We start from the raw sequence: 50,724 nt of genomic DNA, 5'->3' as shown, positions 1-50,724 counted from the left end.
CCCCCCCCCCCCCCCCCCCCCCCCCCCCCCCCCTCGTGCCTCTGCGTGTGTCGGTGCGCCTACTTGGCCGAGGCGTGCGCGCCCTTGCGGAACATCGCGGCGAGCAGCGCCGCGGCCATGGCCACCAGGCCCGGCAGCAGCAGCGCCTGGCCCAGGGCCAGCGAGAACGCCTGGTGCAGGAATTCGGGCACCGCGGCCCCGGTCCCCGGCTCGGCCAGGGAGCCGGTCACCACGGAGGCGGGCCCGTCGGCCGCCAGCGCGGCCACGGACTTTTCGGATTCGACCGCAATGCGCGATTCCATCACCAGCGCGATCAGCGCCGAACCCAGCACCGCACCGACCTGCCGGGTGGTGTTGTAGACCCCGGATCCGGCGCCGGCATCGGCCTGCCCCAGGTCGCGGGTGGCGGTCAGCGAGACCGAGGGCCAGATCATGGCCGAGCCCAGCCCCATGAACACCGGCGGCAGCAGCAGCACCCAGAACGGGGTGTCGGCGCGCAGCAGCAGCCCGTAGGCGGTGATCGAGGCGCCGAAGAGGAAGAACCCGGGGATCGCGAAGTACTTGGCCTCCACCTTGCCCACGTTCTTGCCGATCACCGGGGCCAGCCCGCCGGCGACCACGGCCATGGGCGCGAGCATCAGCGCCGAGAGCGTCGGGGTGAGCCCGCGCACCGACTGCAGGTAGAGGATCATCGGGAAGCTCATCGCGGTGATGGACAGCCCCATGAACGCGATGGCGATGTTTGCCAGCGAGAAGTTCCGGTCCTTGAACAACCCCAGCGGCACCAGCGGCTCGGCGCGCGTGGCCGCCTGCCACCAGATGAACAGCCCCAGCAGCACCAGCCCGCCGATGATCAGGTGCCAGGAGCCGATGGGACCGATGAACGGCCCCCAGTCATGCCCGTTGCCCTCCTGGATGCCGAAGACCAGCGCGAACATCGCCACGGCGCTCAGGCCCACGCCCAGCCAGTCGAAGGAGTGTGCGTGGCGCTGCAGCTCGGGGACCTTCACCAGCACCCGCCAGATGGCGATGACGCCCACCGGCACGTTGACGAAGAAGATCCATTCCCAGCCCAGGGTGTCGACGAAGACGCCGCCGGCGATCGGGCCCACCAGCGTGGCGATGCCGGCCACCGCCCCCCACAGGCCCATGGCCGCGCCGCGGCGGGCGTAGGGGAACATGCGGGTAATGAACGTCATGGTCTGCGGGCTCATCATGGAGGCGCCCAGGCCCTGCACCACGCGCGCAACGATCAGCGTGTTGATGTCGCCGGCGAGCCCGCACCACAGCGAGGAGAGCGTGAAGACGGCCAGCCCGATGAGGTAGATGGTGCGCGGGCCGAACCGGTCGCCCAGCCGCCCGGTGATCAGCAGCGGCACCGCGAAGGCCAGCAGGTAGGCGCTGTTGACCCAGATGACCCCGTTGATGTCGGTGTCCAGGGCGTTCATGATGGCCGGCATGGCCGTGGAGACGATGGTGGAGTCCACCAGGATCATGAAGAAGCCGATGACCAGCGCCCACAGGGCACCCCATGCCCGCTTGTCCTCGGTCTTTGCCGCCACGTCCTGGTTCACATCCACCGCCCGAGCCTACGCCCCGGCGCCGGGGCGCAACAGGGGATTGAGCCACACCTCACAGCGAACTGTTTTTTGCGCCTAGGGCAGGTTGACGACGCCGTCGATGCAGGTCGCAGAATGCCCGGCAATCCACACGCCCTCGGCGTCCGAATCCACATGCAGGATCGCCGAGCGGCCCAGCCGGGTTCCCTGGCGCACGGTGTAGGAGGCCGGGGCCAGCCCGGAACCCGTGAGCCACGCCCCGAAGCCCGCGTTCAGCGATCCGGTGGCGGGGTCCTCCTGCAGGCCCTCTCCGGGGCAGAAGGCTCGCACCTCGTAGTCGGCCGGTGCCCCGGTCACGACGTTGCGGAAGCGCTGGGAGCCGCGGCGCTCGTCGGCGGCCGAAACGGGGCGCAATTCCTCGCGCGCACCGGCCGGCCGGGCCTCGGGCACGTTCGGGTCGTAGGAACGGGCGGGAACCCCGCCGACGGTGTGCGCGCCGATGACGCCGAGCTCCAGGCCTTCAAGGGCCGTGTAATCCGGTTCCAGCGACAGCACCAGGTCGGCGTCGCGCAGCAGCAGTCCTGCCCAGTTCGGCCCGTTGACCAGCCACTGGTGCGCCAGCACGTCCTCGCGGGCCAGGCCCAGCCCGGCCAGCGCCCATTCCAGCACGTCGTCCTCGAGCTCGCCGGTGCGCACCAGGGGCGGGGCCTTGAACGCCAGGGACTCGGGATCCTCGGGGTGCTCGCCGGGGACGCGGCGGACCTCGATGAGCCCGGCCCCGCATTCCTGGACCAGCCCGGCGGGGTCCTTGGGCACCCCTCCGGCCTCGAGCCATGCGTGCGCCGCCCCCAGGGTGGGGTGGCCGGCGAAGGGCAGCTCGGTGGTGGTGGTGAAGATCCGTGCCCGGTAGTCGGCATCCGGGTGCGTCGCCGGAAGCAGGAACACGGTCTCGGCAAGGTTGGTCCAGTTGGCGAAGCCCAGCATCTGCGCATCGCTGAGCCCCTCGCCGTCAAGCACCACGGCCAGGCCGTTTCCGGTGTAGTTGGAGGAAGAGAAGACATCTACTTGCTTGTACGGGCGGGCAATACTCATGAATGAATCGTGTCATATCCGCCTGCGCAGCGTCCCGGATGACGTCATTTTGTCATGCAACGCCCGCACGGGCGTCCCGGGATGCCCGCGCGGGCCCGGCCGCGCGGGAGCCGGGCCGGCGAAGGAAAGGCACCGGCCCCGCACCACCAAACCGTGGTGCCGGACCGGTGCCCGCGGGATTCCCGCGTCCCCTTACCAACGATGGGCCACGTCGATCACCAGGCGGCTGCTGGAGCCGTCGGCGGCGGTGAGCACGAAGGTGCGGAACGGCAGCCTTGCGCGCACGCCCAGCCCGAAGGAGGTCTGCCCCTCGAAGCTGCCCAGGAACGCGACCTGCCGGAAGGTGGTGTAGCCGGAGACATCCTTGGCGTTGGTCCGGTTGGCCGGGTTGTAGGTCGGAACGCCGGCGCTGGTGTAGGCAGGTGCCCTCACGATGATGCGCAGGTCCGCGGCCCCGGCCAGCGGGACGAGCTTGCCCTGGCCCTCGGTGTAGACCGCGCTGACGTAGCGCACGTCGTAGCCCTTCACCTTGCCCTTGAGGTCGATGACCATCCGGTCGTAGCAGGTGTGGCGGCCGGTGCGGACGTTGGTGACTGTGGCGGACGAGTATCCGGAGACCGCGTCGGCGAGCGATCCCCAGTAGATGCCGCAATACGGTGCGGTGACCGCGGTGGCGGTCGCTGCCGGGGAAACGGGGGAGATGCCGAGTCCCGCAATGAGTAGTGCGCCGGCCAGGCCGGCAGCGATCCTGGATTTCATGATGTTCCTCGCTAGGGGCGAAATTTGGGTGGAGGTGGTTGGTGAGATCAGCATGCGCGCCGGGAAATGGCGCCACAAGAGGGTTTATCCACAATGCATGGCATTGCAACACGGGGGAGATATGACGGAGGTCGTGCGGGGATATCCAGCCGACACCCAACGGCGTATGACAACCTTGTTGATATGCAGATCTTTGCCGCCGGAACTTTGGACGACGCCCTGAACGAGGTTGTCGAGAACACGAACGCATTACCGGATCCCGTCCGGCCGTGGGTTGTTGTTGCGATCGGGTTACTGGCCGCCGTGGTGCTCACCGTGGTCGTGTCCTTCATCCTCAACCGCATGCTCCACCGGATCAAGGGGCTCGCCCCCGAACGCACGCTGCGCCGGATGCCGCTGCTGCTGGCCCTGGCCTTCGCGTTCACCAAGATCACCGTGGGGGTGTCCTTCGCCCCGAACCAGTGGGTCACGATCTGGCAGTTCCTGCTGCTGCTGGGGCTGATCAGCGCCATCGCCTGGCTGCTGATCGTCGCGATGGGGATCTTCGAGGACATCCTGCTGGCCAAGTACCGCGAGGACGACGGGAACCCCCGGCGACTGGCCAAGATCCAAACGCAGGTCGGACTGCTGCGCCGGGTGGTCGGCGCATTGATCATCACCCTGGCGGTTGCAGGGGCCCTGCTCACGATTCCCGAGGTCAGGGCGCTGGGAGCCGGGCTGTTGGCCTCGGCCGGCCTGATTTCCGTGGTGGCGGCGCTCGCCGTCCAGTCCTCGCTGGCCAACGTCTTCGCCGGGCTGCAGATCGCCTTCACCGACGCGATCCGGGTCAACGACACGGTGGTCGTGGAAACCCAGCGCGGGACCATCGAGGAGATCACGCTGACCTACGTGGTGGTGCTGCTGCTGGACGGCCGCCGGCTGATCATCCCCTCGACGCACTTCACCACGACCCCGTTCGAGAACTGGTCCCGCCGCAGCACCGAGATCAGCGGGTCGGTGCTGCTGGACTTGAACTGGAACGCGCCGATCGAGCACCTGCGCACCCGGACCCGGCAACTGCTGGAGTCGACGGACTTGTGGGACGGGCGGACCGGGGACCTGAACGTGACAGATGCCATCGGCGGCATCCTGAAGGTCACGATTGCGCTCAGCGCGAGGAACCCCGGGGACCTGTACGACCTGCGCAACTACGTCCGCGAGCACCTGATCGCCGAATTGCGCAAGGACTATCCCGACGCTCTGCCCAAGCCCCTGATGCCCGGCGCCGCCCCTGTCTGAGCCCCGGCCGCCGCCTACAGGTGCAGTGCGGCGGGTCCGTAATCGGCACGGTTCCGGGCAGCTGCGGTGCGTTCGCGCAGGATCGCCACCATCTCATCGGCCTTGGCGATCAGGTCCTTGATCGCCGCATCGTCCCGCTCGACCCAGCGGGTGAGCGGTTCGGCGTGGACCGGGACGAAGTCCTTGTGCGGCTCCCACACGAAGAGCGTGCGTTCGGCGCCGAGCACGTATTGCTGCCAGAACACCTGGCGCAGGTAGTTGCGCGGAATGGTCTTGAACGGCTTGTTGGTGGTCTTGATCTCCGCCAGCTCCACCCGTCCATGCTCCCGGATCCCCAACCCGTCGGGGGTGGCCAGGTGGATGTGGTTCTCCGCCGCGTGGAAGAGCTGGGTGGAGGGGAAGATCCCGAAGTTCTCCTGCACCCAGGCGGCGATCACCGGTTCGCGGGCCCGGCCGTGGTCGGTGTACGGGTTCCCGCCGAATCCCGAACCGTGCAGCTTGTCCCAGGCCGCGGACTGGATTGACTTCGGGGTGGAAAGCTTGGCCACGTCGGTGGCCGTGATGCCCTGCGAACGGGCCCGCAGCCACGCGATCCGGTCCGATGAATCGGCGACGATGCGTCGCAGGCAGGAGGCGGGGGCGGGTTCAACGGGGGAGGGGATCACCCGACCCATTGTTCCCAAAAATCCCGGGCACCGCGAACCGGCGGCGCGCCGCGCGCCGGTGGCAGGACCGCGGTGCCGCCTTGCATCACCCCGCACTGGCCGGGCACCGGGGGCCGCACGTAGCATGGGCACGAGGGACATCGACGGACTTCGTCGGGCGTGCGAAGCACGTCCGACGCGCCAGCGGCCACACACAGCGGCCACGCCGAGGCAAGGGAGAAGCACCATGGAACGCAGGCTTGGCGTCAGCACCCGGGTGTGGACCCGGCGGCTCACCGACGCTTCCCTCGCCGAGCTGGCGGCCCATGCGGCACGCCTGGGTTTCAACGCCATCGAGCTGCCGCTGGAGAACCTGGGCGACTGGGACCCCGCGGCCGCCCGCGAGATCCTGGCCGGCCACGGGCTTGCCCCGGTGCTCCTTGCGGTGATGTCCCCGGGCCGGAACCTGGTTGCCGCCCCCGCGGCGGAAATCGACGCCACCCGGCGTTACCTGGGCGCGTGCATCGACGCGGCGGCGGAGCTGGGGGCGACCACGCTCGCCGGCCCGCTCTACGCGGCCGCCGGGCGCACCTGGTCGATGACCGAGTCCGAGCGCGAGGCCGCCTACGCGCAATTGCGCACCGGCCTCGCCCCGCTGGTCGACCGTGCGGTTCACCGCGGCGTCACCCTGGCCGTCGAACCGCTGAACCGCTACGAGACCAGCTTCATCAACACCGTCGATGCGGCCTTCGATGCCCTCGAGCCGCTGCTGGGCCCGGGCCTGGGCATGGCCCTGGACAGCTTCCACCTGAACATCGAGGAGCGGGACATCGCCGCGGCCATCGCCCGCGCCGTCGGACACATCGCCCACGTGCGGGTCAGCGGGAACGACCGGGGCACCGTCGGGGCCGACCACTTCGACTGGCACGGCTTCATCCACGCGCTGGATGTGGCCGGGTACACCGGGCCGCTCTGCGTCGAATCCCTCGTCCCGGGCCACGCGCCCATCTGGCGGTCGCTGGCCAGCAGCCAGGACGCGCTCGCGGCGGACTCCCTGGGCTACCTGAAAAACCTCCAGGCCGGCGGGCTGCGCTGGGCCCAAGCGACGAGTCCTCCCGCCACGGGGCATTTCAGCGGCTTCGTGCCCGCATGGCAACACAGGATTGATCAGGCTGTAGCGGGAGGCTGCGGCCCGACGGACCGGCCCGGCCGCATCGAACCCGCAGGAATTGTTTGCACTGCCGCGGTCCCGAATCCGCGGGGACTAATCCAGCGCGAGCGCCGCCGCGGCCAGGACCTGTTGCACGGTGGGCACCCCCGAGGCCCTGAACACCTCGGTGCCCTCGCGGCGCACCACCAGCGTGGGGGTGGAAATGATCCCCGCCGCCTCGGACTCGGCCAGGTGCGAGAGCACGTCGACCTCCTGGACTGTGGCCCCGGGCAGTAGCCTGCCGGCCTCGCGGAGTACGGAACGGGCACGCACGCACGGTGCGCAAAAGGCGGAGGTGTAAAGGACGAGTTCCATCACCGGGCTACAACCGATGCCGGGCGCATTCGATTCCCGCCGGCCACGCATTGTGCCCAAGAAGGCAGGGGAGGATCATCAGAGCCACCACCAATGGAACAAGGCCAGGGACGATGCGAAGCACAATCTTGGGAGCTGCAGCCGGACTGCTGTGGTCGGCAACAATGCGCATCTACATGAGGAACCTCGTCGGAGACGCTGCACGGACCAATGCCCGGAACACCGCGGTGGGGATCATGCTTCCCGGGGCGATCACGGGTGCAGTGCTGGCGCGCAGTGCCGAGCTGCGTGCGGGCGCCCCGGAACGAAACCTGGACCTGTATGCGGCCAGCCCGCTGGTATTCGCGGCCTGCACGCTGCCGCTTCCCGGAATCATGCGCAAGCTCATCGAAACCGGTGAGGGATCCAATGCCATCGCCACCCCGCTGCTGGGCATGGCCGGCGGCATGGTGCTGGCCGGCCGCGGCCCGCTCTGGGCACGGATTGCCGCCGGCACGGTCGTCGCGGGGCACATTCCGCTGCTGGCCGTGATCGGTCCGAAGTTCTTCCTGCCGTCCCCGCCCACCGGGCGCGAACGCGTGGCATTCGCGTTGAACAACCTGATCTACGGCGCCTGCATGGTGGCGTTGGCCGCGGCGTGCTCCATCCCGTTGCGCCGGGGCCGCACCGTCACTGAGGGCAAGGGACAGCCGTAGCTCCAGTTCCACCGCCCCCGGTCTCCGCCCTGGGTAGGAGAAGCGCGTTGGACAAGTCATCATCTGCTCCGATGCCGCGGCCGCGCGGATTTGAAAAGCTGGTGGCATGATCGACGCACATCCCGCACCCCACCCCGCCGCCACCATGGCGGCCCACCCTTCTTCCGCACCGGTGCTCGCAGCCCGGGCCCTGCGCCGCGCCTACGGCTCCACCGCGGCGCTGGACGGCGTGGACCTGGACATCCGCGCCGGCGAGTCGGTGGCCATCATGGGCCCCTCGGGCTCCGGCAAGTCCACGCTCCTGCACACCCTGGCCGGCATCGAACGCCCGGATTCCGGGTCGGTGCTTTTCACCGCCCCGAACGGCTCGCCGCGGGAAATCACCGCGCTGGGGGAGTCCGAACGCTCGAAGCTGCGCCGCGGGTCCTTCGGCTTCGTCTTCCAGTCCGGGCTGCTGATCCCCGAACTGACCGCCGTGGAGAACGTGGCGATGGCGTTGATGGTCAACGGGGTGCCGCGCGCCGCCGCGGTGCCGCGGGCCACTGAATGGCTGGCCGCGCTCGGCCTGGGCGGGATGGAGGAGCGGCGCATCGGCCAGCTCTCCGGCGGCCAGGCCCAGCGCGTGGCCATCGCCCGCGCCCAGGTCACCGGCGCGCAGGTGACCTTCGCCGACGAACCCACCGGCGCCCTGGACTCGGGGACCGGAACCGAGGTGCTGCGGATCCTGATGGACTCCACCACCGGGCGCGGGAACACGCTGGTGATGGTGACCCACGACGCCGACGTGGCCGCCCGCTGCGACCGGGTCATCCGGCTGCGCGACGGACGGATCCTTGCCGACGGTTTCACCGCCCCGGACTCCGCACGCCATGGGACCGCAACCCCGGGGGCGGTGAACTGATGCACGCGCTGTCCCTGGCCTGGATGCTGGGCAGGCCCGGACGCGCCCGCCGCGCCCCGCTGCTGCTCACTGCCGGTGCCTACGCGCTGGTTTCCGCACTGGTGCTCACCACTTCCGCCGGCGCGCTGTCCTTCACCCGGGTGAAGGACGAAACCACCGGCCTGTACCTGATGCTGGCCGGGCTCGCCGTGGTGCTCCTGCTGGTTCCGCTGGCGGTGCTGGGTGCCGCCGCCGCGCGTCTCTCGGCCCGCAGCCAGGACACCCGGCTCTCCACCGTGCGCCTGCTGGGCGGCACCCCGGGACTGGTCGTCGCGGTCACCGCGATCGAATCCGGCGCCACCGCCCTGGCCGGGGCGCTCGGCGGCGTGCTGCTCTACGCCGCGGCCGCGCCCGCCGTCGGGCTCATCCACTTCCAGGGCTCCGCCGTGGGCACCGCGATGTGGCTGGAGCCGGGCACCGTCGCCCTGGTGGTGGCGGCCGTGGTGTTCATCGCCGTGGCCTCGGCGGCCATGGGCCTGCGCAGGATCATCGTGTCCCCGCTGGGCGTGCGCAACCGCACCACCACCCCCAAACCGCGCTGGATCCGGGCGGTGGTCGTTGCGGCGCTGATCCTGGCGGTTTCCCTGGCATTCTCCATGCTGTCGGCCTTCGGATCGATGGCGGTCATCCTGGCCGTGCTGCTCGGCGGTTTCGCGGTGGGACTGGGCGCGCTGAACCTGGTCGGCCCCTGGGCCGTGAAGGTCATTGGCAACGCCAAGCTCAAAAAGGCCGAGGCCCCCGCCGCACTGCTGGCCGCCCGGATGATCCTGGAAAACCCTTCGCAGGCATGGCGGCAGGTCTCCGGCATCGCGATGACCGGCTTCGTCGCGGTCATCGGGGGCAGCGGCGCGGCGTTGATGCGCGGCGCCGGGGCCGAAGCGGACCCGGGCAGCCCCGATGCGCTGCTGGCTGCCGACGTGATGACCGGCGTGCTGGTCACCCTGGTAGCCTCGTTCATCTCGGTGGCCTGCTCCACGGCCATCACCCAGGCCGCGGCCACGCTGGATAGGGCCGAGCTTTACACGGGACTGGACCGGCTGGGCATGGAACGGGCGACCATGGAGAAGGCGCGCGTGGGCTCGGTCATGGCCCCGGTGATCGGCGTCGGCGTGGGCGCCGTCATCGTCGGCGGCGTGCTGGTCTTCCCGCTGGCCGGGATCGCCGTCATCGTCGCCCCGCTCTCGGTGGGCATCATCGGGCTCACCCTGCTGGCCGGGGTGCTTGCGGTGCGCGGGGCCGTGGCGCTGACCGCCAGCGGGGGCATGCTGACGCCCGGCAAGGCCGGTTAGCGGCACCGCGGATACCAAAAGACGCCGCTGCCCGGGCACCAATCGGTAACCAGGCAGCGGCGTTGGTGCGGCGTTGCGCGGGGCCTACTTTCGGAAGCTGTCCCAGTCGGCGGCCAGCTTCGAATGCCGCCGCCCGTAGCCGAGGTAGATCGCGGCGCCGAGGACCATCCACACCGCGAAGACCACCCAGGTGGCCACGCCGAGGTTCAGCATCAGGTAGCCGCAGAAGAGGATCGCGAGGATCGGGGTCAGCGGGTAGAACGGCACCTTGAAGGTGCGCGGCAGCTGAGGCTGGGTCCGGCGCAGGAAGATGACCGCCAGCGACACCAGCGAGAACGCGAAGAGCGTGCCGATGGATGTGGCGTCGGCCAGCTGGCCCAGCGGCACCAGCCCTGCCACCAGGGCCACGGCCCCGCCGGTGATCCAGGTCCCGGCCACCGGTGCCCCGTTGCGCGGCGAGATCCGCCCGAAGACCGCCGGCACCATGCCGTCGCGGCTCATCGCCACCAGGATGCGGGTCTGCCCGTAGAGCACCGTGATCACGATGGAGACGATGGCCAGCACGGCGCCGGCGGCAAAGAGCAGCGCCACCCAGCCCTGCCCGGTGACCTCCTCGAGCAGCTGCACCAGGGCGGCCTCCTTGCCCTCGAACCAGGTCCACTGGCGGGCGCCGATCGCGGCGATGGCCACCAGGATGTACAGCGCGGTGATGATGACCATGGACAGCACGATGGCCCGCGGCAGATCGCGCTGTGGGTTCTTCGCCTCCTCGCCGGCCGTGGAGGCGGCGTCGAAGCCGATGTAGGAGAAGAACAGGCGGGCTGCGGCCGCCGAGACCCCGGCGGTGCCCATGGGCAGCAGCGGGTCGAAGTTGCCGGAGGTGAACGCGCTGAAGGCGATCACGATGAAGAAGAGCAGCACAGCGATCTTGATGAACACCAGCACGGTGTTGACCACCGCGGATTCGCGGGTGCCGCGCACCAGCAGCACCGTGGCGAACAGGACGATCAGCAGCGCGGGGATGTTGAAGACGCCGCCATCGGACCCCGGGGGATTGGTCAGCGCGGCGGGCAGGTCAAGGCCCAGCGAGCGGGCCATCTCGTTGAGGTATTCGCCGGCTCCCACCGCGATGGCGGCGACGGAGACCGCGTATTCGAGCACCAGGCACCACCCGCAGATCCAGGCCAGCCCCTCGCCCATGGTCGCGTAGGTGTAGGTGTAGCTCGACCCGGAGACCGGCACGGCCCCGGCCATCTCCGCGTAGGACAGCGCGGCGAAGAGCGCCGCGAGCCCGGCGATGGCAAAGGAGATCCAAACCGCGGGCCCGGCCATCGGCACCGAGGAGGAGAGCACCACGAAGATGCCGGTGCCCAGGGTGGCGCCGACGCTGATCATGGTCAGGTGCAGCAGCCCGAGCGTGCGGCGCAGCTTCGGTCCGTCGCCGGTCCCGTGGCCGGCCTCGGCGATGAACGACTCGATGGGCTTGCGGGCACCCAGCTGCTGGCGCAGTGTCGGACGCGTGGCGCCGGGTGCGATGTTGTGCGTGGTCATGTACGCAATTTTTGCATTCTTCGGGAACGGCGGTTTTTGCGGCGGGAGGTCGTCGGCGGCCCAAAAACCGCGCAATATGCAGGTCAATGAATAGTTATTAGCCCGCGGCGCCGTCTCGCATTGTGGGCAACCTTACCCGGATCTCGCATAATGCGGCATAATTTCCGCCTCCGGAGGCACCATTCCGGAGGCACAAGCGCAGTCGACCTCACGCAAAAACATTCATGTGCCCGCAGGCGTTCACGCCGCGGCCGCCTCGGGATCAGGCGAAGTACACGCCGATCCGGTTGCCGTCGATCTCCTCGATGCGGATGTCGATGTCATACACGTCGCGCAGCACCTCGCCGGTCATGATCTCCGCCGGCGTCCCCTGGTGCACCAGTACGCCCTCGCGCATCGCCAGGATGGTGTCGGAGTAGCAGGAGGCGAAGTTGATGTCGTGGATGACGATGACCACGGTCTTGCCCAGCTCGTCGGCGAGCCGGCGGATCATGCGCATCATCTCCACCGAGTGCTTCATGTCCAGGTTGTTCAGCGGCTCGTCGAGCAGCAGGTAGTCGGTGTCCTGGGCCAGCACCATGGCGATGTAGGCGCGCTGGCGCTGCCCGCCGGAGAGCTCGTCGAGGAAGCGGTCTGCCAGGTCGCCCAGGTCAAGCTGGTCCATGGCCTGCAGGATGTGGCGCTCGTCCTCGGCGGTGGGGTGGCCCCCGGAGTGCGGGAAGCGACCGAATCCCACCAGGTCGCGCACCCGCAGGCGCATGGTGATGTGGTTTTCCTGCCGCAGGATCGCCATCGAGCGGGCCAGCTGCTTGCTCGGGGTGCGCCCGATGTCCAGGCCGGCGATCGAGACGGCGCCGGCATCCATCGGGATCAGCCGCGAAATCAGCGAGAGCAGAGTGGACTTGCCCGCGCCGTTGGGCCCGATGATGGAGGTGACCCCGCCGGCGGGGATGGTGGTGCTGAGCGAGTCCACCACGGTTCTCCCGGAGTAGGACTTGGTCACCGAATCAATGCAGATCACTTCAGGGAACCCTTCAGGAGCAGGTAGAGGAACAGCAGGCCGCCGGCGAACTCGATGATCACGCTTAGCGCCGTGGCGAAGCCGAAGACGCGCTCGAGCACCAGCTGGCCGCCGATCAGCGTGATGGCCCCGAGCAGGCAGACGACGGGAATGAGGGCGGCATGGGAGAACTTGCGCACCATCTGGTAGGCCAGCGACACCACAAGAAGCCCGAAGAAGGTCACCGGCCCGACCAGCGCGGTGGAGACCGCGACCAGGATCGAGCAGAGCACCAGCACCAGCGTGACGATGCGCCGGTGGTCCACTCCCAGGTTCACGGCGGTGTCGCGGCCCAGCGCCAGCACGTCGAAGGTCTTGCGCAGCCTCCACACCACGCCGGCCGCCAGCGCGACGACGAGCGCGGAGACCAGCAGCAGCACCGGGTCGACCTGGTTGAAGGAGGCGAAGAACAGGTCCTGCAGCACGATGTATTCGCTCGGTTCCATCAGGCGCTGCAGCAGCGAGGAGAACCCGCGGAAGAGCGTGCCGATGACGATGCCCACCAGCAGCATCAGGTGCAGCGAGCCGGTCCCGCCGGTGAACAGCCAGCGGTAGAGCAGCGCGGAGAAGAGCACCATCAGCCCCACCTCCACGCCGAACTTCAGCGCCGGGGCGGCGGTGAGCAGCGTCGAGGAGCCCAGCGCAAACACCAGTGCCGTCTGGATCAGGATGTACAGCGCGTCGAACCCCATGATCGAGGGGGTCAGGATGCGGTTGGCCGTCACCGTCTGGAACATCAGCGTGGACAGGCCCACGGCAACGGCGACCACCAGCATGGCCCCGACGCGGAGGCCGCGGCGGGTCAGCGCGTAGGAGAGGTTTCCGCGCAGTTCCAGGGTCAGGAAGAGCGCGATGCAGCCCAGGGCGATGACGGCCAGCACGATGATGAGCGTCCGCGGGGACATGGCCCGGGGGGACAGCGAGCGCAGCGTGAACCGTGCGCGCCCGTCGGTGCGCGGGGTACCGGGCGCGGGGGAGAGGGTCCTAGGCATTGCGTTTCCTGGTTCTGAGCAGCAGGGCCAGGAAGACGGCGGCGCCAAGCACGCTCATCACCATGCCCACGGGGACCTCGTAGGGGAAGCGGATGGTGCGCCCGATGATGTCGCACACCAGCACGAAGCCCGCGCCGAAGAGCGCGGTCCAGGGCACGGCGCGGCGCAGGTTGTCGCCGAAGAGCAGGGAGACGATGTTGGGCACGATCAGCCCGAGGAACGGGACGGCGCCCACGGTGGTGACCACCACGGCGGAGATCAGCGAAACCAGCACCAGGCCCAGGCGCATGATGGACTTGTGGTTGAGCCCCAGGTTGGTGGTGAAGTCCGCGCCCAGGCCGGCGACGGTGAACCGGTCCGCGGCCAGGTATCCGGCCAGCGTGAGCGCCGCGACGATCCACAGCAACTCGTAGCGCCCGCGCAGCACCCCGGAGAAGTCGCCGATCATCCAGTTGCTCAGCGTCTGGAGCAGGTCGTAGCGGTAGGCGAAGAAGGTGGTCACCGAGCCGATGACCCCGCCGAGCATGATGCCCACGATGGGCACCAGCAGCGTGTTGCGGACCGGCAGCCGGCCCAGCACGGCCAGGAAGAGGGCGGTGCCGCCGAGGGCGAACACGGAGGCCACGCCCATCTTCATCATGATCGGGGCGGCGGGGATCAGTACGGTGACCACCAGGATGCCCAGGGTCGCGGATTCCACGGTCCCCACGGTGGAGGGCTCGACGAAGCGGTTGCGCACCATCAGCTGCATGATCAGCCCGGCCACCGCCACGGCGGTTCCGGCCAGGACGACGGCCAGGGTGCGCGGCAGCCGGGAGATCCACAGCAGGTCCCAGGCCTGGTCGTCGCCCGCCAGCAGCTGCGGAAGGGTGACGTCGGAGACCCCGACGAACAGGCTCGCCACGGCGAGCAGGCCCACCAGGATGGTGCCGGCAAGGAGCCAGGCGTTTTCGGCGGTCTTTGTGGAACGCCGAACGGCCACCGCGGGATCTTGCTCCGCGGCGGCCGAACGGCTGAGTACTGGTGCGCTCATGATGATGCTGGCGACTGTGGGCGGGTGCCTACAGGGCCGAGGCGACCTCGTCGATCATCTTGGACGTGTTGTCCAGGCCGTAGCCGATCATGTACCAGGCGTTGGAATCCAGGTTCACGATCTTGTCGTTCTTGGCGGCGTTGGTGGACTTGACCAGCTCGTTGTCCAACACGGCCTTGGCGGCCTCGCCGGAGGTGCCCATGGCCGAATCGCGGTCCACGACGTAGAGCGTGTCGGGGTTGTTGGTCTTGAGGAACTCGAAGGAGATCGATTCGCCGTGGGAGCCCTCGGACTTGATGTCGGCAACGGTGGCCACCCCGAGCACGTCGTGGATCAGGCCGAAGCGCGAGCCGGCGCCGTAGGCGGTCAGCTCACCGCCGGAGGTCATGATGATCAGGCCCTTGCCCGCGTTGGCGCTCTTGGCCTTGGTATCGGCGATCTTGGTGTCCAGGGCGGCGAGCTTCTCGGTGACCTGTGTTTCCTTGTCGAAGACCTGGCCCAGCTTGCCTGCCTGCTCCTTGAAGGAGTCCAGCGGCTTCTTGGGATCCACCGACAGGTCGATGGTAGGGGCGATCTTGGACAGTTCGCCATAGGCCGGGGCGGTGCGGCCGGTGATGATGATCAGGTCCGGGTTGCCGTTGGAGATGGCTTCGAAGTCCGGCTCCTTCATGGAGCCGATCTTGGTCACGGCGGCGTCGTTGTACTTGGCCAGCGATTCGGGGTACTTGGTTTCGGGTACGCCGTCGGCCTCCAGGCCAAGGGCCGCCATCGAATCAAGTACGCCCAGGTCGAAGGTGTACACGGTTTCCGGGTTGACCGGAACCTCGGTGGTTCCCTGTGCATGGGCGATGCTGACCGTCTTGGTGTCGGCGGCGTTGGCGCCTGCCTCGGTGGAGCCTCCGCAAGCGGTGAGGGCAAGCAGGGATGCGCCTGCGGCGAATGCGCCAAGGACGACGCGAACAGGGGTCTTCACGATGTTTACTCCGATGATGGGGGCCACAGCTCGAGGTCCTCGGCAATTAGCGAACGACCTCGTTGCGTAAATGAACTTGGTTCAAACGCTATAGATAAGGCTGTCCTATGAGCAAACCCGACAACCTGTGCAGGTTGTTGTTCTCTACCGATCGGCAGGCAAGGGTGGCCTAATGGGGGCCGCAATCACGCGAAAACAGCGCACCATTCGGCACCCAAGGTAATCTCCGTCACTTTTCACCAATGGTGTCGGCGTGACGCCTTCTGACGCCGGGTCCCAACTGGAATTGCGCCCCCGCCGGCGGCGCATGCGCCGGGCGTACTGGGGGTGCTTCCGGCGTGGCCGGCTTGGGTGGACCCGGTCAGCGACCGCGCCGGGCCAGGCGCTCCACCAATGCGTCGGGCGCTAAGCGCGCCACGGCGATGGCGACCTTGTAACGCGTGGACGGTATCGACACGGATTTTCCCGCGCTGCTGTCGGCCAGGGCCTGGCGCACCACATCCGGGGCGGTCAGCCAGCCCCAGACCGGAATCCTGGACTTGTCGGCGCCCATGCGGTCGTGGAATTCGGTGCGCACGAAGCCGGGGCACAGGGCCGTGACGGAAATGCCGCGATCCGCATAGAACACGTTGGCCCACCGGCTGAAATTCACAATCAGGGCCTTGGCCGCCGAGTAGCTTCCGCGCGGGGTGAATGCGGCGACCGAGGCGACGTTGATGATCCGCCCGCCGCCGCGGGCGCCCATGGCGTTGATCGCCGAATGCATCAGCGTCAGGGGTGCTTGGGTGTGGATTCGCAGGTGGGCGAGCTCATCGTCGAGGTCGTTGTCGGCAAAGTTCCCGCGCAACCCGAATCCGGCATTGTTGACCAGCATTGAGACGGGTTCCGACTCCCGGGCTATTCGAGCGGCGACCCGTGCGGTTCCCGCGTCGGTGACCATGTCCGCCTCCAGCACTTCCACTTTGATGGCATATTGCGCATGCAGCCGTGCCGCGACCTCATCCAGACGTCGCCTGTCGCGGGCAACGATGACGAGATCGTGGCCCTGGGCGGCCAGTTGGGTGCAGAACTCGGCGCCCAAGCCCGCGGTTGCTCCGGTGACAAGAGCCGTGCCCATGCTGCGGTGCGGATTCGTGGACTCCGGCAGGGGATTTTCGTTCATACTGTGAGCCTAGTCACCCGAGGGGTGGCGGCGGTGCGAAATGACGGGGGTTTGTCATCGTGCGTCGCGTCATGCGGCGACCAATTAGGGTTGGGCAATGTTGCGTATTTGCGTTTAGTGAGGTTAGCCTTACTCGACTGGTGCTTGTGAATTGGGTCATCTCGTTCACCGCAGAGCAAGCGCCGACTCCTCCGCACCCATCGCTTTCCCACGCTGAACCGCAAAGGATTCCACACTCACATGAAGTTCACTCGACGCGCCGGCCTCATCGCCGCAGCAACCACAGCCCTTGCCCTGACCCTAAGTGCCTGCGGCGGAGCCGCCGACAGCGCCCCGGCCAGCAGCACCGAAGCCGCTTCCGCCTCCTTCCCGGTCAGCATCAAGCACATCTACGGCACGACCGAGATCACCGAGAAGCCCGAGCGCGTTGCCACCGTCTCGTGGGTCAACGCCGATGCCGTGCTGGCGCTGGGCGTCGTCCCGGTGGCCATGGCCGAGGACGCCTGGGGCAACAACAAGCAGGGTTCCACCGACTGGAAGGATGCCAAGCTCGCGGAACTCGGCGCCTCGATCGGCAGCGAAAAGGCGCCGGTGCAGTACTCGGAGAAGGACGGCGTGAACTTCACCGCCCTGGCCGAGGCGCAGCCCGACCTGATCGTGGCCGGCTACTCGGGCCTGACGAAGGACGAGTACGACAAGCTCTCGAAGATCGCCCCGGTCATCGGCCCGGTGGCACCGAACTACACCGCCGGCTGGCAGGACGTGACCACCGCCGTGGGCCAGGCCCTGGGCAAGGAGGCCGAGGCCAAGGACGTCATCTCCGGCGTCGAGGCGAAGGTTGCCGCCGCCGCCGAGGCGAACCCGGTATTCAAGGACACCACCTTCATCGCCGGCAACCTGGAGCCGTCCGACAACTCCATCAGCCTCTACGCCACCGGCGACTCGCGCCCGCGCTTCCTCACCGCACTGGGCATGACCCAGGCCGAGGTCGTTGATGCGAACGCCAAGGACGGCGAGTTCTACCTGCCGTGGGCCGCCGAGCGCGCCAACGAGCTCGAGGCCGACATCTTCTTCACCTGGGCAGATGAGACCACGGGCACCGCAGCCATCGCCAAGAACAAGCTCTTCGCCCAGATCCCCGCCGTTTCCAAGGGCGGGCTGGTGGCCGCGGCCAACGACATGGAGGTGCTTGCCATCTCGGCGGCCTCCCCGCTGTCGGTGCCCTACGCCGTCGACAAGGTCGTTCCGGCCTTCGCCGCCGCCGCCCAGACATCCGCCGGCAAGTAGCCGGCAACCAACGCACGCACCGGCACCAACAGGGCGGGACCCACACGCAATGTCAGGAAGCTTCGGACTCCTTGAGATAGTGCAATTGCGCTGCCACCGAGATCTCGGCGGCGCGTCGCACCAGCGGATCCACATCCGCGTAAACGGCGTCGGTGACCTGGGCGACGGTGGGACCGTCGGCGGCAACGGCCCGGATCTGCGCCACGGCGGCGCGGATCTGGGCCAGCCGTTCGTGCCGGTGGGCCCGGTATTCGCGCACGATGCCGTGCAGGGAGCCCAGCGCCGGGCCGTGCGCCGGCAGCACCAGCGCGTCGGGGCAGGCCTCCAGCTTGTCCAGCGAGGCCAGGTAGTCGGCCAGCGTCCCGTCGGGGGCATCGAGAATGGTGGTTCCGCGGCCCAGGATGGTGTCGCCGGTGAGCACCGAGCCGTTCGCCCCGTCGTCGGGCAGCAGGAAGCTCAGCGAATCGGAAGTGTGCCCAGGTGTTGCCAGCACGCGCAGCCGCAGGCCCGCCGCGTGGATTTCCTCCCCGTCGGCCAGCACCCCTGCGTCGCGGCAATGTTCCGGCAGGGCGGCGCGCACCGGTGCCCCGGTGAGCCGGTGCAGCGTGTCGATGCCCTCGGTGTGGTCGTGGTGCCGGTGCGTGATGAGGATCAGCTCGACGGATTCGGCGGCCAGCGCCGCCAGGTGCCCGGCGTCGTCGGGCCCCGGGTCCACGACGACGCAATGCTCGGCGCCGGGCGCACGCAGGACCCACGAATTGGTTCCCTCCAGCGACATGGGTCCGGGATTGGGAGCCAGGTAAAAGGCGGCCGCCGCGGAGACACGGGTGGCTTGCTGCTTGGTCATGGCCCCCAGTCTAGGGCCAAGACTCCAACCCCGGACCGAAACCAGGTGGTCAATCCATGAGCACGCATGCCCCCTTGCCGCACCGGCCCGAGTCCCTGCCTCCGCGGGCGGTTAGCGCCGTCGCCGCGCCGCCGGCGCCGCCCGCGGGCGAAGCGGCGTCCGGGACGCCCGCCCGGCGCCCCGGCCTGCTGCCGGCGCCGCTGCTGGCGCTCCTGCTTGCGGCGGCCGTGGTGGCGATGGTCTTCCTCTCGCTGCTCATCGGCGCCAGGCACATCGCCCCGGCCACCGTCCTTGAGGCACTGTCCCACCTGGACCCCTCCAACGGGGACCACACCGTCATCGCCTCGCGGATCCCGCGCACCATCGCCGGGTTGCTCATCGGGGCGGCCCTGGGGCTGGCCGGCGCCGGGATGCAGGGCATCACCCGCAACCCCCTGGCCGACCCGGGCATCCTGGGCGTCAACGCCGGCGCCGCGCTGGCCGTGGTCGCCGGCATCCACTTCTTCGCCGTGTCCACGCTGCACGGCTACATCCTTTTCGCGTTCGTCGGTGCCGCCGGCGCTGCGCTGCTGGTCTACGTGGTGGCCTCGCTGGGCCGCGACGGGGCCACGGGGCTGAAGCTGGCCCTGGCCGGGGCCGCCATGGCCGCGGGCCTCGCGTCGCTGACCAACGCGATCCTGATGATCGGACAGGAAGCGCTGGACCGCTTCAGGTTCTGGCAGGTCGGCACCCTCGGTGCCCGCGAGGTGCCCGAGATGCTCGCCGTCGCCCCGTTCCTGGCCGTCGGGGCCGTCGCGGTGCTGTGCGGCGCCCGGCTGTTCAACGCGCTGGCGCTGGGCGACGACTCGGCCGTGGGGCTCGGGTTCCGCGTGGGCCGCGGGCGCGCGCTGTCCGCGGCCGGGGTCGTGCTGCTGTGCGGTGCCGCCACCGCGCTGGCCGGGCCCATCGGCTTCGTCGGGCTCATCGTCCCCCATGCGATCCGGGCGCTGGCCGGAGGCGACTACCGCTGGCTGCTGCCGTTGTCGATGCTGGCCGGACCGGTGTTGCTGCTGGGCGCCGACGTGGTGGGCCGGGTCATCGCCCCGCCCGCGGAAATCCAGGTCGGGGTCATGACGGCAGTGCTCGGCGCGCCGCTCTTCCTCTGGCTGCTGCGCCGCGGAAGGAAGGTCTCCCTGTGAGCCGCCAGACGCTGGCCGGGCGCGGCGACGCCGCCACACCGCTGCCGCGCCTTGAACCCGAGACCGGTCCGCGCACCGAGGCCGGGGCGCTGCCCGCCGCCGAATCCGGGCATGCGGGTGCCGGCACGGGCACCGGTGCCTCCTCCGTGGCCGCCTCCGCGGCTGCCGTCGCCGCGCGCGGCGGGCGCACGCCGGGGAGCAGGTCCCGCAGAATCGACGGCTCCGCAGGGCGCGCCGGTCGGAGCCGCGCCGGACGCCGGCCGGGCCCGGTGGCCCGGGTGAACCTGCTGGCCGTCGCAGGCATCGTCGTGGCCATCGTCCTGAACCTGGTGGCCGGGCGCCACCCGATGGCGGTGCCGGAGCTGCTCGAGGCCCTGGCCGGCGGGCGCGTGCCCGGGGTCTCCTTCATGCTTTGGGAGGACCGGCTGCCCCAGGCTGCCGTCGGCGTGCTGGCGGGGGCCGCGTTCGGGGCTTCCGGGGCCATCTTCCAGCGCATGCTGCGCAACCCGCTGGCCAGCCCGGACGTGATCGGGGTCGGCTACGGCGCCAGCGCCGCCGCGGTGGCCGGCATGCTGTTCTTCGGCGCCCAGGGACTGGGGCTTTCGCTCATCGCCTGCGCCGGCGCGCTGGCCGTGGCGCTGCTGATCTACGCCATCGCCGATGCCGGGCGGCACACCGGGGCGAGGCTGATCCTGGCGGGCATTGCGGTGGCCGCCATGTTGCAGGGCGTCATCCAGTACCTCCTCACCCGCACCGACATCCGCATGGCCTCCGACGCCATGCGCTGGCTGACCGGCTCGCTGTCCGCCAGCACCTGGGAACGGGCCGGAATGTTGGGGGCGGCGCTGGCGATCCTGCTGCCGCTGCTGGTGCCGGCCGCCGCGAAGCTGCGCATCCTGGAGCTGGGCGACGACACCGCCGCCGGGCTGGGATTGCGCGTACGCGGCACCCGGCTGGGGCTGATCCTGCTGGCGGTCGGGCTGACCGCGGTGGCCACCGCGGTCACCGGGCCGTTGGCCTTCGTCTCCTTCCTGGCCGGGCCGCTGGCCCTGCGCCTGTGCGGCGGACGCAGCAACCTGGGCTCCGCGGCGTTGGTCGGGGCGCTGCTGGTCACCTCCGCGACGTTCATCGCCACCAACATCCTGAACGACATACAATTGCCAGTCGGCGTCGTCACCGGCGCACTGGGAGCACCATTCCTGATCTGGGTCTTGGTGCGCGCCAACAAGGAAGGAAGCTGAGAGCACGCATGGCACTTATCGAAGCACAGGACCTCACACTCGCCTACGATTCGGTGAGCATCGTCGACGAGCTCTCGCTGCAGCTGCCCAAGGGCGAGGTGACGATCATCGTGGGCGCCAACGGCTGCGGCAAGTCCACCCTGCTGCGCGGACTCTCCCGGCTGCTGAAGCCCGCCGGGGGACAGGTGCTGCTGGACGGCGAGGACATCCACTCCCGGCCGGCCCGCGAGGTCGCCAAGCTGCTGGGGCTGCTGCCGCAGACCCCCACCGCCCCGGACGGGATCACGGTGCGCGAGCTCATCGGCCGCGGCCGCTACCCGCACCAGGGCTGGTTCAAGCGCTTCTCCGCCCAGGACGAGGCGGCCGTGGACCGCGCCATGAACCTGACCGGCACCGTCGAGCTGGCCGAGCGGCCCATCGACGAGCTCTCCGGCGGGCAGCGCCAGCGCGTCTGGATCGCCATGGCCCTGGCCCAGGAAACCGAGCTGCTGCTGCTGGACGAGCCCACGACCTACCTGGACGTGGCGCACCAGCTGGAGGTGCTCGACGTCATCTCCGAGCTCAATCGCTCCCGGGGCACCACCGTGGTGATCGTGCTGCACGACCTCAACCTGGCCGCGCGCTACGCGGACCACCTGGTGGCGCTGAAGCACGGCAAGATAGTCGCGGCCGGGCACCCGGCCGCGGTGGTCACCGAGGACATGGTCAAGAACGTCTTCGGCATGCCGTGCCGGGTCATCCCGGACCCGGTGGCCGGAACCCCGCTGGTGCTGCCGATCGGCCGCCACCGGGTGCTGCGCGCCGAGTCCGTGCTGGCCGCCAGGGGCATCTACCGCACGCAGGACCCCGATGCCGGGCTGGGTGCCGGCCCCGTGGCCGCCGCCCCGGTGCTCGTGGACCCGGCGGCCGAGGCATTCCCCGAAGCACCGGCGGAGGGGACCGTGGCCCAGGCACCGAAAACCGCTGCCGAGGATGGCCTGCAGCGTGCCGAGGAGGTCAGCGAAATGCTGGCGTTCTCCACCCGCGTGCTGGCCACCGACCAGCTCAGCGACAACTACCGGCGGATCACGCTCACCGGCGCGGACCTGGAGCACTTCGGCGCCGGTGAGGTGCCGCTGGACCTGCGCATCAAGCTGCTGATCCCGCCGGCCGCGCAGCCCGGTGCCGAGGCGCCGGGGCTCCCCGCCGAATTCGAGTCGCTGCGCCCCGGCGCCCGGCTCAGCGCCGAGGAAGCCGGCGGCTGGTACCGCCGCTGGCTGGCGTTGCCGGCCGAAACCCGCGGGGACATGCGCACTTACACCGTGCGGGCGTTGCGTGCGGCCGGACACCGGGACAACCGCGGGGAACACGCGGAAATCGACATCGACTTCGTGCTGCACCTGCGTACCGAGGGCGGCAAGCTGGTCGGCGGGCCCGCAACGGTGTGGGCCGCGCAGGCCCGGGTCGGCGACGCGATGCTCCTGCTGGGCCCCAACGCGGGGTTGTGCGACGAAAACTACGGCGGCATCGAGTTCCGCCGCGGGGCCGCCAAGCGCGTCCTGCTGGCCGGCGACGAGACGGCCGCGCCGGCCATCTGCTCGATCCTCGAGGCCCTGCCGGCCGGGGTCACCGGACATGCGCTGATCGAGGTCCCGGACACCGGGGACATCCAGGGCTCCTCGACCCGCTCGGGCGTCTCGGTGCAGTGGCTGCCGCGCGGTTCCCACCCGCACGGCGAATTGCTTGCCGCCGCGGTGCGGGACATCGTGGCGATTCCCGCCGCCGGCGCCGTGATGACCGGGGCCGAGCCCGAGGACGTCGACGTCGATGAGCAGATCCTCTGGGAGACCGCCACGGTTTCCACCCAGCCGTTCTACGCCTGGCTGGCAGGTGAGGCCGGGGTGATCAAGGAGATGCGCCGCTACCTGGTGCGTGATGCCGGCATGGACCGCAAGCAGGTCGCGTTCATGGGCTACTGGCGCCGTGGCAAGTCCGAAAACTAACCAGCCCGGGCATTGACCCCGGACCCCGCAACATGCGGCCGTGCGGGGTCCGGGGTTCCTAGCGTTCGGGGGAGCCGGAGAGCTTTTCCAGGATGCGCGCGAGCTCGGCGCGTTCCTGGGCGTTGAGGCGACCGAAATATTCCTGGGTGTGGATGCGCCGGGCTGCCCGCACGCGTTCGCTCACCTGTCTGCCTTCCTCCGTCAGGCACACCAGGGTGGCACGCCGGTCGATGGGGTCGGTCTGCCGCAGGACGAGCTTCTTGGCCTCGAGCTGGTCGATGACTTCGGTGGCCGAACGCGGGGCGATGCGCAGGTGCTCGGCGATCTCCTTCAACCGCATGCCCGCCGCGGCAGCGGGGTCAGAGGAGTTTCCGTGCTGCGCCAGGGAGCGCATGGCGCGGGACTGGTGCGGGGTCAGCTCGAACGGGGCCAGCCGTGCCGACCAGGTCTGGCGCAGCGAGCGGGAGGCGCGGTGGAAGAGTTCGGACAGGTCCCCGGGAGGCACGAGATTGCTGCTGATTGGCATGCCCCCAGACTACAACAAATTTGACTGGCAACCACATAGTGAGGTAACCTCATCGATGACGTGGTGCCAACCTGCGCACCCCACAACCACCCCGAAAGGTGGTGCACATGTCGGAATCGAGAACCTCTTCCGGCGCGGCCCGACCGGGCCCCTCCACCAACAACCCGCACGGCCCCGGCGATGCCGGCCGTGGAGGAGGCGGAGGCGGCGGCGGCCCAGTCGCCCGCCTCAACCCGGCGGACCTCAGGCAGGTCAAGGCCCATCCGGTGAAGCTCTCCCGGATCGCCGCCCTGTTCAGGCCGCACCGTCTGGCCATCGCCCTCGTCGTGCTGCTCATCTCCGCGGCCTCGGTCATCGGGCTCGCCCAGCCGTTTTTGATCCGCGCCATCATCGACGACGCGCTGCCGCACCGGGACACCGCGCTGCTCGCCTGGCTCGCCGGCGGGCTGGTCGCGGTCGCCGCCGCCACGGCGGCCATCGGCGTGGTGCAGACCTGGATGGCCACCAAGATGGGCCAGAAGGTCATGCACACCTTGCGCACCCGGCTCTTCACCCACCTACAGGCCCAGTCGCTGGGCTTCTTCACCCGCACCCGCGGCGGGGAGGTGCAGTCGCGACTGACCAACGACATCGCCGGGATGCAGAACGTGGTCACCTCCACCGCCACCTCGGTGGCGTCCAACCTGACCACCGCGGTGGCCACCGCCATCGCGATGGCCGCGCTCTCCTGGCGGATGAGCCTGCTCTCGCTGGTGGTGCTGCCGCCGGCCATCTGGCTCTCGCGCAAGGTTGCGTTGCTGCGACGGGACATCACCACCGCGCGGCAACAGGAGCTGGCGGGAATGTACACGCAGATCGAGGAGGGGCTCTCGGTCTCCGGCATCCGGCTGGCCAAGACCTTGGGCACCACCGGGCGCGACGTCGCCCGCTTCTCCGCCTCCTCGCACCGGCTCATCGACCTGGAACTGCGCAGCCAGCTGGCCGGGCGCTGGCGCATGGCCACCATGGGCATCGTCTTCGCCGCGATCCCCGCGGTCATCTACCTTGCGGCGGGGTTCCCCGCCACCTCCGGCGGAATGAGCATCGGCACGCTGGTGGCGTTCACCGCGCTGCAGGGCGCGATCTTCCGCCCCATCATGGGGCTGCTGAACGTCGGCGTCCAGTGGGTCACCGCGATGGCGCTGTTCAGCCGGATCTTCGAATACCTGGACATGGACCCGGAGCTCAAGGCACCGGTGAACCCCGTCCAGGTCGATCCGGAACGGGCGGCCGGGCGGGTGCGCTTCGAGGGCGTCGGCTTTGCCTACGGGGACGGACCCGCGGTGCTGCGCGGGATCGACCTGGAACTGGCACCGGGAACCGCGACCGCGATCGTCGGAGCGACGGGATCGGGCAAGTCCACGCTCGGATCGCTGCTGCCCCGGCTGTACGATCCCAGCCGCGGCCGGATCACCATCGACGGCATCGACGTGCGCGAGATGGAACCGGCAACCCTGGCCCGGATCGTGGGCGTGGTTTCCCAGGAAACCTACCTCGTCCACGCCTCGATCCGCGAGAACCTGCTCTTGGCGGACCCCGATGCCGACGACGCGACCCTCTGGAAGGCCCTGGCCAGCGCGCAGATCGCCGACCTGGTCGCATCCCTGCCCGAGGGTCTCGACACCCTGGTCGGCGCGCGCGGGCACCGCTTCTCCGGCGGTGAACAGCAGCGGTTGGCCATCGCGCGAACGATCCTGCGCAACCCGAGGGTGCTGGTGCTCGACGAGGCCACCAGCGCGTTGGACAACACCACGGAGGCACTGGTGCAGGATGCCCTTGACCGCCTGGCGGCCGGGCGCACCACGCTGATGATCGCCCACCGCTTGTCCACCGTTGAGGACGCCGACCAACTGGCGGTGCTCGAGGCGGGCAGGATCGTCGAACGCGGCACGCCCGCCGGACTGCTCGCCGCCGGCGGGGCATATGCACGGCTCGTGGCCGCGGGCGAGGAGAAGATCACCGAGCCGGTGGCCTGAGAGTCAGTGTGGCGGGGCCGCCTTGGAACGAAGCAGGAGCGCGGCACGGGAAATTAGCCATGAATTCTGTCCATGGGTGTTCCCCGTACGGTCGCAGGCGGGGATTCGGCCGCCGCTCTGGATGCCGAGATTTCCTTCGAAATACCCGAGCCAGGCCGGGGCTCGAGCTTGCGGACCGGACTATTTCAACCCGTGGTACATGACGTGGAGGCCAACCAGGCCGTGCTCAGGGTGGTCGAAGGATTCCGGAACCGTGCCGATGATCTCGAAACCGAGTGCCTGCCAAAGATGGACTGCGGGACCGTTGGTCTCGACGACGGCATTGAATTGAATCCCGCGGTAGCCTTCCCGGCGTGCCCAGTTGATGACGTACTCGCCGAGCGCCCGCCCCACGCCCTTGCCTCGGTGTTCGGGATCGACCAAGAAGGATCCGGTGGCGATGTGGGAGCCGCGTCCGGGCCGGTTGGGGCCCATCTTCGCCGAACCCAGAATCCGATGGCCTTCGACGGCGACCACTGTTTGGCCTGGCGCCCGCTCCATCCACCACGGCTCGGCCTCTGCGAGGGTCTGGTTGAAGGGGAACGCGTAGGTCCGACCTTCTGCCATCGTGACCCGGTAGAAGGCATAGATTGCAGGCCAGTCTTGGTCGGTGCCGACTCTGATCTCCATGCGAGCAGTCTACGTCGCGCCACACACCCGGTTTTCGCTTGTGCGGAAGTCGTTGTGCATCCCCGCCGGCCCACGCAAAAGCCTGTCACCCTGCGGTCGGGCGCGTGGCTGAAAGCGGCCTTTCAGAGCGCCGACCGCCCTGGTTGTCTTCGGTCACCGGGCACCGTGCCGGGATGCGACGGGACAGGGCGACCGGCCGGAAAGGAAAACGCCGATGGCTTGGAACGCGTGTGAATCCCGCGTTCCACGCCATCGGCGATTGGTTGGTGGCTAGACTGCGTCCAGGTCGGTTTCCAGCAGTGCCACCAGGGATTCCAGGGCCGCCTCGGCGCCGTCGCCGGTCGCGCGCAGCACCACCTCATCGCCCTTGGCCGCGCCGAGAGTCATCAGCGAGAGGATGCTCGAGGCATCAAGCGCGTCGTCATCCGGTGCGCCCTTGGGCGCGATGGTGACCTCGATGTCGTAGGCGCCCGCGGCCTCGGCAAAGAGGGCGGCGGGGCGGGCATGCAGGCCGGAGGCGCTGGCAATGGTGGCAAGGCGTTCGAACATGGGAGAGTCTCCTGTTTTCTACGGGATGTGTGAAGCGGATGGGGGAGGAAGCGGCCGGTGATGCGGCCGGAGGTGGGCTAGAGGCCGAGCTCGGTGAGTGCCGGCAGCTGCCCGCGCACGGTGGCGCGTGCGGCCTCGGCACTCGGTGCGGCCAGGGCCAGCTGCGCCAATTCGCCGGCTCGTTCCACGGTGACGGTCTTGAGCACCGCGGCCACGGCGGCCAGCGACCTGGCGGACATCGATAGCGTCGAGACGCCCAGGCCGACCAGCACCACCGCCAGCGCGGGGTCGGCCGCGGCCTCCCCGCAGACGCCGACGGGCTTGTTGTTGCCCTCGGCCCGGGAACCGGCGACGGTCAGCTCGATCAGGCGCAGCACCGCCGGCTGCCACGGGTTGTTCAACGCGGCGAGCGGGCCAAGCTGGCGGTCGGCGGCCATGGTGTATTGCGTCAGGTCGTTGGTGCCCAGGGAGGCAAATGCGACGCTGGAGAGGATGGGCGCGGCGCTGAGCGCGGCCGAGGGGACCTCGACCATGACCCCGGGCGTTGCCAGTCCGGCGGCGGCGCACATGGCGGCGAAATCAGAGGCCTCAGACGGCGTGGAAATCATCGGGGCCATGACCCACACCTCGGCGCCGGACTCGGATGCCGCGGTGGCGATGGCGGAGAGCTGGCGGGCCAGCACTCCGGGAGAAGTGGTGTCGGTGCGGTAGCCGCGCACGCCCAGTGCGGGGTTCGGCTCGGAGGTGTCGGTGAGGAACGGCAGTGGCTTGTCGGCACCGGCATCCAGCGTGCGCACCACGACCTTCTTGCCCTCGAAGGCGTCGAAGACCGCCTTGTACTCGGCGACCTGTTCCTCGACGGACGGCTCGGTGTCGCGGCCCAGGAAGCAGAATTCGGTGCGCAGCAGGCCCACGCCCTGGGCGCCGGCCGCGGCGGCCTTCACGGCGTCCTTGCCGCCGCCGACATTCGCCAGCAGCGGGACAAGGTGGCCATCGGCCAGCTCTCCGTTGCCGTCGAAGACGCTCAGCAGTGCCGCGTTCTTCAGCCAGGCGGCGACGGCCTCGCGCTCCGGTTCGCCGGGTTCGGTGGAAATCGTTCCGGCGGCGCCGTCCACGAACACCTCGGTTCCGGCCAGCAGGGTCTCGAGCCCCGGGGCGGCGACCACCGCGGTCAAGCCCAGGTCGCGGGCGATGATGGCGGTGTGCGACTGGGGTCCGCCGCCGGTGGTCAGCAGCGCAATGACTTTCGCGGGGTCAAGGGTGGCGGTGTCGGCGGGCGCCAAGTCGTCGGCGACGAGGATGAACGGGGTCTCCGAGTCGGGGATCCCCGGGGCCTGGACACCGCGCAGCTCGGCCACGATGCGGGCGCGCACGTCAAGCACGTCGGTGGAGCGTTCGGCCATGTAGCCGCCGAGGGTGATGAGCATCTGGGCGACGGTCTCGCCCGATTCCCAGATGCTGCGTTCGGCGGAAAGCCCGCCGTTGATCATCTTGTTGGCGCCCTTGAGCAGCATCGAGTCGGTGGCCATCAGCGCGGTGGCCTCCAGGACGGCCTTGGCCTCGGGACTGGCGCCTGCCGCGCGGGTGCGCAACTCGGCCTGGACGCGCAAGGCGGCGTCCTTGAGCCCGGCGATTGCCTGCTCCGCCGACATCTGGCCGTCCAGCTGTTCTCCTGCGGGAGGTTCGGTCAGCGCCGGGGGCATGTGGCGGATGGTTCCGATGACGCGTCCGGGCGTGACGCCCACTCCTGAGAAGTTCAGCACTTATGTTCCTCGATCCGGTGGGTTGTTCTGGGGTTGTCCGTTGCGCAAGGCAGCCGTCGATCACGCCAGGACTCGAGTCGAACTCAAGGTGTGATCCCCTTCATATAGCGATGCTATAGGTGCTAGGGTAGCAGTCATGAGTCTTGACTTCCAGCTTCCGCCACGAGAGAGGCTGCTGCAGGCCGCCGTCGAACTTTTGGCGCGTTCGGACGGGGCTCCTGTCTCGACCCGGAAGATCACCGAGTTGGCGGGGGTCACGGCGCCGACGCTGTACCACCACTTCGGTGACAAGGAAGGGCTGTTCGACGCGGTTGTTGCCGTGGGTTTCGAGCAGTACTTCGCCCGGGAAATGGGCCTCGTCAACACCGATAAACCACTTGACGACGTGCGGCGCATGTGGGACCAGCACGTGCGCTTTGGCATCGAGCAGCCGCACCTGTACCTGGTGATGTTCGGCAACGTGCGGCCCGGAAGCCGGTCGAACCGGGTTGCCGAGGCCGAAGCGCTGCTGCGGGAGAAACTGGATCGTGCCGCGGAGTCCGGGCACCTGAATGTGGCACCGGCCGATGCGGTGCGCAGCATCCTGGCGGCGAACATCGGGGTCACCCTGATGCTCATCGCCGAGCCTGAGGCCGGTCGGAACTTCGAACTCTCGGACATGACCCGCGACGCCGTCATCACCGCGGTGTCCTCGGAGGCCGGCATCGCCGACTCCGCAACGCCGGTGGAGACCTCCTCGGTCGTCGTGGCCGCCATCGCCCTGAATGCCGCCCTCGAGTCCTCGAACCCGCAGCAGCTTTCCAGCACGGAAATGAAGATGTTCCTGGAATGGCTGCATCGGATCTCGAAGACGTCATAGGCGTCCATACCTGTCCACTTTCTTTTCCTGCGGCGCAGCAGGACAAACGATTAGGAAAAATCATGGCAACACACTCCGAGGCTGCCACGCATGGCGACCCGCAGGACCCGGCCGTGCCGGTGGAATCCACGCCGGAATCCGCTGCACCGGCACGAGGGCAGATCCTGGTCGCCGACAGCGTCGTGCTCACCGGCAGCGCTGCCTCGCGAGACGCCGCAATCGACGAAGCCGGGGCGCTGCTGCTGGGCCGTGGCGCGGTGAACGAAGCATATGTGGCCTCGATGCACGCCCGCGAGGCATCGGTGTCCACCTACATGGGGAACTTTCTGGCCATCCCGCACGGCACGAACGAGGCAAAAGGCCACATCTCCAGTACGGCGGTCTCGATCATCTGCTATCCGCAAGGCATCGACTGGAACGGCAAGGAGGTCAGGTTCGTGGTCGGCATCGCCGGGGTGAACAACGAGCATCTGGCCATCCTGTCCACGATTGCCCGGGTCTTCACCGACAAGGAACAGGTGTCACGGCTGGAGGATGCCACCACGCGCGAAGAAGTCCTCGACATCTTTGGAAAGGTCAACGCATCATGACGCTTTCCCTCGTTACGACCGGGATGATCGGCAGGGGATTCGTCGAGACCCCGCTGCACTGAGGCTGCGGGTAAATGGGTGCCGAGGTGTTTTCGCAAATAGTTGCGGAAGCACCTCGGCACCATTCGCCTTTGCTCGCCAATCGTGCGGCTCCGATGCCGGACCCGGGCTCTTAAAAGAGTGTGGTCTGCGGCTGTTGCCAGTAGTTGTTGCGGCGGGGCAGTTGTTCGGGGTCGAGGTGCTTGGGGAGGATCACGTGCGGGATGCCGTTGTGGATGACGAGCGTGAGCAGTCCGTTGTCGGCCATGTGGTGGTGGGAAGAGCAGCCGGGGGTGAACTTGTGGACGCTGGTGTGGCCGCCTTGCGCGAATGAATCGATGTGGCACATTTCCAGGTGTTCGGGCGGAACGGTGCAGCCAGGGTAGAAGCATCCACCGTCGCGGGCCAGGACGCCGCGCCTGATGTGGTCGGGGGCGAAACGCATTTCCCGGCCGAGATCGAGGATTTCGCTTTGGCCTCCGAGGACCACGGGGATGACGCCGTCGGTGGCGAGGCGTCTTCGGACCTCGCCTATGGGGATTTCCAGGCCGTGGGCGCTCCAGCCCGCGCCCTTGGCCAGGCCGAGCAGGGTGTCGAGTCGGCAGTGGATGACCAACTGGGCGGTGGGCAGCCCGGTGGTGCCCTTTCCCGGCGGTTTGGCCGGGGCCCGCATGAGGTTGAGCAGGGTCTGGAGGTGGCGTTGGGGTGGGGTGAGGCCGTCGGCGCCGGGAACCGTTCCGTTGAGCAAGTCGGTGGATCCGGACGCCGGTTCGTCCAGGACGTCGTTTTCGGCGTTCTCGGGGCGGGTGAACCAGTCGGGGCCGTCCGTGGTGTCGTCGCCGTGGACCCGGTTGCCGTTATCGTCGGCACCGTTGCCGTTGGCCGCGGTGTTGGCGGGGGCCATGCCGGTGGCGGCTGTGGCCAGCGCCTCGCGGTTGCCGGCCAGCGTGCGGGGGTTGTCCGAGGCGGCGAAGTGGGCCAGGAAGACCTCGGCGTCGGTGTTCCGCATGCACAGGGACATCCACGTGAAGTGGCGCGTGCGCTTGGTGATGAGGATGCCGGCCTTGGCTTGGATCTCTTCCGGGGTCGGTTCGGCCTCGGCGGTGTTGTCCAGTTCGTCGGCCAGGGCATTGAGCAGCCTGTTGGTGGCGCTGGGGATGCCGGCGACGACGGATTCTGCGACCTCTTCCTCGAGACGCACGGCAAGGTCCGGGCGCTCGGGATGGGCGGCGATCGAGGGGGCGAGCTTGTCCAGTTTTCGGGCCGCGGCCGTTGCGGCGCCCAGGCGGGCGGCGCCGGCATGGACCTGCTCGGCGAGCTTGGGATAGCGCGGAGCGCAGGTGTTTCCGTGAATGTCGGTGCGGGGGAGCAGGGTGTTGGCGGCGTGCAGGCGGTCGCGGGCGGCGAAGTGGCTCAGCCCCAGGCTTCCCTGCAGGAAGGCGGTGGTGTCCTTGAACGGCATCAGCCCCGTGGGCACGGTGGCCGGGTCCGCGGACAGCTGCAACTCGCCGCGGATGAAGGCGGCCGGGTCGCGCGCAATGCTGCGGGCCTGTTCGAGGTTCGCTTCGGGCAGGTCCTGGACCAGGGTGCGTTGGGCGGCGTGTGCGGCGCGGATCTGCGCGAGTTCGGCCAGCCGGTGGATGCCTTCGATCGTGTGCGCAAACAGGGCGGCCTGGGTGGGGGAAGCGATCTCCAAGGTGAGCTCGGCGATCAGGTCGCCGGAGCGCTGGGCCAGGGCATTGAGCAGGCGCAGCTTCTCGACCGGCGACACTGGGTGTCCCGGATCGCCACCGTCGTCGGTGAGGGCTTGGATGAGCGCCTGCGTTTCCATGTCTCCCAGTGTGCACCGCGCGGGAAGGTGCGGTGGCCGGGGTGCGCGGGGTTGTGGACAACCCGAAAACCGCGGGGCGGGCCGGCGGCGGGGGACACCGACTCCGGGGCAGGGGTTGCGGAACCGGGGTGGTCGCCGTCGTTGCCCTGGCATCGGGTTGTCTTCGCCTTTGAAGGCCGCGAACGCGTTTTGCGTGGCAGAATTGCCGCATGGACCCGAACCAAAAACTCGTTGAAGCCGCCATCGAACAACTACGGACGAGGTGGCCCGGGGCACGGGATTCGGTTGCCGCAGCCGCCGTGGTGCTGGAAGACGGGCAAATCCTGACCAGCGTCAGCTTCGACAACTTCAACGCGGCGGCGACATTGTGCGCCGAGACCGGGGCGGTGGCCCGGGCCTACACGTTGGGGAAAAGGGTGGTGGCGTCGGCCTGCGTGACCGGCGGGACCGAAGAGGGGACCTACCAGGTGCTGGCGCCGTGCGGAATCTGCCAGGAGCGGCTTGCCGTGTGGGGCCCCGGCGTCCTGGCGGCAGTCCCGGGATCCGCCGGCGGCGCGGAGTGGGAAATGCGCACGCTGAGCGAGTTGAACCCGTTCTACTGGGCGACGTCGTTCACGGCCCAGGGGCAGTGGCCCTCAACCGCCGAACACGGGGAGTAGGCCTGCCGCACCGGTCCCTGGAGTCCGCGCCGGGAGGACCGGAGGGGTCACCAGAGCTCGCGCTCGACCGCCGCCGACCGGATCTTGGTGAGCATGGCGCGAAACTGCTCCCGCTCGTCCGCGGAGAGCGAGTCAAAGAGCGTTTCCCGCACGAAGGACACATGTCCCGGTGCGGCGCCGCGAATGGTGTTCCAGCCGCTCTCGGTCATCTTGATGTCCTGGCCGCGGCCGTCGCAGCTCGACGCGCACCGCTCGATCAGGCCCTTGGCCTCCATGCGGCGCAACAGGTGGGACACCCGCGAGCGATCCCATTCCAGGGACGAGGCCAGGTCGCCGGGGCGCAGGGCATCGGGGGCTGCCTGCGAAACGGCGGCAAGGACCGAGTACTCGCCACTGGACATCCCGGCATCACGGGCCAGCTGGCGGTCCATCGACCGGGGGAAACCCCAGAGGAATTCGCGGAACTCCAGCCAAAGCTGTTGTTCGTCTTGGTTGAGCCATCGGGGCTCGGACATGGCATGCCTCACACTTCGGGAAATTTAGTTGACACGTCAATCGTCTCGCGGCAGGATATAAATATCAAGTTTTAGTTGACGCGTCAGCAAACAGGGGCGCGCTTCGTGCCAGTTCAAGGAGATCACGCATGACCAAGATTGCCATCATCACCGGTTCAACCCGTCCGGGCCGCAACAACGCCGGCGTGGCCCAGTGGGTCCTGGAACAGGCCCAGCTGCGCGGCGACGCCGACTACGAGCTCGTTGACATCGCGGACTTCAACCTGGCACTGCTGGACGAAGCCTACCCGGCCGCCTACCAGAACTACCAGAACGATGCCACCAAGGCATGGTCCGCCAAGATCGCCGAGTTCGATGGCTTCGTCTTCGTCACCCCCGAGTACAACCACTCGGTCGCCCCGGCCCTGGCCAACGCGCTGTCCTACCTGAACGCCGAGTTCGCCAACAAGGCCGCCGGCATCGTCTCCTACGGCTCTGCCTACGGCGTGCGCGCCGTCGAGCACCTGCGCGGCATCCTCTCCGAGCTGCAGGTCGCCCACGTGCAGAAGACCGGCATGTTCTCGCTGTTCACCGACTTCGAGAACTTCTCGGTGTTCAAGCCGACCGAGATGCAGGCAGCCTCGCTGGCCCCGGTCCTGGACCAGCTGGTGCCGTGGACCGTGGCCATGAAGTCGGTTCGCGACGCAGCGCTGGTCTCCGCCTAAGGCCTTGCCGCCACTTTTCGGATGACCTGTCCGGCGCACCTTGGGGTGGCGCCGGCCGGCATCCGATTCCCCTTCCGGACCCGGTGCCGCGTGTGCTCCCAGGCATGCGTGCACGGTCCGGCGGGAACAGGGCCTGCCCGGGATCTTTCCCTCCCGGGCGGGCCTCCTTTTCTTTTCCGCGATGGTGCATCCATGCACACGAAACTAGGGTTGGGTTATGAGCGAAGATCAGTACAGCACCGCCGGTGCGTATGTGACGGGCGCGGAATTCACGCGCGACACCAACTACATCCAGGACCGGATCGTCGCCGATCCCGACGCGGTGCGCACCTCCGGAGGAGCCACCGAGGGCAGCATCGGCAACGTGCACGCCGGCATCGCCGAGGGCGCCGAGCTCTGGCCCCTCGAGGCCGGACGCTACCGGCTGGTGGCCGCACGCGCCTGCCCCTGGGCCAACCGCGCCATCATCGTGCGACGCCTGCTGGGCCTCGAGGACGCCATCTCGCTGGGCACCCCCGGTCCGGTGCACGACGTGCGCTCATGGACCTTCGACCTCGATGAGGGCGGGGTGGACCCGGTGCTGGGCACCGAGCGCATCCAGGAGAACTACTTCAAGCGCTTCGCCGACTACCCGCGCGGCATCACCGTGCCGGCCATCGTCGACGTGCCCAGCGGCGCCGTGGTGACCAACGACTACCCGCAGATCACCATGGACCTCTCCACCCAGTGGAGCCAATTCCACCGCGAGGGCGCCCCGGACCTGCTGCCGGCGGACAAGATCGAGGAGATGATGCCGGTCATCAAGCGCATCTTCACCGAGGTCAACAACGGGGTCTACCGCTGCGGCTTCGCCGGGACGCAGGAAGCCTACGACGAGGCCTACGACCGCCTCTGGACCGCCATGGACTGGCTCGAGGAACGGCTGGCCACCCGCCGCTTCCTGATGGGGGACTCGATCACCGAGGCCGACGTGCGCCTGTTCACCACGCTGGTCCGCTTCGATGCGGTCTACCACGGGCACTTCAAGGCCAACCGGAACAAGCTCACCGAGATGCCGAACCTCTGGGCCTACGCCCGCGAGCTGTTCCAGCTGCCGGGCTTCGGCGACACCGTCGACTTCGACCAGATCAAGAAGCACTACTACGTGGTGCACGAGGACATCAACCCGACGCAGATCGTCCCGGTCGGCCCGGACCTGGAAAACTGGCTCGAGCCCCACGGCCGCGAGGTCCTGGGCGGCAGCCCCTGGGGCACGGGCACCGCGCCGGGCCCGGTCCGCGAATCCGAAAAGGTCACAGCCGGGCACAACCCGCTGTACCCCGCGAAGTAGGCGCACACCGCGCAGCCAAGAGCCGAAAGACCCCGCCCGATGAGGGCGGGGTCTTGGCGTATCCGGGACCCGGCAGACCCAGGGGTCAGGGGAACCGGGAGCCCCGTCCTCTGGCGGGACCCCGGATGCCGGGGCTAGCGTGGGTACATGGACGCAGCGTTGGCGGGGAAGGTTGCACTGGTGGCCGGGGCCACGCGCGGGGCCGGGCGCGGCATCGCCATCGCCCTGGGCGAGGCGGGGGCGACGGTGTATTGCACGGGACGCAGCACCCGGGCGGCACGCAGCGAATACGACCGCCCCGAAACCATCGAGGAATCCGCCGAGCTGGTCACCGCGGCCGGCGGCGTGGGCATCGCGGTGGCGGTGGACCACCTGGATCCCGGCGCCGTGGCGGCGCTGGTGTCACGCATCGATGCCGAGCAGGGCCGGCTGGACGTGCTGGTCAACGACATCTGGGGCGGGGAGAAGCTCATCGGCTGGAACCAGCCCGTCTGGGAGCACGACCTGGAGGCCGGGCTGCGGATGCTTGAGCTGGGCGTGAAGACCCACCTCATCACCTCCCACCACGCGCTGGGGCTGCTGGTGCGCAATCCCGGCGGCCTGGTGATCGAGGTGACCGACGGGACCGCCGCCTACAACCGGGGCAACTACCGGCTTTCCACGTTCTACGACCTGGCCAAGAACGCCGCGCTGCGCATGGCCTTCACGCTGGCGCACGAGCTGGAGCCGCACCGCTGCGCGGCGGTGGCGCTGAGCCCGGGCTGGCTGCGCTCGGAGATGATGCTCGAGGCCTTCGGCGTCGACGAATCGAACTGGAGGACGGCCAGCGCCGAACACGGCCATTTTGCCGCGATCAGCGAATCCCCGCTGTTCGTGGGGCGTGCCGTCGCCGCGCTGGCGGCGGATCCCGACGTCCTTGCGCGCAGCGGAGGGTCGTTCTCCTCCGGGGGCCTGGCCCGCGAGTATGGTTTCACGGACCTGGACGGATCGGCCCCGGATTGCTGGCGCTACATGGTCGAGGTGCAGGACCCGGGGCTGCCGGCCGACGCCACGGGCTATCGCTGAGCGGGCGGAAAGCCGCCGGGAGCCCCTGCGGCGCCAACCGCCGCAGGTGGTTCGGCGAAGCTCAGCGGTGTGCAACGACGATGAGTTCGCCTGCGCCCCGGCCGACGGGTTCGCCGTTCCAGCCGCCCAGCACCGCATCCACGTGCAGGCCCGCCGCGTCCAGGTCCCCGCGCAGCCGGTCCTCGTTGCGGAACGCCAGCACCGCGTCCTCCAGCTCCCTGGAACCGTCGGCAAAGAGCCGGTGCTCGGTGACCTTCACCAGTCCCGCCTCGTGTGGGGCCGAGTCGACCCACAGGTGCAGCTTGGTGCCGTCGGGCAGCGTGAACTGGTTCCGCGTGGTGGCCGGGGTCCAGCGTTCCCAGACGCGCGCGAGCGGATCACGGGAGTCGAAGGCCAGCCTGCCGCCGGGCACCAGGACGCGCCGGATGTCGGCCAGCGTCCGGCTCCATTGATCCTCGTCGATGATGGACTGGGCGACGTGCGAGGTCATCAGGACCGCATCGAAGGAATCATCGTCCCCCAGCGCCGTGGAGGTGCCCTCGATCCAGGTCACCGCGTCGGCGCCGGGCCTGGCCCGGGCCGCGGCCAGCGAGCCGGGGTGCGGATCGACGCCCGTCACCTCGTGCCCGGCCCTAGCCAGTGCCAGGGTCAATCGTCCGGTGCCGCAGCCCAGGTCAAGCACGCGGCTTGCGGGCCGTTCGTTGATCAAGGTGAGGAAGAAATCGTCGTCGGCAGCCCAGCGGTTTTCCGCATCGTAGAGAGCGGCCCGCTGCGCTGCGCTCAGCAAGGAGCCCATGGGGATGAGCCTATGCCCGGAAACGGCGTGGCGAGGGGCCGAACACGCCGCGTCCCGGCGCCGGAATCAGGGGGTGCCCGGGAGCGGCAATGGACATCGCGACGGGCGTGGAAGGATGTGACTCATGGAGATTTCCACGAAGCGCCTGGTCCTGCGCGAATTTTCCCTGGATGACCTGGACGCGGTCCATGCATTTGCCGCGGATCCGCAGGTGTGCGCCTTCCTTGAATGGGGTCCCAACACCCCGGAAGACACGGCCGGGTTCCTGCGCCAATGCGAGGCCGAGCAGGGCGTGCGGCCGCGGGAAACCCATACCCTGGCGGTGACGCGCGATTCAACGCCCATTGGCTCGATCGCATTGATGCGCGCAGAGTCGGACCTGGTCCGGGAGCCGGGCGAGGCCGAAATCGGCTACGTGCTGCGGGCCGACGCCTGGGGAAACGGCTATGCGGCGGAAGCGGCAACGGCCATGCTGGAACTTGCCTGGCACGGCCTGGGGATTTCCCGTGTGCTCGCCACCTGCAGGCCGGAGAACCTTGCCTCGGTGCGGGTGCTGGAGAAGGTGGGAATGCGGTGCGTGGACTACCTGCACGGACACAAGCTGATCGACGGGGTGGCCCGCGATTCGCTGCTCTTCGCGATGCGGTCCCCTCGGCTTTCTCGCCACGTCTGAACCCGGTTCGCTGACCTGTCGTTCCCGGGCGGTGGTGCTGTCCCCTGGTGCATCGACCCGCGCGCGACGTCGAAAACCGAAATCTTTACGGCAAACGGATAGAGTATATGCCAGGTGAGGTAGCCGAGAAGGTACCCCGACGGGTATCGATCCTGTCTGTGTCAGGAGATTTCCACAGCTTGGGAAGCCCGGGCGCAAGAGTCTCAGCCTTTGCCGCACATGAATCATGCTGCGCCATTTGGCCCGGCAACCAACCCACGAAAGAATCCACATGCTCGCATTTGCAGTGATCGGAGGCGCTGGCCTCCTGCTCCTCATCGTGTCCATGACCCTGGGAGAGGTGGTCGATTTCTTCGACGGAATCATCTCCACCACTGCCGTCGGTGCGGCAGCCACGCTTTTCGGCGCCGCGGGTGCGATTGTGTTGCTCAACGACGGTCCACTGGCTCTGGCCTACACCGCGGGAGCCCTTCTGGGAGTGATTGCCATCGTCGGCGTAGGGTTGCTTGCCCGAAAGTTGGCAAGTATCTCCAACGCACAGCCGCACGAAATTATCGGACTGCTTGGCGTTGCCACCACCGACATCAACGACATCGTCGGGAAGGTTCAGCTGGACCACCCCGATGAAATCAATCAGCGCCTCGTATTTTCCAGCAGCCCCATCGAGAAGGGCACACCAATTGCCGTCGTGGCCATTGTTGGTGACCGCATCAGGGTCGCATCCACCTCCGAACTGAACGGAATATAACCATGGATTTTGCCGCAAATGGAACCGTCATCGCCGTCGCAGCGGTCCTCGCTGTCCTCATCGCCCTCGTCTGGTACGCCACGACCCGACTGGTAACCGTGGCACCCAACCAGGCAATCATCCGCGCCGGCAAGGGATCGAAGGGGCAGGTGCAAATTTTCACCAAGGGCATCGTGCTGTTCCTGCCGGTCATCCACCAGAAATACGTCATGTCGCTCGAGCAGCGCCAGGTGGAGCTTGCCGTGGAGGGCGTTGACAAGAACTTCATCACCACCTCGGTGACAGCCAGCCTGAACTTCAAGTTCGACGACTCGGTGGAGGGGATGAGCAAGGCCGTCCAGCGTTTCCTCACGCACTCGAAGGAGGACCTGAACGCCTCGGTGACCAAGTCGGCCGAGGGCGTGCTGCGCGGCATCGTTTCGGCCATGTCGGTGGAGGACGCCAACAACAACCGCAAGGAATTCCAGGACCAGTCCCTGGAATCGGCGGTCACCCAGTTCGCCGAGCAGGGAATCCAGATCGACGCCTTCAACATCTCGTCGGTCAGCACCCCCTCGCGCACGGTGATCGGCCCGGACAACAAGCCGACGACCATCGACTACCTGGAGGAAGTCGGAAAGCCGGGCCTGGAACGGGCCAAGCGCGAGGCGCGCATCGCCACGTCGAAGGCCTTCCAGGAATCCGAAGCGGCCCGCATTGCGCAGGAGGGCGAGACCGCAGCCCTCGAGCGGGACCTGGCCATCAGGAAGGCCGAATTCAAGGCCGAACGGGACCGCGCCGAAGCAATCGCAGAGGCCGCCAAGGGGATCGCCACCGCAGAGCAGGATGTGACAGTCGCCGAGCTGGAGCGCAAGGCCCTGGCCGAGAAGGCCCTGGTGGAGCAGGAACGCCTGGACATCGAGGTGCACAAGCCTGCCGACGCCCAGGCCTACAAGATGCGCACCGAGGCCGAGGCCAAGCGCGACGCGGACGTCTTCAGCGCCACCGCGCGCGCCAATTCGAAGACGATTGAGGCCGAGGGCTCCAAGAAGGCGTCCATCGCCGATGCCGAGGCACGCGCCGCGGCAAAGACGGTTGAAGCGGAGGCCTCCAAGAACGCTGAGGTGTTCCAGGCCCAGGGCGAGGCCTCGGCCATCGAGCTGAAGGCCCGGGCGGAAGCCGACGCCGTTCGCGTGCGCGGCGAAGCGGAAGGCGCCTCCATCGCCGCCATTGGCGAGGCAAACGCCAAGGCCGAGGATGCGAAGGCCGTGGCCCTGACCGGACACACCCAGGCGTCGCTGGCGTTCCTCGCGATCAGCGCGTTGCCGGAAATCGTCAAGGCCAGCTCGGATGCCGTGTCCGGCATCGACAACTACACGGTGATCAGTTCGGACGGTGCCTCGGATGCGGTCAAGCAGGCCAATCGCATTGTCACCGAGGGCCTTGCCATGATCAAGGGCAGCACCGAGATCGATATCGCCGGAATGCTCTCCGGGCTCCTCGGAACCACTGCGACGCCCGTCGCTCCGCCGGCTCCGGCCGGGGCATCGGATGAGTACGTAGCCGAGCAGAACTAGCACCACCAGCAAAGCGCCGCACCGCAATGGTGTGGCGCTTTGCCGTGTGCCGCGCAGCTACCTGCCTGGGCCTGGGCCCCGGACCCGCCGCTGGCCCCGATCGCACCGACGACCTCGCCGTCGCGGCGAAGCGGGATGCCCCGGCAAAGATCATGATGCACCCGTGGCCGGAGGCGCGGATCCCGTAGAACTGCAGGTTGGGTTGCGCGTTCTCCGCCAGGACCCGGGCGGGCAGGTCGAAGGCCCGGGCGGTGAAGGCCTTGTTGAGGGAGATGTCGATGCTGCCCAGCCAGGCAACGTCCATCCGCACGCGGGAGACCAAGTTCGCGCCTGCATCGACGACGGCGATGTTCATGGGCTGGCCGATATCGGCGGCACACGCCTCGGCGGTGGTTCAATGGTGCCGCGGTGTCCGGCCCATCCCCATGGCCCCGGCGTACGACCTGGAAACGGACAAGGCCATGGCCGGGGGAGCGCTATCACCGCCGATGTGATTCTGTCGGTGGGACCGTGGCAGGATTGAAAGCATGACGATCACCGCAGCCGCAGACGGATCAGCACTTGGAAACCCCGGACCGGCAGGATGGGCCTGGTACATCGACGACGAGCACTGGCGTGCCGGCGGGTGGGCCCACGGCACCAACAACATGGGTGAGCTCATGGCGGTGCTGGACCTCTTCCGCTCCACCGCGCACCTGCCCGACGAGGACCTGCACATCCTGTGCGACTCGCAATACGTGATCAACTCCGTGACCAAGTGGATGCCGGGCTGGAAGAAGAAGGGCTGGAAGAAGTCCGACGGCAAGCCGGTGCTGAACCTGGATCTGCTCAAGGACATCGACGAGGCCATCAAGGGGCGCAAGTACACCTTCGAGTGGGTCAAGGGCCATGCGGGCCACGACCTCAACGAGGCCGCCGACGACCGGGCACGTGCCGCCGCCACCGCCTACCAGGCCGGACGGGAACCCGACGCGGGCCCCGGTCTGGAGGGCACGCGAAGCGCCCAGGAACGCATGGCGAACCACGAGGTCCCCGAGCCAGACGGACATGACCCGCTGCCCCTCGAGGACCTGGACGCCGCGGCACCGGAGACGGCACCTGCAGCGGCACCCGCGGAGTCCGCACCCGCCGCCCCGGCCCCGGAGCCCACCGCCCCGCGCGCCACGGATCCCTCGGAACGCAGCGCCGCGGATTTGCAGATGGTCTTCGAGCTGGAAAGCGAACTGCTCTCGCCCGCGGTGCGCGGGGACCTGGACGAGGTCATGGCGTTCCTGCACCCGGAATTCCAGGAGATCAGCCGGGACGGGTCGCTCACCGACCGCTCCACCATCATCGCCGCGCTCACCGGCGGCCATGCGCTGCCGGCCGGCGGCGCGCTCCAGGTGCTCGCCGCCACTCCGTGGGGCCAGAACAAGGTGCAACTGGCATACCGGCTGTTGGCCGGGGACCAGGTGATCCTCTGTTCGTCCTTCTGGCAGCAGGTCGATGACCGCTGGCTGCTGCGCTACCGGCAGGAAACGCCGGCGGCCTGACCGCTCCGCCTGCACGTTCCGCACGCGAATCTTCCCGGCGATGGGTAATGTTGTGCAGGTGACTACGCAGACGAACACCATCAACGTCATTGACCAGCGCTTCGCCCCGGTGGCCGATTTGTTGGACTCCTTCGCCGACGCCGACCCGGGCTATTCCGCGCAGCTGGCCATCTACCAGGCCGGCAAGCTGGTGCTCGATGCCAGCGTGGGGCAGAACAGCGAGCGCGAGTCGATGACCGGGGTGTTCTCCTGCTCCAAGGGCGCCGGCGCGCTGGTCATCGCGTTGCTGGTGCAGCAGGGGCTGCTGGAGTTGGAGGCCCCCGTGGCCCTGTACTGGCCGGAGTTCGCCGCGGCGGGCAAAGCCGGCATCACCGTCGCCCAGCTGCTCAGCCACCAGGCGGGGCTGCCCGGCGTCGAGGGCGGGTTCACCCAGGAGGAACTCATCGACTCCCGGCTGGCCGCGGGCATCATCGCGGCCGCCGCCCCTCTGTGGAATGCCGCCGGGGTCCATGCCTACCATGCGCTGACCATGGGCGTCTTCATGGAGGAACTTGCACGCCGCTGCGCGCAGGAGTCACTGCAGGACATCTTCGAACGCCGCATCCGCGCCCCGCACGACATCGACTTCTACCTGGGCCTGCCCGAGGAGCTGGAGCCGCGATTCCGCCCGGTGCTCAAGGGCGGCACCGAGGAACCGGCGCCGTTCATCGACCCGTTCTCCCCGTTTGGGCTGGCGGTGAACTCCACCGGCGGCTTCGACGGTCCCAAGGGGCCGAGCTTCGACATCATCGACGTGCCGAACGTGCGCTCCATCCGCGAGGCCGGCCTGGCCGCCCTCGGCGGCGTCGCCAACGCCCGCGGGCTGGCCAAGTTGTACGCCGCGGCGACCACCGGGTTCGTGGACGAAGCCGGCGACGAGCACGCCCCGTTCCTCACGGCGGAGAGCATTGCCGCGGTGAGCCAGGACCGGGTCTACGGGCTGTCCCGGGCCAACGGGAATCCCGGCGCCTTCGCCATCGGGTTCATGAAGGCGCACCCGAACAACGACTTCGGCTCCGCCCGGGCCTTTGGCCACGACGGGGCCAACGCGTCGCTGGGTTATGCCGATCCGGCCTACGGGCTGGCGCTGGGCTACGTCCCGGCGCGCGCAGAGGCCAACGGCACCGGATCGCGCGGCGGGCAACTCAGCGTGCTGGCCCGCCAGGTGCTGCTCGCCGGGTAGCGGGCAACGGCCCGCCGGGGTTCGACGACTAGATGATCCCGGTGTACGTGTCGTCCACGAATTGGCTCCCGTGGATGTCATCGAGCCAGGGTGCCGGCCGGTGGTGCGGAACCGTGGAAGTCGGCGGCGTGGATTCCGTGTCGTTTTTTGGTCTTCATGCTTTCCAGCCCGCCCTCCCCGGTTGGGGTTCCGCTGTGCCCGGACCCGGCGGTTCCCGTGAACTACGCCGAGGCGTGGCACATAGCGAACCCGGGCCGCTTCCGGCGCTAGGCTGGAGCGGTGGAATTTGCGAAACGATTTGTGGCATTGGGCGACTCCTTCACCGAGGGCATGGGGGATGCGGATCCGCTGCGGCCCCACCAGGTGCGAGGCTGGGCCGACCGCGTGGCCGAAGAACTTTGTGCGGACCCGGAATGGGGATACGCGAACCTGGCCATCCGTGGCAAGAAGATCGGCCAGGTCCTCGCCGAGCAGCTGCCTGCGGCCCTGGCCCTGAAGCCCACGCTTGTCACCTTGTACATGGGCGGAAACGACATCCTGCGCCCGTCCGTGGACATCGACGACCTGATGCTCAAGTACCGGGATGCGGTGGCGCAGTTGGCGGCCACCGGTGCAACCCTGGTGCTTTTCACCGGGTTCGATTCAAGCGGCTCGGCCATCTTCGGGAAGACCCGCGGCCGCACCGCGATCTACAACGAGGCGGTGCGCGAGATCGCCGACGAGTTCGGCGCCGTGGTTGCCGACTACTGGCGCTGGCGCGAATTCCGGGACTGGCGCTACTGGGCCACGGACCGCCTGCACATGAATGCCGCCGGGCACGCGCTGATGGCCAAGAAGGTGCTCGGCGTGCTGGAACACGACGCGCACATCGAGGTCCCGGAACTTTCCGCTCCCGTGGCCAAGACACGTCTTGAAAGGCTGCGCGAGGATGCCGCCTGGACCAGGGGACACCTGGCCCCGTGGGTCAAGCGCCGGCTCACCGGGAAGTCCTCGGGAGACTCGCTCAGTCCGCGCTATCCCGGCTACGTCTCGCTGGCGGTGACGTCATAGTTTCCACGCGAAGTTCCGGAAACGGAAACCCGTGGTCCGCTGGCCAATAGGTGCGGCCGGGTGCTTTGCTGGTGTCCATGGAGCAGCAGGAGACAGGGCACGAGGGCGAACCGCACGACCAGCGAGTGGCCGAAAGGCTGAACTGGCTGCGTGCCGGGGTGCTCGGTGCCAACGACGGAATCGTTTCGGTGGCGGCGGTGGTGGTCGGCGTTGCCGGTGCCACCACGGCAACGGGCCCGGTGGTGGCGGCCGGCGCCGCCGCGGCGATCGGCGGCGCCATTTCCATGGCGCTGGGGGAGTACGTCTCGGTGTCCAGCTCGGCGGACTCGCAGAAGGCGCTCATTGAAAAGGAGCGCCGGGAACTGGCCGAGATGCCCGAGGAGGAACTGGCGGAACTGGCCGGTCTCTACGAGGCCAAGGGGCTGAGCCCCGCAACGGCGCAGCAAGTCGCACTGGAACTGACCGAGCATGATGTGCTCAAGGCGCACCTGGATGTCGAGCTGCAGCTGGACGAGGACGAGGTGATCAATCCCTGGCATGCTGCCATCGCCTCGGCCTTCGCCTTCACCGTGGGTGCCGCGCTGCCCTTTGCCACGGCGGTGTTCCTGCCCGTGGGGATGAGGGTGCCGGTGACCTTCGTGGCGGTGTTGCTGGCGCTGGCGGTGACCGGGGCGACGGGCGCGCGGCTGGGCGGGGCCCCGGTGCTGCGCCCGACCCTGCGGGTGCTGGTCGGCGGCGCCGCGGCGCTCGCCGTCACCTTCGCCATCGGTTCCTGGCTGGGGGTCTCGGGCATCGTCTAGCCCGGTCCAGCGGCTCCCGCGGCAACACTCGAGGGGCGGAACCGCCCGATGGCAGTTCCGCCCCTCGCGTAGCGGGTGTCGTGGGGACGGGGCGGTTCAGCCCACGACCGTGAGGGCGGTTCCCCAGTTGAAGTCCGGCAGTGCCGGGTTGACCTGCATGGCCATGACCAGCAGCTGGAAGCCCTCGAGCTCGCGGGCGTGGTGCAGGCCTCCGACCTCCAACGGGCGCATGCCGGCGGAGGCGACGAATGCAGCGACCTCGCCGCGGGCGGATTCCTCGCCGGCAACGAAGACATCCAGCGGCTTGCCGTCGGCGGTGCCGGAGGTGAGTGGCCCGGCGAAGGTGGTGTTGAAGGCCTTCACGACGGTGGCTGAGGTCAAGGCGGAGATTTCCTCGGCGGCCGAGCTGCCCGCGGCGGTGGTCAGCGAATCGAAGGTTGCGAAGTCCACCGGGTTGGTGATGTCGACCAGGATCTTCGAGTCCAGTGCTGAACCCTGGGCGGAGACGTATTCCTTGGCGGCGTCGAAGGGAAGTGCCAACACGACGATGCGCCCGGCCGGGGCCTCGGCGGTGTTGCCGCTGGCGACTCCCGCACCGAACTCGGCGGCGAACGTCGCTGCGGTCTCGGTGGTGCGGGCCAGGACCTGCAGGCTCTTGCCGGCGGCGATCGTGCGGGTGGCCAGTGCTCGGCCCATGTTGCCGGTGCCGATGATGGTGATGTCGATGTTCATGGTGTTCTTCTTTCCGAAGAGTCGAGCGAGGAAGTTCTTCATCTGATCCTCAAATCCTGTTTATTGAAGCTTCAAGTAACACGATAGACCCCCATTTGTTGAAGTGTCAAGTGTTTTGGCGTCCGTGATGTTGAAGGTATGGCTGAATGCGGCGAACCGGGGAGCCTTGCCGGGAGTCGCGTAGGTCGCGGCGGCGTCGGCAGCGGGCGATGGCAATACTTTGTGCTGCTGGCCAGCCGGCCGCTCGGCATCGCTGCGGGCCGCCCACAGCCGGCGCGTCCCGCCGCCCTCGTCGACGTGGGCAGCCTGTCGGCCTTTGTCGTCCTCAACCTTTGCGTGCGGCCGGGCATGCGGATTGTTTTCGGGCACGGTCGGGGGTCTCGGGCGGATGGAAGCGGCGGATATGTCGTGGAAAAGTCGCATGGATCCGCATCGGCATGTTCCGTGTTGTTTGGCTCACGCTTCGCCGGTAGGATGGGAGGCGTGCCTCGCAGGGGGCGCAGCCACTGACATGCGGCGGGAGAGTCCCGTTCAGCGAAAGTTGGTCGGGCGCCGTAGGAGCAATTCCTCCCCGGGAAACTCTCAGGCCCCCGTACCGCCGCGAAGAGGCAACTCTGGAAAGTAGCAACATCGCCTTTCGGCGGTGCGGCTCACCGAAGGTGCAAGCGTGTGCCGCCTAACCAGGCCGGCATATTGCGGAAACTCTCAGGTCAAAGCAACAGGGTCGGGGAGGAACTTGCAGCTCGTTCGGTGTGCCCGCACGCCGATGACCCAATGGAGTTCCCCATGACCGTGACCCCGTCCGCTGAGTTCGTCGCCCGCCACATTGGCCCCCAGGGCAGCGACATTGACACCATGCTTTCGCAGCTTGGTTATTCTTCCCTCGACGAACTCGTCGATACGGCCGTTCCGGCCGACATCCGCCAGTCCGAACCGCTTGACCTTCCCGCTGCGCTGACCGAGGCCGAGGTCCTGGCCGACCTGCGCGTGCTGGCGAACAAGAACGTGATGAAGACCCAGATGATCGGACAGGGTTTCTCCGACACCCACACCCCGCCGGTGATCCTGCGCAACGTGCTCGAGGATCCGGCCTGGTACACGGCCTACACCCCGTACCAGCCGGAGATCTCCCAGGGCCGCCTTGAGGCGCTGCTGAACTTCCAGACCATGGTCATGGACCTGACCGCGCTGCCGATCGCCAACGCCTCGATGCTCGATGAGGCCTCCGCCGTCGCCGAGTCCGTGCTGCTGATGCGCCGCGCCAACAAGGCCAAGGCCACCGCCAAGACCGTGCTGGACGCCAACCTCTTCCCGCAGACCATCGCCGTGGTGCAGGGACGCGCCGACGCACTGGGCTTCGAGGTCGAGATCGCCGACCTGACCGCCGGCCTGCCCGAGGGCGATATTTCCGGCATCGTGCTGCAGCAGCCGGGCAACAACGGCGCGGTTGTGGACCACGCCGCCGTCATCGCCGCCGCCAAGGAACGCGGTGCCATGGTCACCATCGCCGCCGACATCCTGGCCCTGACCATGATCACGGCCCCGGGCGACCAGGGCGCCGACATCGCCGTGGGCAACACCCAGCGCTTCGGTGTGCCGCTGTTCTTCGGCGGCCCGCACGCAGCCTACCTGGCCGTGCGCAACGGCCTGGAGCGTTCGCTGCCCGGCCGCCTGGTCGGCGTGTCCAAGGACGACGCCGGGACCCCGGCCTACCGCCTGGCCCTGCAGACCCGCGAGCAGCACATCCGCCGCGAGAAGGCCACCTCCAACATCTGCACCGCCCAGGCGCTGCTGGCCATCACCGCCTCGATGTACGCCGTCTACCACGGCCCGGCGGGCCTCAAGCGGATTGCCCAGCGCGCCCACAACCACGCCCGCACCATCGCCACCGCACTGAAGGGTGCAGGCCTGGAACTGGTTGCCGACTCGTTCTTCGACACCGTCCAGGTGAAGGTCGCCGATGTTGATTCCATCATCACCGCCGCCGAGGCCGCCGGCATCAACCTGCGCCGCGTGAACGCCGACACCGTGGGCATCTCCACCGACGAGACCACCACCGCCGCCCACGTGGCCGCCATCGCCGCCGTCTTCGGCATCGAGGGTGCCGACGTCAAGGCCGAGGGCTTCGAGCTGGCCGCCGCCGTGCAGCGCACCAGCGACTACCTGACCCACCCGATCTTCAACACCATCAAGTCCGAGACCCAGATGCTGCGCTACCTGCGCCGCCTCTCGGACCGCGACCTGGCGCTTGACCGCACCATGATCCCGCTGGGCTCGTGCACCATGAAGCTGAACTCCACCGCCGAGATGGAATCCATCTCCTGGCCCGAGTTCGCCTCCATCCACCCCTTCGCCCCGGAACACCAGACCGAGGGCTGGCGCGAACTGATCACCGACCTCGAGGGCCGCCTGACCGAGATCACCGGCTACGCCGGCGTCTCCATCCAGCCCAACGCCGGGTCGCAGGGCGAATACGCGGGCCTGCTCGCGATCAGCGCCTACCACCAGTCCAAGGGCGACGACGCACGCACCGTCTGCCTGATCCCGGCTTCCGCACACGGCACCAACGCCGCCTCCGCGGTGCTGGCCGGCATGAAGGTCGTCGTGGTGAAGACCGCTGCCGACGGCAGCATCGACGCCGCCGACCTGGACGCGAAGATCGAGGCCAACAAGGACACCCTTGCCGCCATCATGATCACCTACCCCTCCACGCACGGTGTCTACGACGCCGACGTGCGCGAGGTCTGCGACAAGGTCCACGCCGCCGGAGGCCAGGTCTACATCGACGGCGCCAACATGAACGCCCTGGTCGGCCTCGCCCAGCCGGGCAAGTTCGGCGGCGACGTGTCGCACCTGAACCTGCACAAGACCTTCTGCATCCCGCACGGCGGCGGCGGACCGGGCGTGGGCCCGATCGGCGTTGCCGAGCACCTGATCCCGTTCCTGCCGGGCGACGCCTCGGGCACCTACTCGACGCGCGACGGCGTCCCGGTGGTCGCCACCATGTTCGGCTCCGCCGGCGTGCTGCCGATCTCCTGGGCCTACATTGCGATGATGGGCGGCGACGGCCTGACCGACGCCACCAAGACCGCGATCCTCTCGGCGAACTACATCGCGTCCCGCCTCAACGAGTACTTCCCGATCCTGTTCACCGGCAACAAGGGCCTGGTCGCGCACGAGTGTATCCTGGACCTGCGCGAGCTGACCAACAAGACCGGCGTCACCGCCGAGGACGTGGCCAAGCGCCTGATCGACTTCGGCTTCCACGCCCCGACCCTGTCCTTCCCGGTCGCCGGCACCCTGATGGTGGAGCCGACCGAGTCCGAGGACCTGGGCGAGATCGAGCGCTTCATCGAGGCCATGATCGCGATCCACGCCGAGATGCAGCAGGTGCTCGCCGGGGACTTCTCCATCGAGGAATCCCCGCTGCGCAACGCCCCGCACACCGTGGCCGCCGTGGTCAACACCGCCTGGAACCGCAAGTACACCGTCGAGCAGGCAGCCTTCCCGGTGCCCGCCCTGAAGGTGGACAAGTACTTCCCGGCCGTGGGACGCATCGACGGAGCAGGCGGAGACCGCAACCTGATCTGCTCCTGCCCGGCTCCCGAAGCCTTCGAAAACTAATTCAGCCACTCATTTTTGAGCCCCACGAAAGGTAGCTTGATGAGCGACCCGAAGAAAACCTCCCTGCATGCCAAGCATGCGGAACTCGGCGCCTCCTTCACCGACTTCGGCGGCTGGGACATGCCGCTGAAGTACGGTTCGGAACTGGCCGAGCACAAGGCCGTGCGCGCCACCGCCGGCCTGTTCGACCTCTCCCACATGGGCGAGGTCTGGGTCGAGGGACCCGAGGCCGCGACGTTCCTGAACTCCGCGCTGGCCGGCAACATGGCAGTGATGAAGGTCGGCAAGGCCAAGTACTCGGTGATCTGCAACGAAGCCGGCGGCATCATTGACGACCTGATCACCTACCGCCGCGGCGAAGAGAAGTTCCTGGTCGTGCCCAACGCCGGCAACGCCCCGGTGGTTGCCGCGGCCCTGGCCGAGCGCGCCGCGGGCTTCGACGTCACCGTCACCGACGCGTCGGCCGAGACCTCGCTGATCGCCGTGCAGGGACCGGCCTCCGTGGCCATCCTGCACGAGGTCGTCGAGGAGTCCGCCAAGGCGCTGGTGTCCGAGATGAGCTACTACGCCGCGGACGAGGCCACCGTTGCCGGCATCGACGTGCTGCTGGCACGCACCGGCTACACCGGCGAGGACGGCTTCGAGCTCTACGTGCCCAACGCCCAGGCCGCCGAACTCTGGGATGCACTCATGGCTGCCGGCGCCAACCACGGGCTGATCCCCGCGGGCCTGGCCTGCCGCGACTCGCTGCGCCTGGAGGCCGGCATGCCGCTGTACGGCAACGAGCTTTCCCTCGAGGGCAACCCGTTCGAGGCCAACCTCGGCCCGATCGTGTCCTTCAAGAAGGAAGAGGACTTCACGGGACGCAAGGCATTGGAGGCCATCAAGGCCGAAGGTGCCAAGAAGGTCCTGGTGGGCCTCAAGGGCCTGGGCCGTCGCGCCGGCCGCGGCGGATACCCGGTGTCGGTCGACGGTGCGCAGATCGGCACCGTCACCTCCGGCCAACCTTCGCCGACCCTGGGCTACCCGGTGGCCTTGGCGTACGTGCAGCCGCAGTTCGCCGAGGTCGGCACCAAGGTCGATGTCGACCTGCGTGGCAAGCCCGAGGCATTTGAAGTCGTCACACTGCCGTTCTACACCCGAGCCAAGTAACGTTGTCGGTGGCGGAGGCGCAGCGCGTCCCCGCCACCGATTACCGGCTTACCTTATTACCCACATTCTTTGAGAGGAAACATCCCCATGAGCAAGGTTCTTGCCTCCCTTCGTTACTCGGCCGAGCACGAATGGGTCGACGCCTCGACCCCGACCAAGGTCGGTATCACCCAGGTTGCCGCGGACGCACTGGGCGACGTCGTGTACGTTGACCTGCCCGAGGTCGGCGACACCGTCACCGCCGGCGAAACCTGTGGCGAAGTCGAGTCGACCAAGTCGGTCTCCGACCTGTACGCCCCGGTCAGCGGCACCATCGTCGAGGTCAACCAGGACGCCATCGACAACCCGGCCATCCTTAACGAGGACCCGTACGGCGCCGGCTGGCTCTTCACCGTCGAGGTCACCGAAGAGGGCCCGCTGCTCTCGGCCGCCGACTACGCTTCGGCAAACGGCGGAGACGTAGCGTGACCGCAGTGTTCGAATCCCTTGCCCCTGCGTCGCTGACGCAGGACATCGGGACCCTGGATCCGGAGATCGCGGAGCGCATCGACGCGGAGCTGGCGCGCCAGCAGCGCGGGCTGGAGATGATCGCCTCGGAGAACCACACGGCCCTTGCGGTGATGCAGGCGCAGGGTTCG

General features: G+C 68.5%; 47 protein-coding genes, 4 pseudogenes and 1 riboswitch. Of the genes and pseudogenes, 29 read left to right on the top strand and 22 right to left on the bottom strand.

Annotated elements, in window-relative coordinates; genetic code table 11:
* Positions 1 to 59: 59 nt before the first annotated feature.
* The 3 genes from ACIPVK_RS15990 to ACIPVK_RS15980 form a co-directional block, all read right to left on the bottom strand.
* A complete protein-coding gene (locus ACIPVK_RS15990; protein WP_407612968.1) occupies positions 60 to 1,496 on the bottom strand; it encodes a DHA2 family efflux MFS transporter permease subunit in 1,437 nt (478 codons plus the stop codon).
* 159 nt (positions 1,497 to 1,655) lie between these two features.
* Entirely contained in the window at positions 1,656 to 2,651 is a 996-nt protein-coding gene (locus ACIPVK_RS15985) for a PhzF family phenazine biosynthesis protein (RefSeq protein WP_407612967.1), read from the bottom strand.
* Between the two features lie 192 nt (positions 2,652 to 2,843).
* The gene (locus tag ACIPVK_RS15980) at positions 2,844 to 3,410 is read right to left on the bottom strand and encodes a hypothetical protein (RefSeq protein WP_407612966.1); all 567 of its coding nucleotides are present in this window, start codon (positions 3,408 to 3,410) and stop codon (positions 2,844 to 2,846) included.
* 183 nt (positions 3,411 to 3,593) lie between these two features.
* Between ACIPVK_RS15980 and ACIPVK_RS15975 the strand changes: the two genes are divergently transcribed.
* Positions 3,594 to 4,688, top strand: a complete 1,095-nt coding sequence (locus ACIPVK_RS15975; protein ID WP_407612965.1) for a mechanosensitive ion channel family protein — start codon at positions 3,594 to 3,596, stop codon at positions 4,686 to 4,688.
* A 14-nt stretch (positions 4,689 to 4,702) separates the two neighbouring features.
* On the opposite strand, the gene ACIPVK_RS15970 is transcribed toward ACIPVK_RS15975, so the two are convergent.
* The gene (locus ACIPVK_RS15970; protein ID WP_407612964.1) at positions 4,703 to 5,362 is read right to left on the bottom strand and encodes a YqaJ viral recombinase family protein; all 660 of its coding nucleotides are present in this window, start codon (positions 5,360 to 5,362) and stop codon (positions 4,703 to 4,705) included.
* On the opposite strand from ACIPVK_RS15970, the pseudogene ACIPVK_RS15965 reads away from it, so the two are divergent.
* A pseudogene (locus tag ACIPVK_RS15965) lies at positions 5,250 to 6,389 on the top strand (sugar phosphate isomerase/epimerase family protein); the annotation flags it as partial. The gene ACIPVK_RS15970 and the pseudogene ACIPVK_RS15965 overlap by 113 nt on opposite strands.
* A 207-nt stretch (positions 6,390 to 6,596) precedes the next feature.
* Here the strand turns inward: ACIPVK_RS15965 and ACIPVK_RS15960 are convergent.
* A complete protein-coding gene (locus ACIPVK_RS15960; RefSeq protein ID WP_407612963.1) occupies positions 6,597 to 6,857 on the bottom strand; it encodes a thioredoxin family protein in 261 nt (86 codons plus the stop codon).
* 176 nt (positions 6,858 to 7,033) lie between these two features.
* On the opposite strand from ACIPVK_RS15960, the gene ACIPVK_RS15955 reads away from it, so the two are divergent.
* The 3 genes from ACIPVK_RS15955 (at position 7,034) to ACIPVK_RS15945 (ending at position 9,781) form a co-directional block, all read left to right on the top strand.
* Positions 7,034 to 7,552 carry a hypothetical protein gene (locus ACIPVK_RS15955; protein WP_407612962.1) on the top strand — a complete coding sequence of 173 codons (519 nt, stop codon included), beginning with the start codon at positions 7,034 to 7,036 and terminating at the stop codon, positions 7,550 to 7,552.
* A gap of 106 nt (positions 7,553 to 7,658) precedes the next feature.
* Positions 7,659 to 8,453, top strand: coding sequence for an ABC transporter ATP-binding protein (locus tag ACIPVK_RS15950; protein WP_407612961.1), 795 nt, complete (start codon positions 7,659 to 7,661; stop codon positions 8,451 to 8,453).
* The gene (locus ACIPVK_RS15945) at positions 8,453 to 9,781 is read left to right on the top strand and encodes a permease (protein WP_407612960.1); all 1,329 of its coding nucleotides are present in this window, start codon (positions 8,453 to 8,455) and stop codon (positions 9,779 to 9,781) included. The genes ACIPVK_RS15950 and ACIPVK_RS15945 overlap by 1 nt, the downstream gene beginning before the upstream one ends.
* An 84-nt stretch (positions 9,782 to 9,865) precedes the next feature.
* On the opposite strand, the gene ACIPVK_RS15940 is transcribed toward ACIPVK_RS15945, so the two are convergent.
* The 6 genes from ACIPVK_RS15940 to ACIPVK_RS15915 form a co-directional block, all read right to left on the bottom strand.
* Positions 9,866 to 11,332, bottom strand: a complete 1,467-nt coding sequence (locus tag ACIPVK_RS15940; RefSeq protein WP_407612959.1) for an amino acid permease — start codon at positions 11,330 to 11,332, stop codon at positions 9,866 to 9,868.
* A gap of 262 nt (positions 11,333 to 11,594) precedes the next feature.
* Complete coding sequence (locus ACIPVK_RS15935) at positions 11,595 to 12,353, bottom strand: ABC transporter ATP-binding protein (RefSeq protein WP_407612958.1); 759 nt, start codon at positions 12,351 to 12,353, stop codon at positions 11,595 to 11,597.
* Entirely contained in the window at positions 12,350 to 13,384 is a 1,035-nt protein-coding gene (locus ACIPVK_RS15930; protein ID WP_407612957.1) for an iron chelate uptake ABC transporter family permease subunit, read from the bottom strand. Before ACIPVK_RS15930 ends, ACIPVK_RS15935 begins: the two co-directional genes overlap by 4 nt.
* Positions 13,377 to 14,417: an ABC transporter permease gene (locus ACIPVK_RS15925; RefSeq protein WP_407612956.1), complete on the bottom strand. Its 1,041-nt coding sequence runs from the start codon at positions 14,415 to 14,417 to the stop codon at positions 13,377 to 13,379. Before ACIPVK_RS15925 ends, ACIPVK_RS15930 begins: the two co-directional genes overlap by 8 nt.
* A 28-nt stretch (positions 14,418 to 14,445) precedes the next feature.
* Positions 14,446 to 15,390 (bottom strand): siderophore ABC transporter substrate-binding protein, encoded by a 945-nt coding sequence (locus ACIPVK_RS15920; protein ID WP_407612955.1) that lies wholly within the window; start codon positions 15,388 to 15,390, stop codon positions 14,446 to 14,448.
* A 361-nt stretch (positions 15,391 to 15,751) separates the two neighbouring features.
* The gene (locus tag ACIPVK_RS15915) at positions 15,752 to 16,552 is read right to left on the bottom strand and encodes an SDR family NAD(P)-dependent oxidoreductase (protein WP_407612954.1); all 801 of its coding nucleotides are present in this window, start codon (positions 16,550 to 16,552) and stop codon (positions 15,752 to 15,754) included.
* 240 nt (positions 16,553 to 16,792) lie between these two features.
* Here ACIPVK_RS15915 and ACIPVK_RS15910 point away from each other — a divergent pair, with 240 nt between their 5' ends.
* Positions 16,793 to 17,839 carry an ABC transporter substrate-binding protein gene (locus tag ACIPVK_RS15910; protein ID WP_407612953.1) on the top strand — a complete coding sequence of 349 codons (1,047 nt, stop codon included), beginning with the start codon at positions 16,793 to 16,795 and terminating at the stop codon, positions 17,837 to 17,839.
* A 52-nt stretch (positions 17,840 to 17,891) separates the two neighbouring features.
* Here ACIPVK_RS15910 and ACIPVK_RS15905 read toward each other — a convergent pair whose 3' ends face one another.
* Positions 17,892 to 18,686: an MBL fold metallo-hydrolase gene (locus ACIPVK_RS15905; protein ID WP_407612952.1), complete on the bottom strand. Its 795-nt coding sequence runs from the start codon at positions 18,684 to 18,686 to the stop codon at positions 17,892 to 17,894.
* A gap of 56 nt (positions 18,687 to 18,742) precedes the next feature.
* On the opposite strand from ACIPVK_RS15905, the gene ACIPVK_RS15900 reads away from it, so the two are divergent.
* From ACIPVK_RS15900 to ACIPVK_RS15890, 3 genes are read left to right on the top strand one after another with little or no spacing between them, the layout of a single operon-like run.
* Positions 18,743 to 19,864, top strand: a complete 1,122-nt coding sequence (locus ACIPVK_RS15900) for a FecCD family ABC transporter permease (protein WP_407612951.1) — start codon at positions 18,743 to 18,745, stop codon at positions 19,862 to 19,864.
* On the top strand, positions 19,861 to 21,105 hold the full coding sequence (locus ACIPVK_RS15895) for a FecCD family ABC transporter permease (RefSeq protein ID WP_407612950.1): 1,245 nt from the start codon (positions 19,861 to 19,863) through the stop codon (positions 21,103 to 21,105). The genes ACIPVK_RS15900 and ACIPVK_RS15895 overlap by 4 nt, the downstream gene beginning before the upstream one ends.
* An 8-nt stretch (positions 21,106 to 21,113) precedes the next feature.
* Complete coding sequence (locus ACIPVK_RS15890) at positions 21,114 to 23,087, top strand: SIP domain-containing protein (protein ID WP_407612949.1); 1,974 nt, start codon at positions 21,114 to 21,116, stop codon at positions 23,085 to 23,087.
* 58 nt (positions 23,088 to 23,145) lie between these two features.
* On the opposite strand, the gene ACIPVK_RS15885 is transcribed toward ACIPVK_RS15890, so the two are convergent.
* A complete protein-coding gene (locus ACIPVK_RS15885; RefSeq protein ID WP_407612948.1) occupies positions 23,146 to 23,613 on the bottom strand; it encodes a MarR family winged helix-turn-helix transcriptional regulator in 468 nt (155 codons plus the stop codon).
* Positions 23,614 to 23,720: 107 nt separating this feature from the next.
* Here ACIPVK_RS15885 and ACIPVK_RS15880 point away from each other — a divergent pair, with 107 nt between their 5' ends.
* Positions 23,721 to 25,628, top strand: coding sequence for an ABC transporter ATP-binding protein (locus ACIPVK_RS15880; protein ID WP_407612947.1), 1,908 nt, complete (start codon positions 23,721 to 23,723; stop codon positions 25,626 to 25,628).
* A 180-nt stretch (positions 25,629 to 25,808) separates the two neighbouring features.
* Here the strand turns inward: ACIPVK_RS15880 and ACIPVK_RS15875 are convergent, their stop codons facing one another.
* From ACIPVK_RS15875 to ACIPVK_RS15865, 3 genes are all read right to left on the bottom strand, one after another.
* Positions 25,809 to 26,297, bottom strand: coding sequence for a GNAT family N-acetyltransferase (locus ACIPVK_RS15875; protein ID WP_407612946.1), 489 nt, complete (start codon positions 26,295 to 26,297; stop codon positions 25,809 to 25,811).
* Positions 26,298 to 26,567: 270 nt separating this feature from the next.
* Entirely contained in the window at positions 26,568 to 26,846 is a 279-nt protein-coding gene (locus ACIPVK_RS15870) for an HPr family phosphocarrier protein (protein WP_407612945.1), read from the bottom strand.
* A gap of 77 nt (positions 26,847 to 26,923) precedes the next feature.
* The gene (locus tag ACIPVK_RS15865) at positions 26,924 to 28,609 is read right to left on the bottom strand and encodes a putative PEP-binding protein (protein ID WP_407612944.1); all 1,686 of its coding nucleotides are present in this window, start codon (positions 28,607 to 28,609) and stop codon (positions 26,924 to 26,926) included.
* Positions 28,610 to 28,745: 136 nt separating this feature from the next.
* On the opposite strand from ACIPVK_RS15865, the gene ACIPVK_RS15860 reads away from it, so the two are divergent.
* Together ACIPVK_RS15860 and ACIPVK_RS15855 are read left to right on the top strand one after the other, a co-directional pair.
* Entirely contained in the window at positions 28,746 to 29,468 is a 723-nt protein-coding gene (locus ACIPVK_RS15860) for a TetR/AcrR family transcriptional regulator (protein ID WP_407612943.1), read from the top strand.
* A gap of 83 nt (positions 29,469 to 29,551) precedes the next feature.
* Positions 29,552 to 30,058: pseudogene (locus ACIPVK_RS15855) on the top strand (PTS sugar transporter subunit IIA); the annotation flags it as partial.
* Between the two features lie 172 nt (positions 30,059 to 30,230).
* Here the strand turns inward: ACIPVK_RS15855 and ACIPVK_RS15850 are convergent.
* A complete protein-coding gene (locus ACIPVK_RS15850; protein ID WP_407612942.1) occupies positions 30,231 to 31,928 on the bottom strand; it encodes an HNH endonuclease signature motif containing protein in 1,698 nt (565 codons plus the stop codon).
* Between the two features lie 209 nt (positions 31,929 to 32,137).
* On the opposite strand from ACIPVK_RS15850, the gene ACIPVK_RS15845 reads away from it, so the two are divergent.
* Positions 32,138 to 32,587: a cytidine deaminase gene (locus ACIPVK_RS15845; protein ID WP_407612941.1), complete on the top strand. Its 450-nt coding sequence runs from the start codon at positions 32,138 to 32,140 to the stop codon at positions 32,585 to 32,587.
* A 47-nt stretch (positions 32,588 to 32,634) separates the two neighbouring features.
* Here the strand turns inward: ACIPVK_RS15845 and ACIPVK_RS15840 are convergent, their stop codons facing one another.
* On the bottom strand, positions 32,635 to 33,102 hold the full coding sequence (locus ACIPVK_RS15840) for a MarR family winged helix-turn-helix transcriptional regulator (protein WP_407612940.1): 468 nt from the start codon (positions 33,100 to 33,102) through the stop codon (positions 32,635 to 32,637).
* Positions 33,103 to 33,230: 128 nt separating this feature from the next.
* On the opposite strand from ACIPVK_RS15840, the gene ACIPVK_RS15835 reads away from it, so the two are divergent.
* The 3 genes from ACIPVK_RS15835 to ACIPVK_RS15825 all read left to right on the top strand — a co-directional run bounded on the left by ACIPVK_RS15835 (position 33,231) and on the right by ACIPVK_RS15825 (position 36,201).
* A complete protein-coding gene (locus tag ACIPVK_RS15835) occupies positions 33,231 to 33,806 on the top strand; it encodes an NADPH-dependent FMN reductase (protein ID WP_407612939.1) in 576 nt (191 codons plus the stop codon).
* A 217-nt stretch (positions 33,807 to 34,023) separates the two neighbouring features.
* Complete coding sequence (locus ACIPVK_RS15830) at positions 34,024 to 35,136, top strand: glutathione S-transferase family protein (RefSeq protein WP_407612938.1); 1,113 nt, start codon at positions 34,024 to 34,026, stop codon at positions 35,134 to 35,136.
* A gap of 147 nt (positions 35,137 to 35,283) precedes the next feature.
* Positions 35,284 to 36,201 (top strand): SDR family oxidoreductase, encoded by a 918-nt coding sequence (locus ACIPVK_RS15825; protein WP_407612937.1) that lies wholly within the window; start codon positions 35,284 to 35,286, stop codon positions 36,199 to 36,201.
* A gap of 61 nt (positions 36,202 to 36,262) precedes the next feature.
* Here ACIPVK_RS15825 and ACIPVK_RS15820 read toward each other — a convergent pair whose 3' ends face one another.
* The gene (locus tag ACIPVK_RS15820) at positions 36,263 to 36,997 is read right to left on the bottom strand and encodes a class I SAM-dependent methyltransferase (protein WP_407612936.1); all 735 of its coding nucleotides are present in this window, start codon (positions 36,995 to 36,997) and stop codon (positions 36,263 to 36,265) included.
* 124 nt (positions 36,998 to 37,121) lie between these two features.
* Here ACIPVK_RS15820 and ACIPVK_RS15815 point away from each other — a divergent pair, with 124 nt between their 5' ends.
* The 4 genes from ACIPVK_RS15815 to ACIPVK_RS15800 all read left to right on the top strand — a co-directional run bounded on the left by ACIPVK_RS15815 (position 37,122) and on the right by ACIPVK_RS15800 (position 40,162).
* Positions 37,122 to 37,670: a GNAT family N-acetyltransferase gene (locus ACIPVK_RS15815; protein WP_407612935.1), complete on the top strand. Its 549-nt coding sequence runs from the start codon at positions 37,122 to 37,124 to the stop codon at positions 37,668 to 37,670.
* Between the two features lie 226 nt (positions 37,671 to 37,896).
* Entirely contained in the window at positions 37,897 to 38,418 is a 522-nt protein-coding gene (locus ACIPVK_RS15810) for a hypothetical protein (RefSeq protein WP_407612934.1), read from the top strand.
* 2 nt (positions 38,419 to 38,420) lie between these two features.
* Positions 38,421 to 39,974: an SPFH domain-containing protein gene (locus ACIPVK_RS15805; RefSeq protein ID WP_407612933.1), complete on the top strand. Its 1,554-nt coding sequence runs from the start codon at positions 38,421 to 38,423 to the stop codon at positions 39,972 to 39,974.
* Between the two features lie 44 nt (positions 39,975 to 40,018).
* Entirely contained in the window at positions 40,019 to 40,162 is a 144-nt protein-coding gene (locus ACIPVK_RS15800) for a hypothetical protein (protein ID WP_407612970.1), read from the top strand.
* A gap of 8 nt (positions 40,163 to 40,170) precedes the next feature.
* Here ACIPVK_RS15800 and ACIPVK_RS15795 read toward each other — a convergent pair.
* Positions 40,171 to 40,329: pseudogene (locus ACIPVK_RS15795) on the bottom strand (GlcG/HbpS family heme-binding protein); the annotation flags it as partial.
* On the opposite strand from ACIPVK_RS15795, the gene ACIPVK_RS15790 reads away from it, so the two are divergent.
* The 5 genes from ACIPVK_RS15790 (at position 40,253) to ACIPVK_RS15770 (ending at position 44,578) form a co-directional block, all read left to right on the top strand.
* On the top strand, positions 40,253 to 40,468 hold the full coding sequence (locus ACIPVK_RS15790) for a hypothetical protein (protein ID WP_407612969.1): 216 nt from the start codon (positions 40,253 to 40,255) through the stop codon (positions 40,466 to 40,468). The pseudogene ACIPVK_RS15795 and the gene ACIPVK_RS15790 sit on opposite strands and share 77 nt — an antisense overlap.
* Before the next feature lie 33 nt (positions 40,469 to 40,501).
* Positions 40,502 to 41,506: an RNase H family protein gene (locus tag ACIPVK_RS15785; protein WP_407612932.1), complete on the top strand. Its 1,005-nt coding sequence runs from the start codon at positions 40,502 to 40,504 to the stop codon at positions 41,504 to 41,506.
* 58 nt (positions 41,507 to 41,564) lie between these two features.
* A complete protein-coding gene (locus ACIPVK_RS15780; RefSeq protein WP_407612931.1) occupies positions 41,565 to 42,728 on the top strand; it encodes a serine hydrolase domain-containing protein in 1,164 nt (387 codons plus the stop codon).
* A 279-nt stretch (positions 42,729 to 43,007) separates the two neighbouring features.
* On the top strand, positions 43,008 to 43,778 hold the full coding sequence (locus ACIPVK_RS15775; RefSeq protein ID WP_407612930.1) for an SGNH/GDSL hydrolase family protein: 771 nt from the start codon (positions 43,008 to 43,010) through the stop codon (positions 43,776 to 43,778).
* Positions 43,779 to 43,855: 77 nt separating this feature from the next.
* Positions 43,856 to 44,578, top strand: coding sequence for a VIT family protein (locus tag ACIPVK_RS15770; RefSeq protein ID WP_407612929.1), 723 nt, complete (start codon positions 43,856 to 43,858; stop codon positions 44,576 to 44,578).
* A 96-nt stretch (positions 44,579 to 44,674) separates the two neighbouring features.
* Here ACIPVK_RS15770 and ACIPVK_RS15765 read toward each other — a convergent pair whose 3' ends face one another.
* Both ACIPVK_RS15765 and ACIPVK_RS15760 read right to left on the bottom strand, forming a co-directional pair.
* The gene (locus ACIPVK_RS15765) at positions 44,675 to 45,352 is read right to left on the bottom strand and encodes an NADPH-dependent F420 reductase (RefSeq protein ID WP_407612928.1); all 678 of its coding nucleotides are present in this window, start codon (positions 45,350 to 45,352) and stop codon (positions 44,675 to 44,677) included.
* A gap of 18 nt (positions 45,353 to 45,370) precedes the next feature.
* Positions 45,371 to 45,679, bottom strand: coding sequence for a hypothetical protein (locus ACIPVK_RS15760; RefSeq protein ID WP_407612927.1), 309 nt, complete (start codon positions 45,677 to 45,679; stop codon positions 45,371 to 45,373).
* A 138-nt stretch (positions 45,680 to 45,817) separates the two neighbouring features.
* A riboswitch (glycine riboswitch) is annotated at positions 45,818 to 45,918 on the top strand.
* A 178-nt stretch (positions 45,919 to 46,096) separates the two neighbouring features.
* Between ACIPVK_RS15760 and gcvP the strand changes: the two genes are divergently transcribed.
* The 4 genes and pseudogenes from gcvP to ACIPVK_RS15740 form a co-directional block, all read left to right on the top strand.
* Positions 46,097 to 48,934 (top strand): aminomethyl-transferring glycine dehydrogenase, encoded by a 2,838-nt coding sequence (gene gcvP / locus ACIPVK_RS15755; protein ID WP_407612926.1) that lies wholly within the window; start codon positions 46,097 to 46,099, stop codon positions 48,932 to 48,934.
* Positions 48,935 to 48,973: 39 nt separating this feature from the next.
* Positions 48,974 to 50,086, top strand: coding sequence for a glycine cleavage system aminomethyltransferase GcvT (gene gcvT, locus ACIPVK_RS15750; protein ID WP_407612925.1), 1,113 nt, complete (start codon positions 48,974 to 48,976; stop codon positions 50,084 to 50,086).
* An 87-nt stretch (positions 50,087 to 50,173) separates the two neighbouring features.
* Complete coding sequence (gene gcvH, locus ACIPVK_RS15745) at positions 50,174 to 50,554, top strand: glycine cleavage system protein GcvH (RefSeq protein ID WP_407612924.1); 381 nt, start codon at positions 50,174 to 50,176, stop codon at positions 50,552 to 50,554.
* Positions 50,551 to 50,724 (top strand): annotated as a pseudogene (locus tag ACIPVK_RS15740) (serine hydroxymethyltransferase); the annotation flags it as partial. The gene gcvH and the pseudogene ACIPVK_RS15740, both read left to right, overlap by 4 nt.

Source organism: Paeniglutamicibacter sp. MACA_103, assembly GCF_045798555.1.
GTDB lineage: Bacteria > Actinomycetota > Actinomycetes > Actinomycetales > Micrococcaceae > Paeniglutamicibacter.
Note: the sequence above shows the minus strand (reverse complement) of the source record. Positions and strands in the feature narration are given on the sequence as shown.

Coding starts and splice junctions, on each gene's coding strand:
- ACIPVK_RS15815 (WP_407612935.1), top strand. CDS start 37,122: ATGGAGATTTCCACGAAGCGCCTGGTCCTGCGCGAATTTTCCCTGGAT.
- ACIPVK_RS15905 (WP_407612952.1), bottom strand. CDS start 18,686: ATGACCAAGCAGCAAGCCACCCGTGTCTCCGCGGCGGCCGCCTTTTAC.
- ACIPVK_RS15930 (WP_407612957.1), bottom strand. CDS start 13,384: ATGCCTAGGACCCTCTCCCCCGCGCCCGGTACCCCGCGCACCGACGGG.
- ACIPVK_RS15990 (WP_407612968.1), bottom strand. CDS start 1,496: ATGATCCTGGTGGACTCCACCATCGTCTCCACGGCCATGCCGGCCATC.
- ACIPVK_RS15885 (WP_407612948.1), bottom strand. CDS start 23,613: ATGCCAATCAGCAGCAATCTCGTGCCTCCCGGGGACCTGTCCGAACTC.
- ACIPVK_RS15810 (WP_407612934.1), top strand. CDS start 37,897: ATGCTGCGCCATTTGGCCCGGCAACCAACCCACGAAAGAATCCACATG.
- ACIPVK_RS15940 (WP_407612959.1), bottom strand. CDS start 11,332: ATGACCACGCACAACATCGCACCCGGCGCCACGCGTCCGACACTGCGC.
- ACIPVK_RS15955 (WP_407612962.1), top strand. CDS start 7,034: ATGAGGAACCTCGTCGGAGACGCTGCACGGACCAATGCCCGGAACACC.
- ACIPVK_RS15845 (WP_407612941.1), top strand. CDS start 32,138: ATGGACCCGAACCAAAAACTCGTTGAAGCCGCCATCGAACAACTACGG.
- ACIPVK_RS15910 (WP_407612953.1), top strand. CDS start 16,793: ATGAAGTTCACTCGACGCGCCGGCCTCATCGCCGCAGCAACCACAGCC.
- ACIPVK_RS15830 (WP_407612938.1), top strand. CDS start 34,024: ATGAGCGAAGATCAGTACAGCACCGCCGGTGCGTATGTGACGGGCGCG.
- ACIPVK_RS15880 (WP_407612947.1), top strand. CDS start 23,721: ATGTCGGAATCGAGAACCTCTTCCGGCGCGGCCCGACCGGGCCCCTCC.
- ACIPVK_RS15925 (WP_407612956.1), bottom strand. CDS start 14,417: ATGAGCGCACCAGTACTCAGCCGTTCGGCCGCCGCGGAGCAAGATCCC.
- ACIPVK_RS15945 (WP_407612960.1), top strand. CDS start 8,453: ATGCACGCGCTGTCCCTGGCCTGGATGCTGGGCAGGCCCGGACGCGCC.
- ACIPVK_RS15975 (WP_407612965.1), top strand. CDS start 3,594: ATGCAGATCTTTGCCGCCGGAACTTTGGACGACGCCCTGAACGAGGTT.
- gcvP (WP_407612926.1), top strand. CDS start 46,097: ATGACCGTGACCCCGTCCGCTGAGTTCGTCGCCCGCCACATTGGCCCC.
- ACIPVK_RS15770 (WP_407612929.1), top strand. CDS start 43,856: ATGGAGCAGCAGGAGACAGGGCACGAGGGCGAACCGCACGACCAGCGA.
- ACIPVK_RS15900 (WP_407612951.1), top strand. CDS start 18,743: ATGAGCACGCATGCCCCCTTGCCGCACCGGCCCGAGTCCCTGCCTCCG.
- ACIPVK_RS15875 (WP_407612946.1), bottom strand. CDS start 26,297: ATGGAGATCAGAGTCGGCACCGACCAAGACTGGCCTGCAATCTATGCC.
- gcvH (WP_407612924.1), top strand. CDS start 50,174: ATGAGCAAGGTTCTTGCCTCCCTTCGTTACTCGGCCGAGCACGAATGG.
- ACIPVK_RS15840 (WP_407612940.1), bottom strand. CDS start 33,102: ATGTCCGAGCCCCGATGGCTCAACCAAGACGAACAACAGCTTTGGCTG.
- ACIPVK_RS15970 (WP_407612964.1), bottom strand. CDS start 5,362: ATGGGTCGGGTGATCCCCTCCCCCGTTGAACCCGCCCCCGCCTCCTGC.
- ACIPVK_RS15825 (WP_407612937.1), top strand. CDS start 35,284: ATGGACGCAGCGTTGGCGGGGAAGGTTGCACTGGTGGCCGGGGCCACG.
- ACIPVK_RS15835 (WP_407612939.1), top strand. CDS start 33,231: ATGACCAAGATTGCCATCATCACCGGTTCAACCCGTCCGGGCCGCAAC.
- gcvT (WP_407612925.1), top strand. CDS start 48,974: ATGAGCGACCCGAAGAAAACCTCCCTGCATGCCAAGCATGCGGAACTC.
- ACIPVK_RS15985 (WP_407612967.1), bottom strand. CDS start 2,651: ATGAGTATTGCCCGCCCGTACAAGCAAGTAGATGTCTTCTCTTCCTCC.
- ACIPVK_RS15765 (WP_407612928.1), bottom strand. CDS start 45,352: ATGAAGAACTTCCTCGCTCGACTCTTCGGAAAGAAGAACACCATGAAC.
- ACIPVK_RS15915 (WP_407612954.1), bottom strand. CDS start 16,552: ATGAACGAAAATCCCCTGCCGGAGTCCACGAATCCGCACCGCAGCATG.
- ACIPVK_RS15980 (WP_407612966.1), bottom strand. CDS start 3,410: ATGAAATCCAGGATCGCTGCCGGCCTGGCCGGCGCACTACTCATTGCG.
- ACIPVK_RS15850 (WP_407612942.1), bottom strand. CDS start 31,928: ATGGAAACGCAGGCGCTCATCCAAGCCCTCACCGACGACGGTGGCGAT.
- ACIPVK_RS15860 (WP_407612943.1), top strand. CDS start 28,746: ATGAGTCTTGACTTCCAGCTTCCGCCACGAGAGAGGCTGCTGCAGGCC.
- ACIPVK_RS15790 (WP_407612969.1), top strand. CDS start 40,253: ATGCTGCCCAGCCAGGCAACGTCCATCCGCACGCGGGAGACCAAGTTC.
- ACIPVK_RS15960 (WP_407612963.1), bottom strand. CDS start 6,857: ATGGAACTCGTCCTTTACACCTCCGCCTTTTGCGCACCGTGCGTGCGT.
- ACIPVK_RS15805 (WP_407612933.1), top strand. CDS start 38,421: ATGGATTTTGCCGCAAATGGAACCGTCATCGCCGTCGCAGCGGTCCTC.
- ACIPVK_RS15785 (WP_407612932.1), top strand. CDS start 40,502: ATGACGATCACCGCAGCCGCAGACGGATCAGCACTTGGAAACCCCGGA.
- ACIPVK_RS15950 (WP_407612961.1), top strand. CDS start 7,659: ATGATCGACGCACATCCCGCACCCCACCCCGCCGCCACCATGGCGGCC.
- ACIPVK_RS15820 (WP_407612936.1), bottom strand. CDS start 36,997: ATGGGCTCCTTGCTGAGCGCAGCGCAGCGGGCCGCTCTCTACGATGCG.
- ACIPVK_RS15890 (WP_407612949.1), top strand. CDS start 21,114: ATGGCACTTATCGAAGCACAGGACCTCACACTCGCCTACGATTCGGTG.
- ACIPVK_RS15870 (WP_407612945.1), bottom strand. CDS start 26,846: ATGTTCGAACGCCTTGCCACCATTGCCAGCGCCTCCGGCCTGCATGCC.